Below are 57671 nucleotides of genomic sequence, written 5' to 3' on the forward strand. Positions count from 1 at the left end.
TCGGTAGTAGTTGACATAGAGTGTGGGAACACAAACAATTAAATATTAAACTTTAGGGGTACTTGTTAAAAAAGTATCCCTTTTCAATGTAAGACGTTCAGAAATGAGCGTCTATTTTGAAATGAGCTGAAAGAACTTGAAAAAGATTAAATCTTATACAGATATCTGGAACGAGGAAAAAGTCTTGTATGCAATCAATGGCTTTAACTCGAAAAACGTCTAGAAATTAGGCGTTCCAGCACAGAAAAACTTCCGGAAAAGTCTGTATCAGGAGATATAGGATTTGCCGGAAGTTTTATTAAAAACTGTTTATATCTGTATAACACAAAACAGAAATTATGCAGCGTAATACTGGCCTGATCTGAATGTTTTATTTCACGGAGATGGTATAAAATTGTTTAAATGTTTCTCCGGCAGCCAGTGTGTTGATATTTTGTTTTGTAGAAAGCTCATCTGTAAAGCCAGTGTTGTCGCAGCGTCCCATCCAGGGTTCCAGGCAGACGAAAGGAGAGTCCGGTGCGCTCCAGATACCAAAATTCGGAAAGCCCTTACAAGTGAGCTCCACATAAGGAGTTCCATCTGGAAAGGCAATTCCCACCCGGGTTACCTGACTGTTATCAAACACAAGAGTATCGTTGTCAAAAAGCCTTCTGATGATGTGACAGCGTCCGTGCTTCAGAGCAAGCGGATAAGTTTTTCCTTCAAATACAGTTCCATGGGAAAGGTCCAGGAGACTGCAGGTAAGCTCTGATTCATCGTTGAAAGTAAGATAATACTGATCTTGAGAAGTACCTGGAATAGCAGGGACATTAAAAGCAGGATGTCCTCCGATTGTAAAGTACATGGTTTGAGAATCCTCATTGATAACGGTCCAGTGTACAGTCAGGTTTCCTCCGGAAAGTTCATGTGTGATGAGAAGCCGGAAATCAAAAGGATACATTTCCTTTGTTGAATCGGAAGAGGTTACAAGGTGGGTGACAGAGGTCTGTGAGGACTCTGTACAGGTGAATTCCATATCACGGACGAACCCGTGCTGTCCGCAGTGATAGGTTTTTCCGTTAATAAGACATTCATTCTCATAATAACGGCCTACGTTTGGGAACAGGACAGGGGCATGGCGATCCCAGTAAGCAGGATCGGCATTCCATAGTACCTGTCGGTCATTTGTTTTGTCATAGAGTTCAGTCAGCTCAGCGCCAAGATCATTGATCTGCACCCGAAGCTGATCGTTTTCCAGTGTGCGAATCATAATATACCCTCCAATAAAAAATTTGATGTATCAAGTATATCAGATTTCTGAAAAAATAACGAGAAAAACTGCACATATCAATGAAAAAATAATATGTGCAGCTTTTTAATATCCTGTTATTTAATTAATTTTCCACATCGGTTTCTTTTTCAGTTTCCGGCAGTTCTATAACAGCTTCAGTGATTTTATGCTTTGCAACAGATTTTACATGAATGCTCATACCGTTGCTTTCACAGGTGAACTGGCTGCCGTCCTCCGGAATACTGTCAATAATGCTGTAGATAAAACCGTTAAAGGTGTCATAATCCCCTTCCGGAAGGTTAAGATGAAGGGTATCAGCTACATCATCCATTTCTACATCACCGCGAACCAGCCATGAATTTGGAGAAATCTGCTGTATCTTTTCCGTATTTTCTTCATTTTCTTCATAGATATCGCCTACCAGTTCTTCAATCAGGTCGTGGAGAGTGGCAATACCGGACATTTCACCATATTCATCAAGAAGAACAGCAAAGTAATTCCGGGATTGCTTCATGTGATCAAAAAGCTTTGCAGCTTTCATGCTTTCCGGAATGAAATAAGCAGGCTTTACGGCTTTTGTCAGAATGTTTTCTCTGGTACGTTCATCCAGACAGAAGTAAGCTTTTGTATCCAGAATACCAATAATATTTTCTTTGGTTTCCTGACAGACCGGATAGTAGCTGTGACGATTCTGATAAATAATATTTTTCCATTCCTCAAGAGAATCTTCTGTATCCAGGACAATTACATCTGTACGGTGTGTGCAGACCTGTTCGGCGGTAATATCATGAAAATCAAAAATATTCTGAATAAATTCGTTTTCCTGTGTATCAATGACACCCTGGGCATTTCCTTCCATAAGCATCATCTGGATTTCTTCCTTTGTTACCTGTTCGTCGTCTTCGGCAGGATTGATCCCCATAAGCTTCAGAATCAGGTTAGTAGAGCCTGTAAGCAGGGATACCAGAGGGGAGAAAACCTTGGAAACTCCGTAGAGGGTAGGAGCAAGTCCAAGAGAAAGTGCCTCGGAGTTTTTCATTGCAATTCGTTTTGGTACCAGTTCGCCGAATACAATGCTAATATAGGAAAGAACAATAGTAATAATGACAACCGCAATGGAGTTCAGTGTTGCTCTGGGAACCGGAACGCCGATAGAAATCAGGGCATCTACGATCACGCCTGCAAAGTTATCAGATGCAAATGCACTGTTGAGAAATCCGGACAGAGTGATGGCAACCTGAATGGTGGCGAGAAAACGGGCCGGCTGTTCCGTAAGGAGAGAAAGTTTCTTTGCCCGCTTGTTGCCGTCCTCCACCAGATGCCGGAGTTTAGCCTCATTCATGGAGATAACGGCGATCTCCGCACTGGCGAAAACTGCATTCAAAAATGTAAATACAATAATCAGTATAACAGATCCTATCATGATTAAATTTTAATTCCCTTCTGTAAGTTAATAAGTAAACTGCCCCAGGGCAGGTAAAATGACAAAAAGGTATAGCCTATAAGCATGCTCACAGGCTATACCTCTATATATACATAATGACAATGCGGGAATCCATAATATTTATAGTATGATTTTCATCGGAATTGTCTTCCACGCAAAATTCACATCCTTTCTGCTTATTAATGAGAAAGATAGCATATTTCAGGTAAACTGTCAAGAAATAACTTGCTGTTTACGCCGCTCTCAGTTACGGACGAATGCCTGCGAATGGCTACAAAGACAACGGCCTTATGAATATAAAAATACTATTTAATTTAGAAAAGAAATATGCTATAGTTATTCCTGTAATACTATACCCGGGGTGAAGCCGGAGTTATTGGAGAAACGAAGATAACAGGGAGAATGCCGGAAGTATGTGCATGCCACACGCCGGGCGGACTTCCTGTTTTTATTTTGCAGGAAAATCTGTTTGTTTAAAGACAGATTTTCCGGAAAATGGGACATACAAAAACTAACAGAGATAAAGCGGGAGTTAAGGTGAAATAAGAAATGGAAGCAAGAGAGGTATTGACTAAATTTAAACAAAATGAGATCACTCTGGAAGAAGCAGAACATTATTTCCGAAAACAGCCTTTTGAGGAAATGGATTATGCAAAGCTGGATTCTCACAGAGAGATTCGAAGCGGATTCCCGGAGGTGATTTTTTGCAGCGGAAAAGCAGACGTCCATTTTACGCACATATTTAAAAAACTGTATGAAGAAAACGGCGAGGTATTCGGAACCAGAGCGTCCAGACATCAGTATGAACTGGTAAAAGAGATGTTTCCTCAGACGGAATATGATGAGATTTCGCATATTATCAAGATAGAAAAAGAAAAAAAGGAACGTGTGGGAAAGATTGCAGTGTGTACTGCCGGAACTGCTGATATTCCGGTAGCAGAAGAAGCTGCCCAGACTGCAGAATATTTTGGGGCAAAGGTAGAAAGAATCTATGATGTAGGGGTCAGCGGGATCCACAGACTTTTTTCCAGACTGGATGTGATCCAGGAGGCTAACTGTGTGATTGCTGTGGCAGGCATGGAAGGCGCCCTTGCCAGTGTGCTGGGAGGACTGGTGGATAAACCGGTGATCGCAGTACCTACTTCTGTGGGATACGGGGCAAGTATGCATGGACTTTCTGCGCTTCTGACAATGATCAATTCCTGTGCCAATGGGATTGCAGTTGTTAATATTGACAATGGCTATGGGGCAGGATATATAGCAACCCAGATCAACAGGCTTGGGTGCAGAGAAAAATAAAGGAGAGATTTATGGGAAGGACATTATATCTGGAATGTTATTCCGGAATCAGCGGGGATATGACGGTGGCGGCGCTTCTTGATCTGGGGGCAGATCAGAAAGTACTGGAAAAAGCACTTTCCAGTATCCGGGCTGACGGATTCCGTACAGAGATCACCCGGGTAAAAAAGTCCGGACTGGATGCCTGTGATTTTTCTGTGATACTGGATAAAAATCATGAGAATCATGACCATGATATGGAATATCTTCACGGCTATAGCAGGGAGCAGGCACATCATAGCCATACAGATGAGTATACACATATACATGACTGTACAGAGAATGATCATGTACATTTTTATATAGAAGAATCGGACAATGGGGAAGAACCTTCCCATGTAGAAGGAGCGCATCATGGGAAAGAGTTTTCTTACACAGAAGGAGTGCATCATGGGAAAGAGTTTTCTTACACAGAAGGAGTGCATCATGGGAAAGAGCTTTCTTACACAGAAGGAGCGCATCATGGGAAAGAATTTCCTCATACAGAAGAACCAGATTATGAACAAAGACCTTTTCATATCGGGGAATCAGGACATGCTCATGTGCATACTCATGAACACAGAGGAATGAAAGAAATCCGTGAGATTCTTTTGAATGCAGAGATGACAGAACAGGCAAAGAATACAGCGCTTCACATTTTTCAGATTCTGGCAAAGGCAGAGGCAAAGGCTCATGGAGTATCAGAAGAACAGGTACATTTTCATGAGGTAGGTGCAGTGGATTCCATTGTGGACGTTGTAGCAGTTGCAGTGTGTCTGGATAATCTGAACATTACAGAAGTGATCGTGCCAAGGCTCTGTGAGGGAACAGGATTTGTACGCTGTCAGCATGGGATGCTTCCTGTGCCTGTGCCGGCAGTTGTAAATATTGTGCAGCAGAATCAGCTTGCTTTAAAGATCACGGATGTTGAGGGAGAACTGGTAACGCCCACAGGGGCAGCTATTGCAGCTGCCATAAGGACATCCGATCGTCTTCCTGAAAAATTTACAGTAGACAGAACCGGAATTGGGGCAGGTAAGCGGAAGTATGCGTGTCCGGGAATTTTAAGGGCAATGTTGATCACTGCGGAAGAGAAAAAAGAGGATTCTGTGCAGAAAGATGTGATATGGAAACTGGAAACTAATGTGGACGACTGCACGGGAGAAGAACTTGGAAACGTAATGAATCTTCTTTTTGGCGCAGGAGCCAGGGATGTGTATTATACACCGGCTTATATGAAAAAAAATCGTCCGGCATGGATACTGTCAGTGCTTTGTACAGAAGAGGATATTGCTGTTCTGGAAGAAATTCTTTTTCGGCAGACAACCACTATTGGCATTCGGAGATGCCAGATGGAACGAACTGTTTTAAAAAGAGAAATTCAAAAGCTTTTGATGCCAGATGGGATGGCGACAGTAAAGATATGTACCCTTCCGGACGGAAGCAGAAGATGTTATCCGGAATATGAAAGTGTGGCAGTTTTTGCAGCAGAAAATCATATAAGTTACAGAGAGGCATGGGAACGGATCAGGAATTACTGGATAAAAGAAAGGTGAGGCATCAGATGAAAACAGGACTTGTTTTGGAAGGCGGAGCAATGCGTGGAATTTACACAGCGGGAGTTCTGGATGTATTTTTGGAAAACCAGATTCATTTTGACGGAGTGATCGGGGTTTCGGCAGGGGCGCTCCACGGCTGTTCTTTTGTGTCAGGCCAGAAAGGCAGAAGCATCCGGTATTATAAAAAATACAGGAATGACAAACACTTTATGAGTCTGTGGAGCCTGGTACACACAGGGGAAGTTGTGGGAAAACAGTTCTGCTATCATGAAATTCCGGAACGTCTGGATCCTTATGATTATGAAGCTTTTTTTAAATCGGATACCGCATTTTATGCAGTTTGTACTAATCTGGAAACCGGAAAGCCAGAATATATCAGAATTACAGATATGCTGAATCAGGTGGATGTGATGAGGGCTTCAGCGTCCATGCCGTATGTATCCCGGATTGTTGACTGGGAAGGCAAAAAGCTTCTGGACGGGGGCTGTACGGATAGTATTCCGGTCAGTCAGTTCCAGAAAATGGGGTATAAAAGGAATGTGGTGGTACTTACCAGAGAAGAGGGTTTTGTAAAAGAACCGGAAATGGTAAAACTGGCGGAGATTTATTATCACAGATATCCCAGATTTGTAGAGGCTTTGAAAAACAGACATGAAGTATATAATCAGACACTGGCAGATATCCGCACTATGGAAAAAAACGGAGAGGCATTTGTGATCCGCCCAAGTCGCAGACTGACTGTGGGAAGAATGGAAAGTGACATGGAAAAAATTCAGAAGATATATGAGCTTGGGAAAAAGGATGCAAAAAGGAATATCAATGCACTGAAAATGTGGTTGGCTCAGGAAGAGAAAATATAAAAGAAAGGCGTTAAAAAAGAAAAAGGAGATTTTTATGTTTGATACGATAGTAAATGTGATTAATCAGATGGACAAAATGGTTTGGGGCTGGTGGATGATCTTTCTGCTTCTTGGAACGCATATTTTTATGACGATCCGGACGGGATTTATACAGAGGAAGATTGGAAAAGCAATCAGACTGTCTGTGACAAAAGACCCGGATGCGGAAGGAGAGGTCAGCCAGTTTGGCGCTTTGACAACTGCTCTGGCATCTACCATCGGTACAGGAAATATCATTGGTGTGGGAACCGCGGTAGCGTTGGGCGGGCCAGGCGCTGTTTTCTGGTGCTGGATCACCGGTGTTTTTGGGATCGCAACCAAGTACAGTGAATCTCTGATCGCAGTGAAATATCGTGTGAAGACAAAAGATGGCAGAATGCAGGGCGGAGCCATGTATGCCCTGGAACGCGGGTTGAACATGAAGTGGCTGGGAATGATTTTTGCGTTTCTGGCAGGTTTTGCTTCGCTTGGAATCGGCTGTGCCACTCAGGTAAATGCCATTGCCACTGTCTGTGAGGAAAATCTGAATATTGCTCCGGCGTTGGTGGGAATTGTAGTGGCCGCTCTGACTGCTCTGGTTATTTTTGGAGGGATCCGTTCTATTGCAAAGGTATGTGAAAAACTGGTTCCTTTTATGGCAGCTTTTTATATTCTGGGCTGTGTGATCATTCTGGGACTGAATTTTGATTTTATTATTCCGGCAGTAAAAACCATCTGCAGGCTTGCCTTTACTCCGGGAGCCGCAGCAGGCGGTCTGGTTGGAAGAGGAATCATGATGGCAATGCAGTATGGAATCGCCAGAGGACTTTTTTCAAATGAATCCGGACTTGGATCCGCTCCTATTGCCGCCGCTGCAGCGCAGACAAGAAATCCGGTACGTCAGGCGCTTGTATCCAGCACCGGAACTTTCTGGGATACGGTGGTGGTCTGCCTGATGACAGGTCTGGTTCTTGTAACCAGCATTATGAAAAATCCGTCCATTGATATGTCCAATATTACGGACGGAGGAATCCTTACGACTTTGGCATTTCAGCAGATTCCGGTATTCGGTCCTGTTATTCTGGTTGTGGGGATTATTTCCTTTGCTTATTCAACTGTCCTCGGATGGGCTTATTACGGAGAGCGATGTGTGGAATATTTTGCAGGGAAGGCGGGACTGATCCCGTACAGAGTGATTTATGTTATTGTTGCAGCAGTGGCTCCGGTAGTTTCCCTGAATCTGGTATGGACGGTTGCAGATATTCTGAATGCGCTTATGGCAATTCCAAACCTGGTTGCAGTAATTCTTTTGTCAGATGTAATTGTAAAGGAAACAAAAAAATACATAAATGATCTTAATAAAAAAGACGATACTCCGGTAGAAGTGATCGACCGGTAAACAAAAAATCCGTATTGTATGTCTGAAAAATGGCGACAATGCGGATTTTTTACAAAAATATTAATAAAAAAAGAAAATAATATTGCGAAAGAGCTTCTGGTTTTGTATAATGAAGAATGGAAAATACCGTTAAGGAGTAAAAAAATGTTATTTAACTCGTATATTTTTATCCTGTTTTTTTTACCGGTAACTTTGCTGGGATATTATGGACTTCACAAATGTGGCAGACATACTCTGGCAAAGATTGAGCTGGTGTCTATGTCATTGTGGTTTTACGGATACTTTAATCCCAGTTATCTATGGATCATGGGAAGCAGCATCTGTGTAAACTATGTTCTCTCCCAGTGCCTGCAGAAGAAGTGGAAACTGGACAAAAGACAACTTATATTTTTGAAGAGGGGACTTCTGGCCGTCGGTCTTATATTTAATTTGGGACTGATTTTTTATTTCAAGTATTATGATTTCTTTGTTGATAATCTGAACAAAGCCTTTTCCACCAGTTTTGAACTTAAACATATTATTCTTCCTTTGGGAATCAGCTTTTTTACCTTCCAGCAGGTGTCCTATGTGATTGACTCGTACAAGGGAGAAACAAAAGAATATAACTTTGTGGATTATGCACTGTTTGTTACCTTTTTTCCTCAGCTGGTAGCCGGTCCCATTGTACTGCACAATGAGGTTCTTCCGCAGTTTGCAGACAAGAAGAACTGGAAGATTAATTCAGATAATATGTCCTATGGCTTATATTTATTTTCAGCAGGTCTTATGAAAAAGGTAATTATAGCAGACACGCTAAGTAAAGTGGTTAGCTGGGGCTATGGGAATGTGGATACAGGTATTACATCAATGGAAGGAATCCTGATGATGCTGTCCTACACATTCCAGATTTATTTTGATTTCAGTGGATATTCTGATATGGCAACAGGACTTGGATCCATGTTTAATATTAAGATCCCCATGAACTTTAATTCGCCGTACAAAGCAGTGTCTGTGGTGGATTTTTGGAACCGCTGGCATCTGACATTGACCCGTTTTCTTCGTACCTATGTATATTTTCCTCTGGGAGGAAGCCGGAAAGGTACAGTCCGTACATACATTAATATTATTATTGTATTCCTGGTCAGCGGATTGTGGCATGGGGCGAACTGGACATTTATTTTCTGGGGATTTCTTCATGGTCTGGCAAATGCGTTTACCAGAATGTTTAAAAAGCAGTGGGGAAGAATGCACACGGCTCTCCAGTGGATGCTGACATTTTTATTTGTTAATATAACCTGGATTTTCTTCAGGGCGGGAACAATTTCTCAGGCATGGTCTGTGATCAAAACGATTTTCAGTTTCCAGAATCTGAATGTAAGAGCAGGAATGCTCAATCAGTTTCAGCTGAAAGAAATTTCCATGCTTTATAACCATATTCCGGGAGTCAATGAAATTGTTTCATCTATCAGAGGATTTGATGCGCTCCTCTTCCTGGGAGGCTGCCTTTTTATCTGTCTGGCGTTCAGGAACAACCAGGAAAAACCTTTCCGTCCTACGGTGAGCATTGCGCTGGCAACGATTATATTCCTGGTGTGGGGGATTTTATCTCTTTCCGGTATATCGGAATTTCTTTACTTTAATTTTTAAAAGGAGACTGAGATGGACAGCCGTAAATTTATAAAACTTGTGCTTGGAGGAACTGCGGCAGTTTTGCTGTGTGTAGGAGGTGCCACTGTAGTTCTGGATCCGTTTTTTCATTATCATAAGGCGCTGGAAGGGGTGCAATATCCTCTTAATGACGGAATGGAACGGTACCTGAATGATGGAATTATCAAAACCTACGATTATGATGCTGCGATTGTGGGAACATCTATGATGCAAAATTTCAAGACATCGCAGTTTGACAGCCTTTTTGGTACAAAGTCCATAAAAGTGACTCTTACAGGAGAAACCTACTGGACTATCGATCAGGAAGTAAGAAAGGTACTAAAGGAAAATCCAGATACAAAGATTATTTTCCGGTGTTTGGATTATAATAAAATATTTCAGGATGAGAATGTACATAATTATGCTAACTATCCGGAATATCTTTATGACAATAATATTTTTAATGATGTGAATTATCTTCTGAACAAGGATATTTTTCTGAACGATACTCTTGATGTAGTTAAGCATAATCTTCAGGGAAAACCTACCACTACAATGGATGAGTACAGTTTTTGGGAAAAAGAACACCCGGTAGGCAGAGAGAAGGTAATGAAAAGCTATGAAAGACCGGCAGAAAAGACAGACCAGAAGCCTTTCACGGAAAAGGACAGACAGGCAGTTACACACAATGTGGAAACGAATGTACTGGAAACAGTGAGAGAAAATCCGGACACCATGTTTTATTTCTATACGCCGCCGTACAGCATTGCCTGGTGGGATTCGGAATACCGCAAAGGGATGCTTGAACGCTACTGTGAAGCAGAAAAGCTTCAGGCAGAGCTTTTGCTCCCCTATGACAATGTACGTCTTTATACCTTTGCAGATCAGTATGAGATTATAACAGATCTTGATCAGTATATGGATATTTTTCACTATGGTTCTGCAGTCAGCAATCAGATCATCGACTGGATCTATGAGGGAACAGGTCTTCTGACAGCAGACAATTATAAGGATAAAATTGACTCTGTAAAAGAATATTATATGAATTACGACTATGATGACGTGTTTGGGGGAGAGGGAAATGTCTGAACACAGCTTACAGATCATTGCGCATATCCACAATGACTTTCCGGAAAAATTCGGCGTTCCTCATCAGAGCGGATGGCTGAAAGAGCAGAAAGCTCAGATTATTTTTGAGCCGGAATACAGAATGCCGGAAGCTTTCCGGGGAATTGAAGAATATGATTATATCTGGCTGATCTGGCAGTTTTCAGAGGCAGTGGAAAAAGGGTGGAGCCCTACGGTGCGTCCACCCAGACTGGGAGGAAATGTGCGGAAAGGTGTTTTTGCCACCAGATCCCCCTTTCGCCCCAATCATCTGGGACTGTCCTGTGTACGCCTGGAAAAGGTGGAGCGGCATCCGAGCCTGGGAACCATACTTTACGTATCAGGCGCAGACCTTATGAATGGAACCCCTGTCTTTGATATTAAGCCATACCTTCCTTATGTGGAAAGTCATCCGGGGGCGTCAGGAGGCTTTACCGATCAGATTGAGAGGAGTAGACTTACCGTGGAGTTTCCGCTGGGATTACAGGAGAAAATTCCTGCGGAGCAGAGAAGGGCTCTTATTGAGGTTTTGGAAAACGATCCCAGACCGGGATACCAGGAGGATCCAGACAGAGTCTACGGACTCTCTTATGGAACTAAAAATATAAAATTTCGTGTAAAAGAAAAGGTTCTGACAGTCTGCGAAGTTACAGATTATAAAAAAGAACAAAAATCTTTTGACAAATAAAGAATACTGTGGTAAGCTATTTGTAATGAGTTAGCAAATGCTAACTCAAAAATTTATCTTTAAGTTAGTCTTGAACAACAAAGGAGAGCGGGATATGAGTGTTGTAATCGTAGGTGGCAATGAGCGTATGGTATGTCAGTATGAAAATATCTGTAAAGGATATGGATGTAAGGCAAAAGTTTTCGCAAAAGAAAAAGGCACTATGAAAAAGAAAATCGGGGCGCCGGATCTTCTGATTCTTTTTACCAACACAGTATCTCACAAAATGATCAACTGTGCGGTGGAGGAAGCAAAGAGAAAATCTATTCCCGTATGCAGATGCCACAGCAGCAGTGCGTCTGCGCTGGAAAATATTATGAAGGAATATTGTGCGTAAATATCGATAAAATGAAACATAAATTTCGCTAAAATCAAAGAAATACTTGCAAAAATCTTCCTTTTTCAATAAAATAAAAGTCAGATTTTCTATTATGCTGTTTCCGCAAAGGGACAGCTGTTAAATGAAGAAGGGTGAGAGGAAGTATTATGAAAAAAGTGGTGAAATTTGGAGGAAGCTCTCTGGCAAATGCAGAGCAGTTTCGCAAAGTCGGAGATATTATCCGCAGTGAAGAAAGCAGACGTTATGTGGTGCCGTCTGCGCCCGGAAAGAGGTTTTCCGGTGACACAAAGGTAACGGATCTTCTGTATGCATGCTATGACAGAGCTGCCCGGGGAAAAGAATTCGACGGCATTTTTCAGGAAATTAAAGAGCGTTATTATGAGATCATCAGAGGGCTCGAGCTGAAACTTTCTCTGGAGGAAGAATTTGCTCAGATAGAAGCAGACTTTAATGCTCAGGCAGGCACAGATTATGCAGCGTCCAGAGGTGAGTTTTTAAACGGAAAAATTATGGCAGCGTATCTTGGCTACGAATTTATTGACGCTGCATCGGTGATTCGCTTTGATAAGAACGGAAATTTTGACGGGGACAAAACAGACCGTCTTCTTGGCAAACGACTTTCCAAATGCGAACGCGCGGTGATACCGGGATTTTATGGGGCAAAGGAAGACGGAACGGTCCAGACATTTTCCAGAGGAGGTTCTGATGTGACGGGCTCTCTTGTTGCAAGAGCAGTCCATGCAGATATTTATGAGAACTGGACAGATGTTTCCGGTTTTCTTGTGACAGATCCAAGGATTGTGGAGGATCCGGCTGTGATCGAAACAATCACTTACAGAGAGCTTCGAGAGCTTTCTTATATGGGTGCAACCGTGCTCCATGAGGAAGCGATTTTCCCGGTCAGAAGAGAAGGAATCCCCATTAATATCAGAAATACCAACCGTCCTCAGGACAGGGGAACCTTTATTGTGGAAAGCACCTGCCGCAAGCCCAGATATGTGATCACAGGAATTGCAGGAAAAAAAGGCTTCTGTTCTATCAACATCGAAAAATCCATGATGAACAGTGAGGTAGGCTTTGGAAGAAAGATTCTTCAGGTTTTTGAAGACCAGGGAATTAATTTTGAGCATGTTCCATCCGGAATTGATACTATGACTGTTTATGTTCATCAGGATGAGTTTGAAGAGAAAGAGCAGCAGGTGATCGCAGGTATTCACAGAGCCGTACAGCCTGACTTTGTGGAAATGGAATCAGATCTTGCTTTGATCGCTGTTGTGGGACGTGGAATGAAATCTCAGAGAGGAACTGCAGGACGTGTATTTGCAGCTCTGGCTCATGCCCATGTAAACGTAAAAATGATCGATCAGGGTTCCAGTGAGCTGAACATTATCATAGGCGTTGAGAACCGTGATTTTGAAACTGCGGTAAAAGCAATCTATGATATTTTTGTGGAAACACAGCTTTAAATGAAAAATAATCATGTAATAAAAAATTCCAGATTTGTTCTGGAATTTTTTTAGTTCGTCCCGTTTTATTGGGTTGACACAAACGTCTGTTTGGAATAAAATAACTACAAACAAATGTTTGGGAGGCCTATATGGTTATTCAGGAGTCAATGACAATAATGGAAAAGCTGGAAATACTGGCAGATGCAGCGAAGTATGATGTTGCCTGTACTTCCAGCGGCACATCCAGAAAAGGGGACGGAACAGGGATTGGAAACAGTATTTCGGCAGGAATCTGCCACAGTTTTGCAGGAGACGGAAGGTGTATCAGCCTTCTGAAAGTTCTTTATACCAATGAGTGTGTATTTGACTGCAAATATTGTGTGAACCGTGCTTCCAATGACGTGATTCGGGCAAGCTTTACTCCGGAGGAGATCAGCAGGCTTACAATAGAGTTTTACAGAAGAAATTATATTGAAGGTCTGTTTTTAAGTTCCGGGGTAAAGGGATCACCGGATACCACCATGGAGGAGCTGATCCGTTCTGTGGAAATTTTAAGAAAACAGTATCATTTTCAGGGGTACATTCACCTGAAAGCAATTCCGGGCGCTTCACCGGAACTGATCCAAAAGGCAGGCTATCTTGCGGATCGTATGAGCGTAAATCTGGAACTTCCCACTGCAGAGGGACTGAAAAAACTGGCTCCTCATAAAAGCAGGACTACGATTCTCCGTCCTATGAAGCAGATCAGGAACAGAAGGGAAGAAAACAGACAGGAACTGGCCCTTTACCGGCATGCTCCGGAATTTGTGCCTGCCGGACAGAGCACCCAGATGATCGTAGGAGCGGTGGGAGAAAGTGATTTTCAGATTGTTTCAGTTGCAGAGGCTCTGTACAGGCAGTTTTCTCTGAAAAGGGTATTTTATTCTGCTTTTGTAGCAGTAAATGAAGATAAAGATCTTCCTTTGCTTCCCCAGGGACCGCCGATTTTAAGAGAGCACAGGCTGTATCAGGCAGACTGGCTTCTCAGATTTTATGGTTTTCGGGCAGAAGAGCTTTTGTCGGAAAAGCATCCGAATTTTAATCTGTTCCTGGATCCCAAATGTGACTGGGCTATTAGCCATCTGGAATGTTTTCCTGTGGAGATCAACCGGGCAGATTACCGGACGCTTCTTCGGGTTCCGGGAATCGGCGAGAAGTCTGCAAGAAGGATTCTGGGCGCCAGGAGATATCATACGCTGGATTTTTCCGACCTGAAAAAGATCGGGGTGGTGATGAAACGCGCAGTGTATTTTATTACCTGCAACGGAAGGCAGATGTACCCGGTAAAGCTGGATGAGGATTATATAGTAAGGAATATTCTGGGATCAGGCACAGGGAATAATCCTGCAGATACCGGGATTACCTACAGGCAGCTGTCACTGTTTGATGCAGATCTGGCTGCGCCGGGAATGGAAGGGGTGAACGTTTGTGGAGTATAAAAAGAAAATACTGATCTGCGAAGATACTATGGAAGGGATCTTTACGGCTGTTTATGATGGCTGGCGTTGGGCAAATAGAGGATTTTCCGTGGGAATTGCTGTCAGAGAGCCGGATTATCCGGAACTTTTTGCAGAAACTGTGGAGATCGTTTCGGACTCCGTCAAGACCTTTAAGGTTGCCCGAACTATAAAAAACCGGCTTGGAGGGAAGGTTTATGAGGCTGTGTGTTATGCAGCGGTATCTCTTCATCCGGAAAAAGGAACAGCAATCTTTTATCTCCTTCGCAGAGCGTTGGAAAATGGAAAAACAGATACACGGGTGCTGGAAGCTCTGGCAGACCCGGCAGTGAGTCTTGTCTCCTCCCTTCAGGTAAAGGTATGGCATGAGATCCACAGGTTTTATGGTTTTGTGCGGTTTCGAGAGATTGGCAATGGAGTTCTTTTTTCGGAAATCCAACCGGAAAATAATATCCTGGAACTTCTGGCACCCCATTTTTCTGATCGTTTTCCAAATGAAAACTGGATGATCTACGACAAAAAAAGGCAGAAGGTTCTGGCGCATGAGCAGGGAAGAGAATGTACTGTTTATGTACAGGCAGTATTAAATACAGAAGAGATGGATCCGGTGCAGTCAGATGAGTATGAGAATCTCTGGAAAACATTCTGCAGTCATATTACCATATCCGAAAGGAAGAATCCCGGTATTCAGAAGCAATTTGTTCCATTAAAATTTCGTTCAAATATGCTGGAATTCAGCTGAAAAAGTACCTGAAAAACAGAGAAATACATAGAAAAATTGTATAATAAGTCGAAAAATATGAAGAAAATTTGAATACTGTTGACAAATTCTTTACAGGGTGACAAAATATCGCCTGGTGCAGAAAACATTAGGAGGATGAGAAAAATGAAAGAACATCAGATTATGTTAAATGCCACAGAGGATGTAAAGGAATTCGTCAATGCGGCAAGCAAATGTGATTTTGACATTGATATTTCATATAACAGAATTATAATCGACGCAAAATCCCTTTTGGGAATTCTCAGCATGGATCTGACCAGAAAGCTTACTGTCAGATGTTATGGAGAAAACACTCATTTCAATGAAGTTATAGCAAAATTTGCAGTTGCATAAACGATTACAGATGTCAGAGGCGCATAACCTGGGAACAGGTATGCGCCTTTTCAGAATAGGAAGAATTTAGCTTTAATGGAAAAATTTATTAATGGAAGATTTTAGATTTTGGGGGAAGCAGAAAAACTATGGAAAAGAAAATAGTCCGTATTTCTGTCCGTAATCTTGTAGAATTTATTTTGAGAAGCGGAGATCTGGACAGCGGAAGCGGTGTGCAGGATAAGGAGGCAATGCTGAAGGGAAGCCGTATCCATCGCAAAATCCAAAAGCAGATGGGAGGCAGCTACCGGCCTGAGGTTTCTCTGAAACAGGACACGGAATATGATGATCTGATCCTTCGGGTAGAGGGAAGAGCGGACGGGATTTTTACAGAAGAGGAAAGTGTGTGTATTGATGAGATCAAAGGCGTTTATAAAAAACTGGAACATCTGGAAAGTCCTGTGGAGATCCACAGAGCTCAGGCCATGTGTTATGCCTGGATTTATATGCTGCAGAATGATCTGGAAAAAATAGATGTTCAGATGACATATGCTCATCTGGATACAGAAGAAATCCGTCGGTTTCGGGAATCTTTTTCTAGGAAGGAGCTGGAAACCTGGTACCAGAAACTGACGGCAGAATATCACAAATGGGTGTCTTTCAGGCTAAGCTGGCAGGAAAAAAGAAATGCATCTATGGAAAATCTGGAATTTCCCTTTCCCTACCGCAAGGGACAGAGAGAAATGGTTGCCGGAGTTTATCATGCTGTTTCCAGCAAAAGGCAGATTTTTGTACAGGCGCCTACAGGAGTGGGAAAAACCATGTCCTCTGTATTTCCTTCTGTGCGGGCAATAGGAGAAGGAAAAGGAGATCTGCTTTTTTATCTGACGGCAAAGACCATTACCAGAACTGTTGCTCAGGATGCGTTTGAGATTCTCAGGAAAAAGGGACTTCTTTTTCAGACAGTAACCATCACTGCAAAGGAAAAGCTGTGCTTTTGTGAAAAAACGGAATGTACACCTGAGAAATGTCCCTATGCAAAAGGACATTTTGACAGAGTAAATGATGCAGTTTATGAGCTGTGGACGGGGGAGCAGTCCTTCAGCCGCGAAAAGATTTTGGAACAGGCAGAAAAATGGAAGGTGTGTCCTTTTGAAATGTGTCTGGATCTCAGCTCCTGGGTGGATGGGATCATCTGCGATTATAATTATGTGTTTGATCCCAATGTGAAACTGAAGCGCTTTTTTGGAGACGGGGCATCCGGAGATTATATTTTTCTGATTGATGAAGCGCACAATCTGGCGGAACGGGGCAGGGAAATGTACAGCGCCTCTCTTGCCAGAGAAGATATTATGGAAATCAGGAAATATATAAAACCTTACAGCGCACGTCTTTACCGGACTTTGGGACGGGCAGCCAGACAGTTCCTTGAAATTAAAAAGGAGGGAGAGCCGGAAAGAATTCTGGAAAGTACAGGCACTCTGCCTATGACTCTGCTTCAGGCCCAGGGAGAAATGGACAGGCTGCTGGAGGAGCCGCCTTCCCAGGAGGTTGTGGACAGAATCCTTGACTTTTATTTTGAGGTCCGTGATTTTCTGAATATCTCAGAGCTTGTAGATGAGAATTATGAAATTTATACCTCAGAGGGAGAAGATGGGAAATTCAGGATACGGCTTTTCTGTGTAAATCCGGCATCTAACCTTCAGGAATGTCTGAATAAAGGGAAAAGTGCGGTGTTTTTTTCGGCTACCTTGCTTCCAATGCAGTATTACAGAAAAATCCTCAGCACAAGAGAAGATGACTATGGCATTTATGTGCGCTCTCCCTTTGATCCGGAGAAACGGTGTATTCTTACTTGTGTAGATGTAAGCAGCCGGTATACCAGGAGAGGCTATGAGGAATACCGCAGGATCGCAGAATATATTGCCCGGATGGCCTGGCAGAAAAAAGGCAATTATATGGTGTTTTTTCCATCATATAAGCTTCTTGAAGATGTAAAGCAGGTGTACGATCAGGAATTTGCAGCAGATTGGGTAACATGCGTGTGCCAGACTCCGTCTATGAATGAGAGAGACAGGGAAGAGTTTCTGGAAAGATTTAAAGAACAGGGAGAAACCACGCTTTTGGGCTTTTGTATTATGGGCGGGATTTTTTCAGAGGGGATCGACCTTATGGGAAATCGTCTGATCGGGACTGCCATTGTAGGTACAGGACTTCCTCAGGTAAATATAGAAAGGGAAGTTTTAAAAAAGCATTATGACAGGCTTGGAGAAAACGGATTTGATTATGCATACCGGTTTCCCGGAATGAATAAGGTTCTGCAGGCAGCCGGGAGAGTGATACGCACAAAAGAGGATGTGGGCTGCATTCTTCTGATGGACGAAAGATTTAGAAGCGCCGGGTACCGCAGCCTTTTTCCGGAAGAATGGAATGATGTACATATTTGCAGAATGGGAAATGTGGAGTATATTCTGAAAGATTTCTGGAAACGCAATGTGCTTGACATCCAATGAAATTCAGGTATACTGTAAAAAATGCAGCGGTAAAAGATGTTACTGTTCACACTGTCCGGGAAACTTTTGTCAAAGTAACCTCCAAAGTACCTTTGATGACGGTGTTTTCCGGTATGTATCGGTGTAGTGGCAAAATGTGTCAAAACATCCGGCGGAATATAAGATGTGAACAGTCAGTAAAATACTGCTGATTAGGATAAGTATGGAATACCCCGGTAAATTCTGGGAGAAAGGAACGTCTGATCTTTAAAAGAGATCGGACCATAAAAGATTTATGCCTGGAATATTTTTTCGGCGTGCAGTGACTGCCGGCATTCTCTGTCTGTCCGTGGGGCTGACAATGCCCGTATATGAAGCAGAACAGGAATCAGAAAGCATTTTGTCCTCAGTGGGTGAGGCACAGGTAAAGCCTGTTGGAGACGGGGCGGGAACCTATCTTTTAAAAAGTGAGGGATTTTACTGTCTGAAGGAAGATGGAACCAGACATACAGAACCGGCGGTTCATTATTTTGATCATATGGAAATTGACGGAACCGTTCTGGATGGTTTTTATTATCATGATGAGTCAGGCCATTTTGAAGCCGGAAATCCCCGTATTGTTCAGCTTAGCGGACTGACCTGTATGGATCCGGGCAATGAGGGGGCAGAGGCAGAGTTTGACGGTCTGTATATGGCAGCTAATCTGGGAAAGCTTACTGCGGCGCCTCAGATCAGATATATGACCGGTCTTACAGTTGATAAGATTTCCTATGAAGGATATTACTTTTTTGATGAAAACGGTAGGATGATCACGACTCCTGGATATCATGAGGTGGAAATGACCTCCAACGGTCAGAAATTTTCAGGAACTTATTATTTCGGAGGAGAGAACGGCGTTCTGGTTCAGGCAGAAGGGACTACTCCGGAGGGATTTCCTGTAGATGATACCGGAAGGGTTTCCGATATTGAGAACCTTGGAATGGATACTCTAAAGCCGCGGCTTGAATCCATGCTCTCTGAATATGACGGAGTCTGGAGCGTTTATGTAAAAAATCTGAATACAGGGGAAGAAATTCTTCTGAACGAAACACCTTTGTACTCTGCCAGTTTGATCAAAGCCTTTGTGATGGCAGAAACCTATGAAAATATGGAAGACGTACTGACACATGAGGAAGCGCTTATGAAGTCAGATCGTGCGGCAGCGGAAAAAAAGGTGGACGATCTTCTCTGGAACATGATCACTGTCAGCGATAATGAGTCCTGCAATGAGCTTGGCAGGTTGCAGTCAGAAAAACATGATTTTCTTGACGGTGCAAAAAAGGTAAACGAATATCTGAAAAAAGAGGGATATGAGAATACTTCCTATCAGAGTACCCTGCATCCGTCTTCTTCCCCGAAACTGAATCTGGGAGGCCATAATACAACAACTGTAAAAGACTGCGGAATTCTTCTGGAAAGGATTTTCCGGGGGGAATGTGTCAGTGAGGAGGCCTCTGCAGAAATGCTCGACCTTTTGATGAATCAGAAAAATACTGCCAAGATTCCCTCTGGGATCAGTGCAGACATTCCAATCGCCAACAAAACTGGTGAAACAGATTCCGATCAGCACGATATGGCGATCGTGTATGGTCCAAAAACAACCTATATTCTCTGTGTAATGTCTGAGGATTTTAAAAGTGGAAGCGAAGCCATTGACAATATCAGGAGTATTTCGGGAGTGGTCTATAATTATCTGAATCTCTCCTGAAAGAAACATAATTTTTTTGCTTGACCCTTATAATTTTTTGATATAAAATAAAAACAGAACAGAAAAAGAAAGGAGATCTGAACATGAACGTAGTATATACAGATAAAGCTCCGGCAGCAATTGGACCATATTCTCAGGCAATTATTTTAAACGGAGTATTATTCACTTCCGGACAGATCCCGGTAGATCCGGCTACAGGAGAAATCGCAGGAGATACTATTGAAGCTCAGGCAGAGCAGGTAATGAAAAATCTGGAGGCTGTGGCAAAGGAAGCCGGAACAGACCTTGCAAACGCTGTAAAAACAACCTGTTTCCTTGCTGATATGGGTGATTTTGCAGCATTTAATGAAATTTATGCAAAATATTTCGTAAACAAACCTGCACGTTCCTGTGTGGCTGTAAAAACGCTTCCGAAGAATGTTCTCTGCGAAGTGGAAATGATCGCAGCTGTTGAGAAATAAGATCTGACAGGAAATAAGCAGAAGCTCAAAATGCATTTCAACGAACAGTAACAGCGTAATATAAGGGAAATCCCCGGAGGGAATCTGGGGGTTTCTTTTTGTGTGGAAATCATGTATAATATCAGACTGTAATAGTATATCTGAAATCAGGAGGAAAGAAATAAATGCGAGTCGATACGGATGACTTTGGCCGACCTTGCAGGTGCGGGAGAGAACATCATACAGAAGTAAAGGAAATCATGATAGAAGAGGGTGCTGTTAAGAAGCTTGAAGAAGCCATGTCAGATGGATTCCTGAAGGAATATATTTCTCCGCTTCTCATCTGCGATACCAATACGCTGAAAGCCACAGAAGAATGTATGGAAGATATTTATGACCGCTGCCAGGTCCTGACACTGGACGCAGAGGGACTTCATGCAGACGAACATGCTGTGGAGATCGTGGAGAATTATATGGAAGAAGATATTGACCTGATCCTGGCAGTAGGAAGCGGAACCATTCATGACATCAGTCGATATCTGGCTTATCAGTACAAAATTCCCTTTATTTCCGTTCCCACTGCGGCCAGCGTGGACGGATTCGTATCAAATGTTGCGGCAATGACCTGGAAAGGTCTGAAAAAAACAGTACCGGCAGTAGCTCCTTTAGCTGTATTTGCGGATACTGATATTTTTGCTCATGCTCCCAAAAGGCTGACTGCCTCAGGTGTTTCAGATCTTCTGGGAAGATATATCTGTCTTACAGACTGGAAGATCGCCAGCCTTCTGACAGGTGAATATATCTGCAATGAAATTATAGAAATGGAAGAAAAAGCCCTGAAAACTGTTTGCAGCTGTGTGAAAGGGATTGCCTCAGGTGAGCCGGAGGATTGTGAAAAGCTGATGTATGCGCTGATCCTTTCCGGCCTTGCCATGCAGATGGCGGGGAATTCCAGACCGGCTTCCTGCGCGGAACATCATCTTTCTCATCTCTGGGAGATGGAAGTGGTAAACGGACCTCTGGATGCCCTTCACGGCGAAAAAGTTTCTGTTGGGACTCTCCTTGTACTGAGAGAATACAAAAGGCTTGCGCGGGCAATAAGAGAAGGGCGCTGTCAGCTGAGAAACTGTGAGGAAGATGCTGCTCTCCTGGAGAAATATTTCGGTTCCAGAGGTATTCTGGAAGCAATACAGAAAGAAAATGACCCGGAGTTGCTCTGTGAGATAAATCCTTCCAGGCTGGCAGACAGTCTGGATGTGATCGCAGAGATGATAGAGGAACTTCCGGAAGAGGAAGAGCTGCTTCATCTGATGGAACTGGCAGGCTGTAAAAAAAGTGTTTATGAGATCGGACTGACAGATGAGATCGTGTCTGTCAGCCTGAAACTGGCGCCCTATGTGAAAAGAAGCCTGAGCTTTTTGAGAATCAGCCGGCTTCTGGATGTGAAAGGAGAATGACCATGAGAGTTGGAATGGGATATGATGTACATAAACTGACAGAGAACCGTGATCTGATCCTTGGAGGCGTGAACATCCCGTGGGAAAAAGGGCTTCTGGGACATTCGGATGCAGACGTTCTGATCCATGCTGTTATGGATGCTCTTCTGGGAGCAGCGGCTCTGGGGGACATCGGAAAACATTTTCCGGATACAGACCCTGCCTACAAGGGAATATCCAGCGTAAAGCTTCTGACACATGTGATGGAGCTTCTGAGACAAAATCATTTTTCTGTGGGAAATGTAGATGCTGTGATCATTGCCCAGAAACCGAAGATGGCGCCTCATATTCCTCAGATGCGCAAAAATCTGGCTCAGGCAATGGGCGTGGAAGAAAACAGAATTAATATCAAGGCAACAACTGAAGAAGGGCTGGGCTTTACCGGACGAGGAGAAGGAATTGCCTCTCAGGCGATCTGTCTTCTGGAAGAAGTTTAAAGTCTTGGAATCAGGAGAAATTGTCATTACCGAAAAACAGAAATCGGAGGAAAGGAATTATGAAGCTTTTTAATACCATGACACGAAAAAAAGAAGAATTCGTGCCTCTGGAAGAGGGAAAGGTAAGAATGTATGTCTGCGGACCTACTGTTTATAATCTGATCCATATTGGAAATGCGCGCCCAATGATCATTTTTGATACTGTGCGCCGCTATATGGAATACAGGGGCTATGAGGTGAATTTTGTGTCCAACTTTACAGATGTGGATGACAAGATCATCAAAAAAGCCATTGAAGAAGGCGTAAGCCCTGAGGAGATTTCAGGCAGATATATTGAAGAGTGCAAAAAGGATATGGCAGGAATGAATGTAAAACCTGCAACCACACATCCGCAGGCAACTCAGGAGATCGACGGCATGATCGAAATGATCCAGACTCTTATTGACAAAGGCTATGCATATCCGGTTGCGGACGGAACCGTTTATTTCCGTGTAAAAAACTTTAAGGAATATGGTAAGCTTTCTCATAAAAATCTGGATGACCTGCAGTCCGGTTTCCGCGCTCTTCAGGTTTCCGGAGAGGATCAGAGGGAAGATCCCATGGATTTTGTTCTCTGGAAACCGAAAAAAGAAGGAGAGCCTTACTGGACTTCCCCCTGGTGCGACGGACGTCCCGGCTGGCATATTGAGTGCTCTGTTATGTCAAAAAAATATCTGGGAGAAGAAATTGACATTCACGCAGGCGGCGAGGATCTTATTTTCCCTCACCATGAAAATGAGATTGCTCAGAGCGAATGCTGCAATGGCAAAACCTTTGCAAAATACTGGATGCACAATGGTTTCCTGAACATTGACAATCGCAAAATGTCAAAATCCCTCGGAAATTTTCGCACAGTAAGAGAGATCAGCCAGCAGTATGATCTGCAGGTTCTGAGATTCTTTATGCTGAACGCTCATTACAGAAGTCCACTGAACTTCAGTGCAGAGCTGATGGAGTCTGCAAAAAATTCTCTGGAGCGTATCCTGGAGGGAGCAGCCCGTCTGAATGACCGCAAAGCTTCCAATACAGAAGCGGTCAGCCAGGCAGAGAAGAAGCTTCTGGAAGAGGCGGATACTTACCGTCAGAAATTTGAAGCAGCCATGGATGATGACTTTAATACAGCAGACGCTCTGGCGGCAGTTTTCGAGCTTGTAAAATTTTCAAATACAAATGTGGATGAAAAGAGCAGCGGAGAGTTTGCAGGAAGTCTTCTGGATATGCTTGTAAAGCTCTGCGATGTTCTTGGTCTTATTGTTCTTAAAAAAGAGGAAGCTCTTGATTCTGATATCGAGGTTCTGATCCAGGAACGTCAGGATGCAAGAAAGGCAAAAGACTTTGCCAGAGCTGACGAGATCAGGGATCAGCTTCTTGAAATGGGAATCGAGCTTAAGGATACCCGTGAGGGAGTAAAATGGAAACGAATTTAAGTAAGCTGAACGAACTGTTTCATCTGGAGAAACAGGATATCCGAAGTTATTCCCCTCTGACACTGGCTTATATAGGAGACGGCGTTTATGAGCTGATCATTCGGACGATTCTTGTAAAAAAAGGAAACTGTCCGGTAAACCGTCTTCACAAAAAGGCAAGCAGTCTTGTAAAGGCGGCAGCCCAGTCAGGGATTATGGAGATTATTGAAAAGGAACTGACTCCGGAAGAATTAAGTGTTTACAGGAGAGGCCGCAACGCTCATTCTCCTACTATGGCAAAACATGCAACTATGGCAGATTACCGCAGAGCCACAGGCTTTGAGGCTCTGATGGGATATCTGTATCTGAAGGAAGAATACACACGGATAATCACACTGATCCGTATGGGAATCGGGGAGGAAATTTTATGAGCGAGCAGATAGAAGGCCGCAACGCGGTTCTGGAAGCTTTTCGTTCCGGGAGATGCGTGGATAAACTGTTTATTCTGGACGGCTGTCAGGACGGACCGGTCCGTACCATAGCCAGAGAAGCGCGCAAAAAAGATACCATTATCAATTATGTTTCAAAAGAACGGCTGGATCAGCTCAGTGAAACAAGAGCGCACCAGGGAGTTATTGCTCAGGTGGCAGCCTATGAATATTCTACGGTTGAAGAAATTCTGGCAAGAGCAGAGGAAAAAGGAGAACCTCCGTTTCTGGTTCTTCTTGATAATGTAGAGGATCCCCATAATCTGGGTGCGATCATCCGTACTGCCAATCTGGCCGGAGCCCACGGCGTGATCATTCCGAAGAGACGCTCTGTGGGACTGACTTCCACAGTTGCAAAAACCTCAGCGGGAGCCCTTCACTACACTCCTGTAGCAAAGGTGACAAATCTTGTGCGCACCATAGAGGAACTGAAGGAAAAGGGAATCTGGTTTGTGTGTGCGGATATGGGGGGAGAGTCCATGTACAGACTGAACCTTACCGGACCGATAGGAATGATCGTTGGAAATGAGGGAGAGGGAGTCAGCCGTCTTGTGAGAGAGGCCTGTGATTTTACAGCTTCTATTCCAATGAAGGGAGATATAGATTCCCTGAATGCCTCTGTGGCAGCAGGCGTGCTTGCCTATGAGATCGTGCGTCAGAGACTGAAAGCAGAATAAATACGGAAAACGGAGGCAGTATGATCCGCTACGGGCAGTGCAGTGATGAGGAACTGATTGAAAGGCTCCGAAATGGAGAAAGCGAAATCTCGGATTATCTGATGGAAAAATATAAGGGGATTGTCAAAAAAAGAGCAAGAGCCATGTACCTGATCGGAGGAGAAACAGATGATCTGATACAGGAAGGAATGATTGGACTTTTTAAGGCTGTTCAGGATTACCGGCCGGACAGAGAAGCGTCTTTTCGTACCTTTGCAGGGCTGTGCATAGACAGACAGCTTTACAGCGCAGTAAAAAATTCTACCAGGCAGAAACATATTCCCCTGAATTCCTATGTGTCTCTCAGTGAAGAGGAGGAAAGCGGAAGTCTGGAAGGGCTCTGGTCAGAAAATCCGGAAGCGCTGGTGATCGACAGGGAGAATACTGGGATTCTTGAAAAAGAGATCAGCAAAACATTAAGCCCAATGGAAAATAAAGTGCTGGACTATTATCTCCGGGGTTATGGTTATGTGCAGATTGCAGAGATCATGGGAAAAACGCCGAAATCCATTGATAATGCTCTGCAGAGAATACGGGCAAAGATCAGAACCTGCATTGAGAAATTTCAAATATAATATTAACCTTTCTTTTACAGATAAAAAGTAGTACAATAAAATAAGCTTATTTTTTAGGAATATATCATAATGACCAGAAGGTCAGAAATGAAAGGAGCGGTATATTATGGCAAAAAGAAACAAATATTGGGGATTTGTAGCAGTAGGAGCAGTTGCGGCAGCGGCAGCCGGAGCAGTTGCGGCAATGGTACTGAAGAAAAAAAGAGTCAGTGAGTTCGATGATTTTGATGATGATTTCGAGGAATTTGAATTCCCTGAAGACACAGAAGAGGAACCGGAGGAGGCAGAGGAAGAGATCCACGAGGCTTTTGCTGCATGGGAGGAAGCTGAGGAAGCGGTAGAACATGCTGCTGAAACCAGTGAAGAGCCGGCAGAAAAAACAGAAGAAGCTACTGCGGAAACAGCTGAGACGTATGCAGATGAAACCGAAGAGAAAACTTCTCAGGAAACAGCCGCAGACGAAACAGAAGATAAAACAGAGGAAACCACTGCAGAAGAAGAGCTGAGCGAAGAAGCTTCTGATGAAAATGCTGCAGAAGAAAAAACAGAATAAAAAGCATACGGGAAACACCGATTCATATGAGGACCATGAGCGCCTGCATTTGAACCGGTGTTTTTTTGCTCTGTGTCAGGTTTTGGGGCGGGATTCTTAAATATCGGGGGAAACGTATTGAAGCAGGGGAAGTCCCCTGTTTTTTTGCTCCATGTCAATAGTTGGGACGGCGTTCTTTGGAAAGTCGCCCCGTTTTTGTATTTTTATCCTGAATTTGTGCAGTAAAGGAGCTTCTGACAGCATACAAAAAATGAAAACATAAAAAAAGATTGTCCACAGTAAATGCCACATATTGTAGAAATAAATTGGATATTGTAAAAATATAACAGAGAAACAGTGCCCAAAAATGTTTTCCCATGTTAAATATGAAAAATGAAATATTTGGTACAGGAAGGCGAGGAAAGAGAAACGTGTATTGTGAAAAATGTGGAACGAAACTTGATGATAATGCCAGATTCTGCCCAAATTGCGGCTCGCCTGTAGAGGCAGAAAACATCCCAAAAGGGAATGGAGAAAATCACAATAATCAAGCAGAAGAACAGGATATTTTTCAGTGGGAAACACCGTCTGTTCCGGATAATCAGCCATCCCCGGGAAGTAAAGGCGGAAATAAGACCACATGGATCGTCAGCATTGTGGCAACAATCGCAATCATACTTGTAACAGGCGGTCTGGTCTGGTATCTGTTAAAACCCGACAGTGCTTCCAATGATGATGTGGTAGTAAATCCCGTTAAATCAGCCATGAAAGAAGATTTTGATGCTTCAGAAGGCTCAGAGGAAATAGAGGAGCGGAAAAGTGATTCCGTAGAAACAACAGAACAGAATGAAGAAGTAACAGAAGAAACAGAGGAGATTCCGGAAACGGAAAACATGGGGATAAAAACAGAGGAAGCTGCAAATACCCATAAAAAAATGCAGGATCCCGTACAGCAGGCAGAAAAAAATCATCCGGAACCGGCGCCGGCGAATGTATCAGAGGAGGTTCCGGCCTCGGCAGTGCTTTATGGGGGCGTGCCGGATGTTTCCTTATTAGAAGAGATTCCGGTTATTTCTGCAAATGCCACCTCCACGATATCTCAGACAAAAACAAACAACAATGCTATGCTACTTTTTGACAAAAGAGATGATACAAGCTGGCAGGAGGGTGTGGCAGGCTATGGAATCAATGAATCGGTAAGCTTCAGCTTTGATGGTCATCATAAGGTAAAATACATTGCTTTTAAACTGGGCAACTGGAAAAACGACAAATACTATTATGGAAATGCAAAACCGAAAACAGTGAACCTTGTTTTTGGAGATTATTCTGGACAGGTTACCTTTACAGGAGAACGGAAGGTAGAATGGGTGGAGGTGTCGCCCTCTGTAAATGCAGACAGTATGAGGCTGGAGATCAAGGATGTGTATCCCGGAACAAGCTGGGAGGATACCTGTATCTCAGAAATTACTGTTTATGCAGAATAAACAGAAGTGAAAAAATAAAATATATGAGGTGAGAGTATGCTTTCAGAGGAAATGATAAGTCGGCTTGTGCTTGAAATCAAACGTTTCCTTCTGGCAGACGCCATGCTTTTAAGTCGCGCGTCAGACGAACAGCTGATGCGGAGAATCGCTGATGTGGCGGACCATAAGCTTGGAAATGTCAGTCTGTCACCACAGGAGAGATCACGAGTAGTACGACTGGTATTCAGTTCCATCCGTGGTCTTGGAATCCTTGATGAGATTCTGGCAGACGACAGTATTACCGAAGTGATGATCAATGGCCCGGACAATATTTTTGTGGAACATGCAGGACGGCTGTACCGTCTGAACAAAAAATTTGATAATGAGCGTCAGCTGGAGGATATTATCCAGAAAATCGTAGGAAAGGCAGGGAAGGAAGTCAATCAGGCAAATCCGATCGTGGATACCAGACTTCCGGACGGTTCCCGTGTCAATGTCGTACTTCCTCCGGTTTCGCTGTCAGGCCCTATAGTTACTATACGAAAATTTTCAAAAACGCCTATGACAGTGGAAATGCTGCTAAAATATGGCTCTCTTACCCGGGAGGCGGCGGTTTTTCTGGAGAAGCTGGTTCGGGCAAAATATAACATTTTTATCAGTGGAGGTACCGGCTCGGGAAAAACAACGTTTCTGAACGCTTTATCCAATTTTATCCCAGGGGACGAACGTATTATCACCATTGAAGATTCGGCAGAGCTTCAGATCAAAAATATAGAGAATCTGGTAAGCCTGGAAACAAGAAATGCAAATACTTCAGGCAGGGGAGAAATTTCCATTCGCGATCTGATCCGCTCTGCTCTTCGTATGCGCCCCGAAAGGATCGTAGTGGGAGAGGTACGCGGAGCAGAGGCACTTGATATGCTGCAGGCTATGAATACCGGACATGACGGTTCTCTTTCTACCGGCCATGCCAATTCCACCAGAGATATGTTAAGCCGACTGGAAACAATGGTGCTTCAGGGCAACGACGGACTGCCTCTTCCGGCTATCCGTCAGCAGATTTCCTCTGCGTTGGATATTATCATCCACTTATCCAGGCTGAGAGATAAATCCAGACGCACCATGGAGATTACAGAAGTCCTTGGATATGAAAACGGGGAGATTCAGCTGAATCCTCTGTTTGTTTTTAAAGAAACAGAGGGAAGCACACTGGAAAAAGTAGAGGGGCATCTGGTAAGAACCGGAAATCCTCTGAGAAATGACTATAAACTGAGACTTCAGGGAGTCAGCAGCAGAATATAGGGGAAGCCATGAAAAAAGAAAAGGTAAAAAAAGAGAAAGCAATAAAAAAGAAAGCAATAAAAGAAAAGCCTGTAAAAATGAAAAAGACAGGACAGGCAAAAGAAAAACATATAAAAGAGGCAAGAGCAAAAAATAAAAAACACAGAAAAAAATATGTGCCGGAAAAGGCGCTTTTCGGACATGCAGATGATTATTACGTGTACCGGATGAACTCTGTGGAAAAAGGTCTGGGGGCCCTGATGGGATTTGGAACAGGATTTTTTGTCTGCATGGTATTTTTCAGGAGTATTCTGTTTTCTGTTATTGCAGGAGGGCTTCTGGCTGTTCCGGGAATCGCAAAATACAGAAATTACCTGAAGGAAAAACGAATGCAGAATCTTCTGTTTCAGTTCCGGGATATGATGGAATCCCTATCCGCCTCCTATTCAGCAGGCAAAAATACACAGGGCGCTTTTCAGGACGCGTGTGCGGATCTGATTTCCATATATGGAGAAAAAGCAGATATTGTACATGAGCTGAAGCTCATCGTCAGCGGTTTGTACAATGGACAGAATATTGACGATATGCTGTCAAATTTTGCCCTGAGAAGTCATCTGGACGATATTGAAAGCTTTGCCACTATTTTTGAGGTGACAAACCGGTACGGAGGAAATCTGAAAAAGGTCGTGGGAGAGACAAGACAGATCATCAATGAAAAAATTGAGACAGAAATGGAAATACGAACCCTTCTCACTGCAAACAAAAACGACCTGAACATTATGATTCTGATGCCGGTTGTTCTGATGCTGATGCTTGGTGGAATGGGCGATATGTCCATTGTGCAGAACACTCCTGTCAATGTGGTGATCAAGCTGACAGCTCTTGCCCTGTTTGGAGGAGCCTATTATATGGGAAGAAAAATTGTTGATATTCGGATATAGGAGAAGAGAACGTGGAATTATTTCAGTTGATACTGCTGGCTGTCACCACACCCTTTGCTTTGATCTGGCTGTTTCTGGCAGCAGCAAAAGGAAAAAAATACAGACAGTACACAAACAGCGCTTTTGCCAGAGAATTTCAGATGAGCGATCTGTTCTGCGTGGGATTTTCTGTGATGGAGATTCTTCATATCAGTACAAAAAGCCGGAGAGCCCAGGCAAAGATCAAGGAGATCTCTGAGATCAAAGGAAAACGGTATGCAGAATATTATTATTTTATTCTGCTGGGAGCAAAAACCACTTACATATTTACCATTTTGATATTTGTCTGTCTTCTGGCTGTGCTTGCTGCCAGCGTGGAGGCGTTGCTTCTGGGATTATTACTGGGAGGACTGGCAATCGCCTATCTGGATTTGTCTTTACAGGATAAGCTGACAGCCCGGAGACAGGAGCTGGTGCTTGACCTTCCTCAGGTGTTGTCAAAGCTGACGCTTCTGGTAAATTCCGGAATGGTACTCCGGGATGCCTGGAAGCGGGTGTCTGTTACAGGAGACAGAGCTCTCTATCAGGAAATGCAGAACACCAGCATGGAAATCGAAAACGGCATCATGGAAACAGACGCTTACCGGAATTTTGCAGAACGCTGCAATGTAAAGGAGATCAGGAAGTTTGCCTCTCTGGTCATCCAGAACCTGAAAAAAGGAAATGAGGAGCTTGCCTATTTTCTGAAAGACCTTTCCGATGAAATGTGGGAGGTAAAGAAAAATGAAGTAAAACAAAAGGGAGAAAAAGCCAATTCCAGACTTCTTCTTCCTATGATGCTGATTTTTATAGGAATCCTGATCATGATTCTGGTTCCGGTATTTCAGCAGATGGGATAATAAACGGCTAAGACCGGTTTATTATAAATGAGTACACAGACATAAGGAGGAAATAAGAGATGATGAGAAAAATGGATATGCTGTGGATCGGAGCAAAAGCCCGTATTCACAATTTCTGGGAGGATTTTAAGACAGAGGAAAAAGGCGCAGCGGAGATTGTGGCGATTATTCTGATCATTGTTGTTGTGATTGCATTGGCAGTTGTTTTTAAGGATAAGATTTCAGAGTTACTGGATAAAGTAATGGGACAGGCAGATAGCTTTGTAGAGAGTGAATCAGGCCTCTGATTTTTAAACAATGAAAAAAAAGGACAATAACACCCAGCGTGGGGCTATTATGGTGGAAGCCGCCATTTATTTTCCTATTACCATTGCCGTTGTGATGGCAGTGATTTATTTTGGGCTGTTTAAAATGCAGGAAAGCTATTTTTTCTTTCAGGTAGAGAGAGCAGCCATGGAGCTTGCCAGAGAGACCGCTTATCCGGGGTATGATAAGTTTACTCCGGATAAGCCTATGGAAAATACAAGAGTGGATTTTGACTGGGAGGATGGCCCCACTGAATCACAGGTAAAAAACTATTACAGCTCCTATAAAGGCTCTGCCTCCAACATTTATCGCTGGGGGCTGGACAGTGAAGCAAAGCAGAGGGCTGCCGCTTATCAGGAAGCACTGAAAAAGCACAGCGCTTTGTTTTCCCTGGGAAAAACAGAAGCCTATGTAGGGCTGGAAAATTCATTTCTCAGTAAATCAGTGCGGGCAGAGCTGCGCTATGTGATTCCCACGCCGGGAATCCTGCGCTTTGTGGGAGTCAGAGATGACATTACGATTTATGCGGCAGCCTACCAGCCGGTAATGAATACTACGGATTTTGTCCGGAACATTGATCTTGCCTGGGATATGGGCAGCTTTCTTTTAGAAAAGCTGGGAATGGAGGGGCAGGCTGAAAAGTTCAGTCAGGCCTTTGACAAGGTAAGTAATATTTTATTTTAGGAAACAGAAGGAGGAGGGAAGCAGATGCGGTTATTCTGCGGAAAACAGGGAGGGTCGATCTGTGTGTTTTTAACCCTGATCCTGGTACCGGTATTATTGTTCAGTGGGATTATTGTGGATGCTTCCCGCCTTTTTGCGTCAAAGACAGTTGTTTCAGGAGCCGGTGATCTGGCTATGAATGCAGCTCTTGCACAGTATGATAAAATGCTGAAGGATTCTTATGGACTGACCGCTATGGCAAAGGATCCCGGTTCGCCCCAGGAGCAGGAAGCCCTGAAGAAAATGTTCTGTGAATCAATCAGCGCCAGGTACCTGAAGCGTGCAGACAGTGATGATCTCAGCTCTGTGATTCAGGTTTCTCTTGCAGAGAATGGCTTTGAGGCAAAAGGGGTATCGTCCTCTTCCCTTGCAGACGTGAATGTTCTGCGCCAGCAGATCGTGGAATATATGAAATTTCGCGGTCCTGTTTATATTGCTGACGATATTATAGAAAAATTAAAAAAACTGCCTTTTAAAAATGTAACGAAACAGAAAATATATGTGGACACAAAAACAGATTACGGACAGGCGGCGTCTGAACTCAGTGATCCAATGAAAAAGGCAAAAGAGGCCATTGATACACAGGCTGCTTCTATTGGACAGATTCAGAATTCCGACCCTGCGGGGATGGTGGCAGCATATCAGCAGAAGTCTGTGTTCTGGCTGGCGGCAAAATCCCTGCAGATGTATCTGAATGAAGAGATTACTGCAAATTTTCCGCCGGATACGCCCAATGAAATCTCTTATGAGATGATAGGAAATTATCTGGATGATTCTGTTGTTTTGACAGAAGGCGCTTCCGCATTTCCGGAAGACACCTACAGAAAGATGATAACACTTCTGGCTTTGGACAGCTGGATAAAGGCTCTTGAGCTTCAGCCGCAGACAGGAAAGATCATTACGGAGGAGAATGGCTTTTCCTCAGAGCAGATCAATGCCTATAACAACATTTCCAAAAATATAAAAAACAATATTGCTGTGATGAATCGAAGCCATGACCAGGCTGCAAAAGAATATCAGGATGGTATTAAAAGTCTGGAAAAGAATGCAGATACGATTATCAGCGCAGGAAATGAGGCGGTAAAGCAGCTGAAAAAGATCAGGGATAAATGGAAGGATGTAAAAAAGAAAAGAGCATTATATGACGATGCCCGCACATCACTTATAAATGCAGGGGAAAGTCCAGGCGAAGATGAGGAAGGAGAAAAGATACAAATCAATGAGGAGCAGCTGGAGAACCAGATTGCTCTGCTTGAAGCAAATACAGAAGCTGCAAAGGTATATAAAGAAAATATAAAAAAGTTAAAAACAATACCTGAGACACTGAAAAAACAGCAGGTCAGTGAGAATGAAGGAACATGGCTTGAGCTGAACCCGGCGTCGGAGGCAATCCAGGGATTCTGGACAAACCATAATATTCTGGGAGATGTGGGAGTTCCTGAGACCTCCGGATTACAGAATCCTCAGGCAGGCTTATTTTATCAGAGTTCACTTGAAAATATGAAGGATGAGTCAGCCGATACATCTGAGGAGGGGAAACAGCGAAAAGAACATCAGAAAGAAGCAAAAGAGAAGGAAAAGGTTGCCAATGAAGCAAAAGATAAAATCCTTAACGCTGTAGGGAACGAAAGAAATCTGAAAAAGGATGCAGAGGGATTTCCTGACAGATTCCCCAGCGGTCTGGCAAAGGTAAACGCCAGCGGGAATACAGATCAGAACCCCAATACAGATACTTCAGACGATAATGCGGCGGTGGATGCGGCAAAAGAAAATATGGGATGGCTGGACAGTCTCGCAGCCTGTCTGGACAGCCTTGCAGGCAACGTGCTGGAGCAGGCGTATCTGATGGAATACATATCAGAAATGTTTAACTGCATGACAACAGTTCCCGAAGATAAATCCCTCAGCGGAAGATCACTTTTGGAGGACCATGTGATCATAAATGGTGAGATTGAATACATTCTTTATGGAAATGCTTCCACTGCAACAAATAAATCCATTGCCTATTCCAGCCTTTATGCAGCCCGGCTTGCCATTGATATGCTGTATGTTTTTATGGATAAAGAGAAAAATGCTGCTGCAAATGCCATTGCCGGCGCAGTCAGCAGCGCTTCCGGGCAGGCATGGCTGTACCCGATCATCAAATACGGCTATCTCTGCTGCAGCGCAATTACCCTGGCGGCACAGGACACAGCCAGTCTGACAAGTACGGACAAAAACATCAATGCAGTTCTTGTCTGGCCGGATGAAGATGTCTGCCGTATCAGGTTTACTTATAAGGATTACATGAAGCTGTTTCTTCTGATCTCCATGATGGACGATTCAGGAAAAAACAAGATGGTTGCCCGTGCAGGGGACTGCATTCAGCTGAATATCAGAGAGGAACTGAGCAGTAAATATACCATGGTGACATTAAAGGCAGAGGTGGATGCATCCACTACGTTTTTGCCAAAGGTGCCGGAGTTTCTGGGACAGTCAGCAAGTACGGACAATGGAAAAAGGCGGATCAAATACAGAAGTGTTCTGGCGTATTAACAGGAGAGGAAGATGAAAAAGGAAAGACAAAAAGGTTCCATAACCGTAGAGGCAACGCTTTTTATTCCCATATTTTTGTTTGCATTTATGAGTATTTACAGTCTGGTTTCTTTTGCAAGAGCGCAGCTTCTGATACAGTATGCGGCAGATCAGGCTGCCAGGGAGGTTGCCCAGTACAGCTATATTCTGGAAAAAACAGGTATTCTGAACGCATATCAGGGAACAGGACAGGAGGCGGCCGGTTTTGGCAGCAGCCTGAAAGAAATTCAGGAAAATCTGTCTCTGATCGATGACGCAGCACAGAAGCTTGTATCCGGACAGGGAACTGTGGATGATGCGGTTGGCATGGGAAATGCAGGAAAAGACATATATGACAATATAGAGGGCTATGTGTCCAGTCCAAAGGAATTTATTAACGGAGTGCTCAGCTCTGTAAAATCTCAGAGCTGGGATGCACTGTCCTCCTATATGGTTGGGACAGTGGGAAAATCCTGCGTGCTTCAGCAGCTTTCCGTTGCCTCGGGAACCACAGATACGGATGCATATCTGGAAAGCCTTGGAGTTTCAAATCTCAGATATGATAACAGCTCCTGGTGCAGGGAAGGCTCCAGTGAGGTGAAAATTGTGGTGGATTACGATATAAAAAGCAGTTTTCCTTTTTTTGATCTGCCGCCCAGACATTACCGTGTGTGCGCGTCTACCAGAGTCTGGTCAGGAGCGTAAAAGGAGAGTCTTATGAAGTATTTAAAAGAACTGTTAAAAGAGAAAAAATATGTGCCTGTGATCATTGCGGTACTGGTGGTAACAGAGGCGTTTCTGTTTACATTTTACGGATATCACTGGCTGAAAACTGTGAGATATCTGATCCTGTCTGCCTTTCTTGTTGTTCTGGGATTTATAGATTCAAAAAGAACACTGATTCCCAATCAGCTTCTGATTATGATGCTTGTGGCAAGAGCCATGCTTCTGATTGGCGAGATCGGAGCAGAGCCTGCATGGTGGAAGGAATGTCTGAAATCTGCATTTGGCGGCCTTGGTCTTGGTCTGGTGATTTTTCTGGCAGCCTGGTTTTTGTCAAGAAAGAGCATTGGAATGGGAGATGTAAAGCTTGCGGCTGTGATCGGCTGGTATCTGGGAGGCTCCCTGATCTGGTTTGATCTGGTGGTGTGTCTCAGCTTGTCTGCAATATTCAGTATTGTGCAGCTTTTGCGAAAAAAACTGACCATGAAGGATTCCATTCCGCTGGCGCCGTTTTTTTCAGTGGGAACCATCTTGATTTTGATAATTGGATTTTAGGGAGAGGTTATGAAAAAATTGATGATTGTTGCAGTGGCAGCTCTTCTGGGACTGTCATGGTGGACTACATTTTCATCTGCAGTACAAAAGCCTGCGGAATATCAGAGCTATCTGGCAGAAGCGCAGAAAAATGAGAAAAAGGGAATTTATTATGACGCGATCCTTAACTATCAGAAGGCTCTGGAATACCATCCGGAAAATATGGATATCTATCTGAAGATCGCAGAGGCTTACAAGAATCTGGGAGATGAAAACGGATTTATACAGGCCTGTACACAGGCTATGAATCTGGAGGGAGACGGCGAGCAGGCGGTAATGATCCTGGCAGATTATTACCTGGAAAAGGGACAGAAAGGAGACGCCATTGCGCTTTTGCAGGCACAGATCCAGCAGCAGGAATCCAATGGCTCTCTCAGGGCAAAGCTGAACTCGCTTGCAGGAGGATTTGACTATATTGGAGAGGAGTATGATGAGATTTCCAATGCCTGCGGCTCCTGTATGCTGGTAAAATCAGGAGAGGATCTCGGTATTACAGATCTTCAGGGGAACGTGGTGATCCGCGCTCAGTATGAACAGATGGGCATGTTTGGAGAAAATGGATTTGCGCCTGTTCAAAAGGACGGAATGTGGTATTACATAGACACAAATAATTATAAAAGGCGGCAGCCGGATGAGGAATATGAATTCCTGGGAGTCTGCAATCAGGGCGCTATCCCGGCAAAAAAAGACGGGAAATGGGGATATCTCAATGAGGATTTTCAACCTGTAACTAAATTTGAATATGACGGCGCCACCCCGTTTTTAAATGGATTAGCAGCCTTGAAAAAAGGCCAAAAGTGGGCCATTATCAATACGGAACTTAAGGCAGTGACGGATTTTGGCTTTGACGATATTGTGTGTGATGACTGGGGATTTTGTTCCAGAAACGGAGTGGTTTTTGCAAAAATAGGAGAAAAATATTATCTGATCAACAGTGAAGGCGTGCAGATCGGTGATGAATACGATGCGGTTTCTCCGTTTTTGTCATCCGGTCCCGCGGCTGTTATGCAGGCAGGAAAATGGGGATTTGTCTCTTCAAAAGGAGATCAGGTTTTAAAGTGCATGTTTGAAAATGCTTCAGCATTTTCCGAACTGGGATATGCTCCTGTATGCTCAGGTGGGAAATGGGGATTTATTAAGGAAAACGGAGATTTTGTGGTGGAACCTCAGTTTGAGGGAGCAAAAACCTTTAATAAAGAAGGGGCTGCTCCTGTAAAAGAAAATGGAAAATGGAAGCTGATCCAACTTGATATTTATTAAAATAGGAGGGAAAAAGATGGAATTTATCTATGATTTTGCAGACGGACATACAGCATTCAGCTATGTTTCAAAGAAGAATGAAATTCTTGATACAGAGGTCTGGGATGTGATCAGCAGCGGAGCAGTAAGTAAATATCTGCTTCCGGTTTTTATGAAAAAAGAAAATGACGGATATACCTTTGTTTATGACATAGCCGGGATGATCAATATGATGGCATGGACAGACGGACAAACGAAAGATGAACAGATGGAAACAGACAGAAAGATAGAGGCTGCCGTAAAAGAAGTGCGAAGAAAAGGAATTCCACAGGAGGAAATACTCACAGAAAAGCAGTATATATATGTGGTGGTATCTACAGGAGAGATAAAGCTGATCTGTATTCCTGTGAAGGCAGATACAGAAAAGGCTTTTCATACTAATGCAGGGAAAAGCTTTGGTAAAGCATCCGAATCTCCTCTTCCGCTGATACCGCCGGAGCCAATGGGGGATATGCCGGGAGAGCTTTTTATAGAGAAACCAGTAGAGAGCAAAAGCAGCTGGTGGAGAAGAAAATCTACTGAGAAAAACAGAGAACCGGAAAATATTCCGGCACCGCCCATACCTGAGGAACTGGTTTATGACAGGCAGGAGGTGGATCAGGGAAATGCAGAGTGGCAGGAGAGTGGAATTTCAGGGCAGATAGGAAAGGATACTCCTGAAAAAGATATATGGAAAGAAGCAGAAACTCAGAACGAATTTCCGTATAGAGGTTCATGGAATGGAGAAGAAAAGCAGGATCGCTGGGATCAGCCGGAAGCTGTAAATTCCTGGGGTGATTTGGAAAATCAGAAATCCCTGGAACAGTCAGAATGGTCCAAACCCTGGGAACAGAAAAGTGCTTCACAGATTCCGGACCCGGTGCAGATGTCTGCAGAACCTGTGCCGGAGCAGAGCCTTTCTGATGATGACTCGGAAACGGTACTGTTACGTGACGACGGAGACAGCGAAACCGTACTTTTAAAACAGCCGCAGAAAATTTTGGCGAAGCTTATCCGCATGAATACCCGGGAGATTTTTTCCGTGACAACGGAAAACTGTAAAATTGGAAAAAGGGCATTGATGTCTGATATCTGTGTCCGAAATAACCCAACCATCAGCAGAGAGCATTGTGTGATCCGGTTTCGGGATGGAGAGTATTATATTGAAGATATGGATTCCAGTAATTATACATATCTGAATGGAATCCGTGTAATGCCCGGACACCCTAAAAAGCTTCAGGAAGAAGACAGGATCAGACTTTCTGACGAAGAGTTTATTTTCCGAAAGGGAGAGTGACAGATAATGAAAGAGATAAAAAAGAAAATATCAAAGCCAGATCCCAAAATCCTGATTCCTGTGATCGTGGGAGCGGTCTGTGCGCTTATAGTTGCAGTTGTGATCATTTTTATGAACCCTGAAAATACAACGGCAGGACAGCTTCAGAAAAAGCTGGAGCTTGGAGATAAATATCTGGAATCCGGCGATTATGAAAAGGCAGAGTTTACTTTTCAGGAAGCGCTGAAAATTGATGAAAAATCACCGGATGCAACGATTAAACTGGCAGATACATACAATAAAATGAAAAAGCCTGAAAAGGCTTTGAAGATGCTGAAACAGACAAACAAAAACCTGGAAAATATGCCTGTGGCCAAGCTAAATTCCAATCCGGATGGCTGGAAAAACAAGATGAATATGTACGAAACCGTTTATAAGCAGACAGAGCAGCTTTATCAGGACAGCGGAAACCAGATGCCGGCTGATATGTCAGAAGATGTGATCAATGTTTTTAACGATATACATATATACATCAATGATTATGTAACACCTACACCAAAGCCTGCGAAAAAGCCAGGCAAAAAAGAGGATAAAGAGGAAACGACACCTGCACCTGAACAGGAGGTAACACCGGAGAAAACCCCTGTTCCCGAGCCAACAGTAATGCCGGAGGAAACTCCTGCTCCTGAGCCCACTGTAACGCCGGAGGAAACTCCTATTCCTGAGCCCACTGCAATACCGGAAGAGGATCAGGAAGAAGAATCCACAGTAATTCCTGAAATAAGTCCGGAAGCTACAGTTATGCCATCCAACCCGGAACTTCAGCCGGAACCTGCTCCGGAATCCACTGAAGATCCTTCCGGAGATATGGGAATACCGCCGGCAGTTCCGGATTATCCGGAAGAACCGATGGTTCCCCCGGCAGATCAGAACAATGAAGAGATACCTCCGGCAGAGCAGGAGGGCCAGACAGAACAGAATGTGCCTGTCCCGGAAAATACACCGGATCAGATTCTGGATGCCTTTGCCGCCCAGTTTCTTGCAGAAAGTCCGCGGTCATCTCTCAGTACACCGGCTTCCTATACTTACGGGGATGAATCCGGTATGGCGGCAGCCAGCGGAACACTTGGAGCAGAGAAACGGGATTTTAACGGTGATGGAATGCCGGAACTGCTGGTGATCTCTGTCAGAAACGGACAGCTTGTTCTGGACATCTATACAGCAGCTGGCGGAACAGCGTCCATGGTTTCTTCTGTTTCTTTTGAGGAATGCTTTGGAAAGGCTGTGGAAGGCGTTACATACGGTGGAACACAGACCTGCTTTATCAGAGAAAACGGATCAGGGTTCGATATCGGAATGGCCGGCTATTATTTTGGAATGAATACAGGAGACGGAAATCCCGGAGCCAAAACAGTGGCAGCGATTTATACCATGGGAGCTGATGGAAGCCTTAATATGTCAGCCTCCGCTTCACTGATAAACGGAACCATATCTTCCCCGCAGGAAGGCGGAAAGGACGGATTTATCAGCGCTCTTTCCGGCGCAGGAATGAGCGGCTCCTGGGTATCCGAAAGCGCAGATGTACTTTCAGGAATGGACCTTGTAAACAATCCGGTTCAGGATATGGCAGCAGTACCAAATCCACTTTCAGGCGGACTTGCAGGAAAAGAGCCGGGAGTACAGGATCTTGTTGTGGTAAATGCAGGAATGCAGCCTGGAACAGGAAGCATGAACTTCAGTGTCACAGACAATACTACATGCGGAAAATAAGGGAGAGGACAGAATGCTGAAGCACATATCAGATACCTATGAAATTATAGAAAAAATCGGCGCCGGAAACAGCGGAGAGGTTTATAAGGCATACCATAAAAATCTGAAAAAATATGTTGTACTGAAAAAAATCCGGGCAGAGGTCAAGGATGTTCTGAATAATCGTGCGGAGGCAGATGTACTGAAAAATCTCCACCATCCCTGTCTGCCCCAGGTGTTTGATTTCCTGGAGGCAGACGGAGATGTATACACAGTAATGGACTATATTCCGGGAAATTCTTTCCGGGAATATCTGGATGCAGGTACAGAGTTTAAAGAAAAATCAGTGATTATCTGGGCAAGACAGATCTGTGCCACTTTAAGTTACCTGCACAGCCAGAAGCCACCCATTATTCACAGCGATCTGAAGCCGGGAAATATTATGCTGAAACCTGATGGGAATATCTGCCTTATTGATTTTAATATATCGGCAAGCCTGGATGGAGATACTGCCTGGGTGACCGGATATACCAATGGATATGCGCCTCCGGAACAGATAGAGGCGTTGCGTTATAATCAGAATGAGCTGGATCATTCCCTTTGGAAGACCATTGACAGAAGAGCGGATATTTACAGTTTGGGAGCAGTTCTTTATCACCTTATGACAGGGAAAAAGCCTTCTCAGGATGAAAATGGGTATGTGGAAGACATTCGCAGCCGTGGAATCCGCATCAACCAGGTATTTGCCCATATTATTATGAAATGCCTGGAGCCCAGACCGGAAAAACGTTATCAGTCGGCAGAGGCGCTTCTGGGCGATCTGAGAGGTATTGAAAAAAAGGACAGACGATACCGGGAGCTTTGCAAAAAGCAAAAAGGAATTTATATACTGGTGATCGCCTTTATGGCGGTCAGTGCCGTGCTTACTGTGAACGGATATTTCCGCAGAGATGTGGACCGGAGAAAACAGTATGAGGAACTTGTACGGCTGGAATCTCAGTGTGTGACATCCGGAGAATTTGAGAATTTTGAATCCTATTATCAGAAAGCAGCTGGTCTTATGCCGGAAAGGCTGGATGCTTACTATCAGAAAGCCCTGGCTTTGAACCAGCAGAGACAGTATGGAGATAACATTAATTTTATCAATGAAAAGATCCTGTCCAATCCGGAAATTGAAGTGGGTGCAGAAGCTTTAAATAATGTGTACTATCTTCTTGGAAATTCCTATGAAAAGCAGGAGGATTATGAAAATGCCGCAAAATGCTATGAAAAAGCCATAGAGATCAAGCCGGACAACAGTGATTATTACCGCGATTATGCCATTGCTCTTGCCTATGCCGGAGATCTGGACAAGGCTCAGAAGGCACTTGATACAGCCAGAAGTCAGTGCCTTGATTCCGTGGAAATTGATTATGTACAGGGAGAAATTTTGTATAATGCTCAGGATTTTCAGGGTGCAAAAGAAATTTTTCTGACCTGTATGGAAAAGGTCCAGGATGACTATGTGAAAATGCGCGCCTGTATTATGACATGTAAGTGTATTGATGCGTTGGAGGATGGCGTAGGCGGTTATGATGAGAAGATACAGCTTCTTGAAAAGGCGCGGAAGGAACTTCCTGCAGAATACAATATAGGCGTTCTTGAGACTCTGGGACAGGTATACAGTGACATGGGAAATGACACAGGAGACACTTCTTACTATACAAAGGCAGTTGAGGTGCTAAAACAGATCCAGAAGCAGGGAATGGGAAGTTACGATACAGATTATAATCTGGTTGTTCTCTATCAGAATATGGGAAAACATGACGAGGCTTCTGCGCTTCTGAAAGAGATGCTTGAGGAGTACGGAGAGAATTACCGTACTTATAAAGCTATGGCTTTTTTGGAAGCGTCAAAACAGCAGGCGGTGGATGTAAATCAGCGGAGCTATGGATTGTTTAAAGAATATTATGAAAAAGCGGAGAAGCTTTATCAGCAGCAGCTTGAAAATAATGTAAACGATATGGAAATGGAAAGGCTGAAGCTGATGTATGACCAGGCGGCTGCCAACGGCTGGTTCAGTAGCTGAAAACACAAAATCAGAAAACAGAACTCTGTTATAAGAAGTTGGGAGGAACAAAAATGGGAGCAGGCATTGTAATGATGGTCGGCGGAATTGTGGGAATGGTAGTATGTATGATTCTTCTTTGTATTCTGCCCGGAATGTTTGAAAAACAGAGAAAAAAGCTGCTTAGTGAAATTGAAAATGAGATTTAGCAGCAGGGAGAGAGCATCTGCATATGAAAAATGACAACAGAAGAAAACAGGTAGAACAGTTAATGAAACAAGAAAACAGTCATAAATCAGGAAATACATTGTGGGTTCTGCTTTTTATAGGTATGGTCTGTATGTTCCTTGTAATGGGACTTCTGTGCTATTCCTTTGTGGGAATGAAAAAAGAACTGCAAAAGAACAGACAGGCAGCAGAAAAAACAGAGACTGAAATATCAGAAACCATCAGTCAGATGAAAGAGGAAATCCAGAATCTGAATGAAAAGGTTCTGGCTCAGGAACAGGAAATTGCAGATTATAAAAAGAATGACCGAGTTCAGGGTGAAGCTGTACAGAATCCACAGGAAGAAGAAAATGCAATGATCGGTCCTCCGGCTCGTCCGGCGCTTTCTGTTGATCAGCTTTCTCCGGGGCAGATTATTGACAGTTTTCAGATCCAGGGCAATGAAAATATGTTTTTTAAGGCGTATGAGATTTCAGAAGGAGACGCTGTATATAACAGAATCTACGGAAAATCGTATTATGAAAATGAAAACATAGGGCTTCAGGATCTCAGATACCTGAAAATGCTCCATTATAATTTTAACCATGAAGTGCAGGTAGGCGAAATGATCGTAAACGCTGCGATCAGCAATGATGTACTCAGTGTTTTTCAGGAATTATTTGCAGTGGGGTATGAAATTCAGTCCATGCGTCTGATCGATGACTTCTGGACAGGAGACGGGGATTCTTCTGACAGCAATTCCATTGACAATAACAATACGTCTGCGTTTTGTTACCGCCAGATCACAGGGGGAGGAAATTTGTCCAATCATGCCTATGGAAGAGCCATTGACATTAATCCACAGCAGAATCCTTATGTGTGGAACTCCCAGGGACAGCTTCAGTGGAGCCACGAAAATGCTTCTCCCTATGTTGACCGCACCTGCGGAGATCCTCATGTGATCGTCGAAAATGATGTGTGTTATAATATCTTTGCAAAATATGGATTCAGCTGGGGTGGTTTATGGAGTAATCCGGTAGATTATCAGCATTTTGAAAAAGAATCCTGACAAAATTATGTTGGTATTGGAACGGGGGTTTTCCGTATTGCATGAAGACTATAAAAATTCCCGCAAAAGGTGTCATATATTGCAGGTACAGTTTGTTATATATAAGAATAAGAACGGTATTTTTCAAAGAATAAGATGAATTTTATAAATAGAAGATAATATACACCAAAAAAGGAAGATGGCAGACTGAAATAGAAAATTTTGACTGGAGGGAGAAAATGTACTGTAAGAAATGCGGAGCAGAGACACAAAGCAATTCTGTATATTGTCCTAAGTGCGGTGTTAAGCTGGGAAACGATGAAGAAATGCCTGAAGTTCCATACAGTGATGGACCGGAAGGATCAGGAACAAATGCCCCCTTGTGGGAACCGGGAAGTAATAAAAATAAAAGATCAGAAGATCTACAATATTCGGATGAAACTTCCTGCCCGTGGGACTCAGAGTTTCTGAAATATTCAGGAACACAGGGATATCCGGGGGATCTGGGATATCAGGAAAGGGCGGACGAGGAGAAAACGGGAAAGCGGTGGATAAAGTGGCTTGTAGGAGGAACGATAGGAGTGGTCGTTGTGGCTGCTACAGGAATCCTGGCGTGGAAAATCCTGAAGCCCTCTGAACAGGAAACACTAGAACCCACTGTTAAAATAGGGGAGGCAGTAGCGGAGATAAAAAATGAAAGCTCAGATAAAAAGACTGCTTCGCCAAGTGAAGAAACAGAAAAATATGAAAATATAGAAAGTAAAGACGATATCTCAGTGGCTCTTTCACAGGAGTCAGAGATGGAAGATTCGGAAACGAATGTATCAGAAAGTGAAGGATATACTTTTGAACAGAACAGTGCTTCAGGAGGAGCTTTTCTATTAGAAACAGCGGGACCGGATCTTACCTCCCTGAGAGAGGCAGAAGTGATCACTGCAAATGCAACCTCTGTTTTTTCTCAGTCTGATGAAGACCACAGTCCTATGCTGCTGTTTGACAAAAAAGACAATACATACTGGCAGGAGGGAATAGAAGGACCGGGTAAAGGAGAGAGTGTAAGCTTTGGACTGGACGATACATATCATATCCAGTATCTGGGATTTAAGCTGGGCAACTGGACGGATGATCCGCATTATTCTGAAAGCTCAAAGCCCAAAACAGTAACCATTACAGCAGGCGGCAGTTCCGGGCAGGTGACCTTTGACGGTGATAAAAAAGTAGAGTGGGTAAAAGCTGATTCTCCTGTGACAGCAGACTCTGTTATGCTGAAAATCGATGATGTAGACACAGGAACTGCTGAGGATACCTGTATTACAGAAATTATGATTTATGGAAAATAAATAAAAAACTGCTGGTTCTAAAAAATAAAAATACCCGCCGGACAGATGAAAGAGATCATCAAAGTTCCGGCAGGTATTTTTTTGCTTTATTTTATTGTTTTGCGGAGTTGTTAAGCTTTTGGAAGCTTAAAGGAGCTTTTCAGAGAAACAATACGGTTAAATACCGGCTGTCCCTCTTTGGAATCGTGAATGTCTGCACAGAAGAATCCGTTTCTCACAAACTGGAAGCTGTCATAGCCTTTTGCTTTCATAAGCTCAGGTTCCACATAAGCGGTAACAGTAGTCAGAGAATTAGGGTTCAGGTTCAGAGAACCATCTTCCTTGTTATAAACACCTTTTTCTTCATCTACGATATTTTCGTAAAGACGAACAGTAGCCTGTGCTGCCTGAGAAGCCTCTACCCAGTGGATGGTACCTTTTACTTTACGGCCGTCCGGCGCATTTCCACCCTTGGTAGACGGATCATAGGTACAATGTACCACTCTGACAGTTCCGTCATCATCTGCTTCAAAACCTGTACAGGTAACAAAATATGCATTCATGAGACGTACTTCGGTGCCAAGGAACAGTCTTTTGTATTTTTTCGGAGGATCGATCATAAAGTCTTCGCGCTCAATGTAAAGCTCTTTTCCAAAAGGAATTTTACGGGAGCCCAGAGATTCGTTTTCCATGTTATTAGGAGCGTCCAGATATTCAATCTCGCCTTCCGGATAGTTGTCGATCACCAGCTTGATCGGGTCAAGGACTGCCATCATACGGGGACGTTTCAGTTTCAGATCCTCACGGATACAATATTCCAACATTGCATAATCTACAGAACTGTTGGCTTTGGAAACACCGCAGAGCTCTACGAACATTTTAATGGATTCCGGTGTAAAACCACGGCGTCTCAGAGCTGCAATGGATACCAGACGGGGATCGTCCCAGCCGTCTACAATACCGTCTTCCACAAGTTTTTTGATGTAACGTTTTCCGGTAACAACATTGGTAAGATAAAGCTTTGCAAACTCGATCTGTTTCGGAGGATGAGGATATTCCAGTTCTTTTACAACCCAGTCATAAAGTGGTCTGTGATCCTCAAATTCCAGAGTACAGATAGAATGAGTAATGCCTTCAATGGCGTCCTCAATGGGGTGAGCAAAGTCATACATAGGGTAAATGCACCATTTATCGCCGGTATTGTGATGAGTCATGTGAGCCACACGGTAGATAACCGGATCTCTCATGTTCATGTTTGGAGATGCCATATCGATTTTTGCACGGAGTACTTTTTCTCCGTCCGCATATTTGCCATCTTTCATTTCCTGGAAAAGCTGAAGATTTTCTTCTACAGAACGGTTGCGGTAAGGGCTTTCCTTGCCGGGCTCTGTAAGAGTTCCGCGGTACTGGCGGATTTCATCAGCAGTGAGATCGCAGACAAAAGCTTTGCCTTTTTTGATCAGCTTTACGGCTGCCTCATACATCTGGTCAAAATAATCAGATGCAAAGAAAAGACGATCTTCCCAGTCTGCTCCAAGCCAGTGGATATCTTCTTTAATGGATTCGACAAATTCTGTTTTTTCTTTGGTAGGGTTGGTGTCGTCAAAACGCATATTGAACTTGCCGTTATATTCCTGGGCCAGTCCGTAATTTAAAAGAATCGATTTGGCATGGCCGATATGAAGATAGCCGTTAGGTTCCGGTGGGAATCGTGTGTGTACGGTATCATATACGCCTTCGGCTAAATCTTTATCAATAATATTTTCGATAAAATTTTTGGAAATGGTTTCGTTTTCCATCTCTTTCCCTCCTGAAATGTTCTTGATTATCTATCATATCATAAAATTCAGGAATTTAAAAGTTTTTATGAGAAAACCTTCAGAAAAACTTGTATGAGAAAACTTTCAGAAGAATTCTTGAAAATGTTGACGGATTAAAAGTATAACTTCCGGTTAATCGTGGGAAAAGAAGCAGAAAATAAAAAATAACCAGAACGATTGTTCTGATTACTTCCTTGATTACTTTTGATTTCTTATATAGGCAAAAAGCCTTTAAAATGAATGATTTTAGACAGCTGATGACGGGAATTGAACCCGTGACCCCTTCCTTACCAAGGAAGTGCTCTACCTCTGAGCCACATCAGCATTTATAACGACAACTGTATTGCGCCGCTCACAGTTGATTATATTAACAGAAGAGCGCGCGATTGTCAATATTTTATTTTAAAATTTTGCAAAAAAATTACGGAAAGAAGTGTAAAAGCAATTTCCGGTTCTTTGACTGGTTTTTGAAGGAAAAATAAAAGAACAATTTCCGGTTTTTCATCTGTAAGAAAAACGAAAGAATAAGGTCGGGCTTTTGGTTGCCTTTTAAAATTTTGTTTCCGGAGAATGAAATGGAACGTTCGTTGTTCTTTTTTGGGAACTTTTTTGGGAATCGGGGGTTTATTTGTTTATTTTTCCGGTTGCGACAATTTTCCCGAAAGGTTATACTGTAATACAGAAGAGAAGAATAAAAAAGGAATGATCAGATTATGAGAAAAATAATTCTGGCTTCGGCATCTCCAAGGCGCAGAGAGCTTCTGGCTGGTGCAGGAGTGAGTTTTAAAGTTTGCCCCGGAAACGGAGAGGAACATATTACAGGAACAGATCCGGAAGAAGTGGTAAAAGAATTGTCTTCCCAGAAAGCTTTTGCAGCCGTTTTTCCGGAGGCGGAAAATGGAACAGTGATCCTCGGTGCAGATACTGTGGTGGTATTTGAGGGAAAAATACTGGGTAAGCCAAAAAATGAAGAGGATGCGGTACAGACGTTGAAAATGCTCCAGGGAAATACTCATCAGGTTTATACAGGGGTTACCATTCTGGAAAATAATCAGGGACAATGGAAGAAGACTTCCTTTGCAGAACGGACGGATGTGACTTTTTATCCGGTATCAGATAAGGAAATCCTGGATTATGTAAAAACAAAGGAACCTATGGACAAAGCAGGAAGCTATGGGATCCAGGGGCGATTCGGTATTTATGTAAAAAGTATTTCAGGAGAATATTCCAATGTAGTGGGACTGCCTGTGGGACGCCTGTTTTATGAAGCAAAAAAATCAGGCATAGAACTGAGGTGGCAGGAATGATAAAAGCATGTATCTTTGACCTTGACGGAACTCTGGCTGATACCCTGGAATCCATGGCAACAGTAGCAAATGAACTGATGGATGAAATGGGACTGAAAAGACAGCCGGTGGATCATTTCAGATATTACTGCGGCGAGGGAGCCGATATGCTGGTGCGTCGCTGCCTGAAAGATGCCGGAGATCCACAGCTGGAATATTATGAAGAAGTGCGTAAAAAGTACAGAGAGCGGTTTAATGCAGATCCTCTGTATAAAGTAAAGATATATCAGGGAATCCCGGAGCTTCTGAAACGGCTGAAAAAACAGGGAACTGCCCTTGCAGTGTGTTCCAATAAACCTCATGACGCGGCAGTGAAAGTTGTGGCGGAACTGTTTGATGATACCTTTGATTTTGTAATCGGGCAGAGTGAGGAAATTCGCAGAAAACCTGCGCCTGACGGACCTTTGAAAGCTGCAGAAGTATTTGGGGTAAAACCAGAAGAATGTCTTTATATCGGAGATACCGGAACCGACATGGAAACCGGAAACGCAGCGGGAATGCATACGGTTGGTGTTCTCTGGGGATTCAGAGACAGGCAGGAACTTCAGGAAAGCGGAGCCGGAATTATCATACAAACACCGGAAGAATTATTAAAAATTTACGAGGAATACAACAATGATTAAATTAGTGGCAAGTGATCTTGATGGAACTCTTCTTTTAAATGGCGCACAGCAGCTTCCGGAAGAGATTTTTCCGCTGATCAGAGAACTGAAAAAAATGGGGATACTTTTTGTGGCAGCAAGCGGAAGACAGTATCCGAACATGAGAAGACTGTTTGACCCGGTGGCAGATGAGATGGCTTTTATCTGTGAAAACGGAGCCCTTGCAGTGAGAAATGAAAAGGTTTTTTATCAGGATAATTTTGAACCGGAACTGGTGAGAGAAATTCTGGAAGCGATAGAAGAAAAGGACGGCGCAGAATTTTCCTGCGCAACCAGAGATTTCTATTATATACATCCGAAAACGCAGCACTATCTGGATCTGATGACAAAGGTTGTAAAAACCACAAGCAAAGTGATAGAAAGTCTTGACGAGATAAAAGAACCCTGTATGAAGCTGGCAGTATATGAAAGAGGGCTTAAGGAGGATTCTATCCGTTACTGGCAGGAACGTTTTTCTGATAAATGTACAGTTGTAACTTCAGGGACGGAATGGGTGGATTTTATTCCCTTTGGGACAAATAAGGCAAAAGGTCTAAAAGAATATCAGAACCGTCTTGGGATCAAACCGGAGGAATGTGTGGTATTCGGGGATGAATACAATGACATTGAGATGCTGAAAGCAGTTCCCTGGAGTTTTGCCATGGAGCATGCAAAACCAGGGGTAATAGAAGCGGCATCTTATACGGCAGAAAGAGTAGAAACGGTCCTGGAACGTCTGATCAGAGCAAATGGAAAAATTGAGGAGGTAATCTGAATATGTATACAAAAGAAAGTGTTGAAACATTTCTGAAAGAGCAGGGCAGACTGTATGATGAACCGGTGGCAGAAAGCTATGAGGAGGCAGAAGAATTTCTTGAGGACTGCATGGCTGTTGAGGTAAAAACCTTAAAAGAGGTACGTCGTTATCTGGACGAAACAGGAGCAGATATTGAGGGAATGACAGATGAGGAGCTGAAGGAGGCAAGCGAAGTGTTTGCGCTGCCTTCCGGAAGCTACCTGATCGTAGAGGGATAGGAATACAGAATAAGAAACGGGAGAGCACTGAGGAAAAACGGTCAGAGCTCTCCTGTTTTGTTAAATAAAGATCATCCATGTAAGAAAAAATGTGCTATGATATATGACAGTGAAAAATAAAGGCGGATTTTCTGCCTGTAGGGAGGAACAGATGATATGTTGGAATTAAGAAACATCAGTTTCCAGGTGCCTGATGAAAAAACAAGAAACGCAAAAAAAATCGGAATTTTAAATGATGTAAGTCTGACCCTGGAAGATAACCAGTTTGTGGTAATCACCGGACCAAACGGCGGAGGAAAGTCTACCCTGGCAAAAATCATTGCCGGGATTGAAAAGCCCACATCCGGTCAGATACTTTTTGATGGACAGGATATTACGGATATGAGTATTACAGACAGGGCAAAGCTGGGAATCAGCTATGCTTTTCAGCAGCCGGTGCGCTTTAAAGGGGTGACAGTCTTTGATCTTCTCCGTCTGGCAGCAGGAAAAGAAATCTCTGTAGCCGGAGCCTGTGAATATCTTTCAAAGGTTGGTTTATGTGCAAAAGATTATATCCGCAGAGAAGTGAACGGAAGTCTCTCGGGCGGTGAGATCAAAAGGATTGAGATTGCAACGATCCTGGCACGAAAAACAAGAGTGTCTGTTTTTGATGAACCGGAGGCAGGGATTGATCTCTGGAGTTTTCAGAATTTGATTCAGGTTTTTGAGGAAATGCATGAACAGCTTCACGGCTCCATTCTGATCATTTCACATCAGGAACGCATTTTGAATATTGCAGATCAGATCATTCTGATCGCAGATGGAAAACTGGTGAAAAAAGGAACAAAGGAAGAGATTCTTCCGGAACTTCTGGGAACAGCAAATGCAGCGCCATCCTGTGATAAGGCTGCAAATCGTAAATAAAGGGGAGAGTGAGAAAAATGGACGCAATACAGAGAGAACTGCTGATGCAGGTAACCGGACTTCATGAGATCCCTGCAGGAGCTTATAATATCCGTTCCAATGGACAGAGTATTAACAGAAAAAGTACAGAAAATATAGAAATTATCAGTAAACCTGACAAAAGCGGTATTGAGATCCATATTAAACCGGGAACAAAAAAAGAAAGTGTTCATATTCCGGTGATCATGAGCCAGTCCGGTCTTGAGGAAATGGTTTACAATGACTTTTATGTAGGGGAGGACGCAGATGTTACGATTATTGCCGGCTGCGGGATACACAACGGAGGGGATGCCTCCAGTCGGCATGACGGGATCCACAGATTTTTTATCGGCAAAAATGCTCATGTAAAGTATGTAGAAAAACACTACGGAAGCGGAAACGGAAGTGGAGAGCGGATTATGAACCCTGTAACCGAGATCAGTCTGGACGAGGACAGCTTTATGGAAATGGAAACCGTCCAGATCAGAGGCGTGGATTCTACAAAGAGAGAAAACAAAGCACATTTGAAATCCGGTGCAAAGCTGGTGGTAATGGAGCGTCTGATGACTCACGGAAAACAGAAGGCAGAAAGCTGGTTTGACGTGCAGCTTGACGGGGAAGATTCCTCTGCAAATATTGTTTCCCGTTCTGTGGCAAGAGATGAATCCTGGCAGCTGTTCCAGTCCCACATCAGTGGTAACACTCGATGCAGCGGACATACGGAATGCGATGCGATTATTATGGAAAATGCAAAGATCAGTGCAGTTCCTCAGCTTACAGCCAATCATGTGGATGCGGCTCTGATCCATGAAGCTGCCATTGGAAAAATTGCCGGAGAGCAGCTTGTTAAGCTGATGACGCTGGGGCTTACGGAAGAAGAAGCAGAGGAGCAGATCATCAGCGGATTCTTAAAATAAAAATGTTTATCAGATGAAAAAATAAAAATGACCGGAGAAAAAATGCAGGCAGCTGCAGGTTTTGTTATTGTCCACATCGTATTTCAAGCAGGGCGCTGTAAGTGGACAGTGACAGTTTCTCCGGCTTTTTTCCAGGTAAAACAGAAATTACATGGCTGTTTCCGGATATGATATAATGGCTGTACAGGAAATAAAAGACACGGAAGTATGTCTTTGCTTACAGCAGGATAATTCCTGTAAAAAGTCCATGACTCCGGTAAAAATGGGCATAATAGAAAAGTAACAGAAAGCAGAAAAGGAGGATGACTTATGAGAGCAAAAAGAATTGCAGCAATCATCATGTCTGTTTTTATGGTGTTGTCCCTTCTTCCATCAGCTGTTTTTGCGGCAGCGGTTTCCACTTTGGAAGGGCAGGTTAAAATCAGCGGAAATGCAACTCCGGGAACGACTCTCAGTGTTGATCTGAAAGGAGTAAAACCGGAAGGAATATCAGCGGACAGCGTCAGTTATGTGTGGTCCAGAAAGGCTGCATCTGATACAGAAAACAGGAACCTTACAGAACTCAGCAGGGAAAAAACATATTCTGTGACACAGGATGATGTGGGATCGAAGATCCTGCTGACAATTACCGGACTGGAAGAGAAAGGTTATACCGGAAGCCTGAAAGCAGAAACCGCAGAGATAAAAGCAGTTTCTCAGGAACCTGAACAGACAGAAGAGAACGGCAGTCAGGAAGAAGCTGAAGCTCTGCCGGAGGAACCGTCTCAGGAAAGTACCGGACAGCCGGTTCAGGAAGAAAACAAGGATGAGATTGCGGAAGAATCCGGAAAAGAATCCGGAAGTGAATCTGTAGACAGTATCCCGCCGGCACAGGAAGACACAGCTGTGCAGGAAGAACAACAGGACAGTGAACCGGAGGATGCTTTAAATGAAGGCGAAATTCTCACACCGGTCGATCCGTCGGATGAGGAGAACGGCGAGGCCGGAAGTGAGTCTGTGGACGGAATTCCACCTGCACAGGAAGATGAAGAAATAGTTCCGGAAGAGGGCGGACAGGAAATTCCTTCTGATACAGAAGAGCAGATTTTCAGCGCAGAAGTGATCACAGAGGATGGAGCAGGAGTCCTGGATTTTGGCATTCTTCCGGTGGGAGAAACAGCAGACGGAACAACGAAGAGTGTAACAGTAAGGAACACGGGAACAGAGCCACTGCATTTTCTGGAAAACACTCCGGAGCATTTTGCGGTACAGGACATTCATGAACCCCTTGAACCCGGAGCAGAGGCAGTGCTTTGGGTATCGCCAAGGCAGGGAACCGTAGCGGGAACCTATGAAGATACCATTGCATATCAGACAGAGGAAGGCACAGAGGTTTCCTTTACAGCAAGAATGGTTCTGACTGATTCAGAGAAACCTGAAATTCCTGAAGGATCTGCACTGACTGCTGATCTGGAGTCTTTGGGATTCACCACACAGGATGCTCAGAAGGTGGTGATCACCAATCATTCCTCCGAAGATATCACAGTTGAGGTGTTAACAGAGGCAGGAAAGGTGATTGCCGATCCAGGTACAGCAGTTGTACCGGCAGGAGGAAATTCCGAGTTCACTGTGATTCCGGCTGAGGATCTGGAAACAGATAAAGATTATCAGGATGTTTTATCTTTTACAGATATTAACAACAGCAATAATACAGTGTCGATACCGGTGAAACTGAATATTCCTGCAGAGAAGCCGCAGGGCGGCAGTGATGTTGTTGCAGACACCGATGTGGTAGATTTTGGTGGAGTGATCGAAGGATATACGGAAGCTCCGGCAGAAAAATCTGTGACACTGACTAACCAGGGTACGGAAGAAGCTAGTCTTTCACAGCCGGCAAGTGAGAATGGGGATTTTAAATTCTTTGATGTTGTTCTTGTGGATCAGAAGATTGCGGCAGGAGGAAATACTGCGGTGATCATACGGCCAAGAACCGGACTGGCGGCAGGAACCTATAAAGAGAGTTTTGCAGTCATGGACGAAATCTCAGGAAAGAAGGTTCAGATAACAGCGAACCTGACAGTTGAGGCTGTAAATCACAGTCTGAGCGCAGCGCCTTCCGAACTGGATTTTGCATCAGCAAAAAAAGGATACGGACAGATAAAGGCTCAGCAGGTTACTGTTACAAATAATGGAAATGCTTCTGAGACACTGGCGCAGCCTGTGGGAAAAAACTTTGAAGTAAGTAAAGCAGATGTTTCGGCCCTGACTCTGAAGCCGGGAGATTCTGTAAGTTTTACTGTAAGACCAAAGAACGGACTTGATGTAAATACTTATCAGGAAAACATAGAGATTGCTTCTGAAAATACAAAAGCAGGCTTTAAGGCAGCTTTTCGTGTGATTAAAGGAAATGCTTCTCTGATCAAGATCCAGGCTCCGGCCGATATCACAGGACTGAAAAACGGAACAAAGAAGGACGCAAAATCTCTGAAGCTTCCGTCAGTGATTGTAATTGAAACAAGTTCAGGAAATATGAATGCGGAAGTGTCCTGGGATGTTAAGAACTGCAGTTATGATCCGACCAGAACAGAAGCGCAGAACTTCCGTGTTCAGGGAACTGTGAAACTTCCAAAAGGCGTTGATAATGATAAAAATCTGAAACTTGTAACAAGTGTAAAGGTCAGCGTGAAAGCGTATACTCCAAAAACTGTATCTGCAGATCAGAATAAGATCACAGGAATCGAATATAAGGGAGTATATACTACACAATCCAGAATTTCTTTTACTGCAGTAGGCGCGGGAATGGATAATGCATCACCGGGAAAAGGAGATACCAGATATCTTCCTTTAAGCTGGACTGTGATCAATACAAACAACTGGGACGCAGCTCCGTATACTGCTACTTTTGGATTGGCTGAGAGTGGCGATTACACACTGAAGGTTAAGTTCCAGCTTCAGACTTATGACGGAAAAACCTGGAAGGGAACGGAATCCTATGATACAAAGTCAGTACTATTTACGATTTCCAAGGCAAAGGTTACTGCGCCGGGACAGAACCTTACCCCTGCAGCAAACCGCAAAAATTCAGTAAAAACAGGAGATGATTCACCAATTGCTGTTTTTGTGGTAATTCTCGTAGTAGCTGCAGCAGCCATTGCAGGCGTGATTATTTACCGTAAAAAGAAATAAAAAGTTACAAAATAAAATTACTAGCACTCATTCGAAATGAGTGCTAGTTTTTTCTTGACTTTTATGAGAAAGGGTATTACTATATATCACAGAAATGAAAAACAAAGGAGTGTGGAATACATGGCTGTAAAGCATGGTAACTTATCAATTAACAGTGACAACATTTTTCCTATTATAAAAAAGTGGCTTTATTCAGATCATGATATTTTTGTGCGCGAGCTTGTATCAAACGGATGCGATGCGATTACCAAGCTGAAAAAGCTGGAGGTAATGGGAGAATATAGTTTCCCGGAAAACTATAAACCCGCAATTCAGGTAACCGTTGATTCTGAAAAAAAGACCCTGAAATTTACTGATAACGGTATTGGTATGACCGCAGATGAGGTGGAGGAATACATTACTCAGATTGCCTTTTCCGGCGCTACAGAATTTCTGGAAAAATATAAAGACAAAACAACAGACGATCAGATGATCGGACATTTTGGTCTGGGATTTTACTCTGCTTTTATGGTGGCAGATGAAGTGCATATTGATACTCTGTCTTATAAAGAAGGATCTGTTCCGGTTCACTGGACCTGCGATGGTGGAACAGAATATGATATTCAGGATGGAAATAAAGATACAGTAGGTACAGAGATCACTCTGTTTCTGAATGAAGAGAGCCTGGAATTCTGTAATGAATACCGTATGCGTGAGGTTCTTGAAAAATACTGTTCTTTTATGCCTGTAAATATTTATCTGGCAAAAGAAAATGCAGAGCAGGAATATGAGACAATTGACGAAGCTGATTTAAGAGATGATGATGTTGTTGTTGAGCATATTCACGAAGAGGCAAAAACAGAGGAAAAAGAAAATGATAAAGGAGAAAAGGAAACAGTAGAAATTTCTCCGGCAAGAGACCGCGTAAAGATCAACAAACGTCCGGTTTCTTTAAGCGATCCTCAGCCGCTCTGGATGAAACATCCGAATGAATGTACAGACGAAGAATATAAAGAGTTTTACCGTAAGGTATTTATGGATTATAAAGAGCCGTTGTTCTGGATTCACCTGAACATGGATTATCCTTTTAATCTGAAAGGAATTCTGTATTTCCCGAAGATCAATACAGAGTATGATTCCATTGAGGGAACTATTAAACTTTATAACAACCAGGTATTTATTGCAGATAATATTAAAGAAGTGATCCCTGAATTCCTTCTTCTTCTGAAAGGTGTGATCGACTGCCCGGATCTTCCGCTGAACGTATCAAGAAGTGCACTTCAGAATGATGGATTTGTTCAGAAGATTTCTGAATATATTGCGAAAAAAGTAGCTGACAAGCTGACTGGAATGTGTAAGACAGACCGTGAATCTTACGAAAAATACTGGGATGATATCAGTCCGTTCATTAAATTTGGATGCATTAAAGACTCAAAATTTGCAGACAAACTTCATGACTATATTCTGTTTAAAGACCTGGACAACAAATATCTTACATTGAAAGACTGTATAGAGGCAAACAGGAAAGAAGAGGCAGAGCATACTGAGGAAGAGGCTCGGGAGAATACAGAAGAAAATAAGGATGAGAAAGAACTGGAAAAGACAACTGTCTTTTATGTGACAGATCCGGTACAGCAGAGCCAGTATATCAATATGTTTAAAGAAGCTGGAAAGAATGCAGTTATTCTTTCTCATAATATTGATACTGCCTTTATTTCTCACCTTGAACAGAGAGACCAGGAACTTCAGTTTAAGAGAATTGACGCAGATCTGACAGAAGAGCTGAAAGGAGAAGGGGCTGCAGATGAAGATACAGCCAAGACTCTGACAGAGCTTTTCCGTAAAAATCTGAATAAAGAAAAACTGGAAGTAAAAGTAGAAAGTCTGAAAAATGAAGCAGTATCTGCAATGATGATGCTCTCTGAAGAAAGCCGTCGTATGCAGGATATGATGAAAATGTATAATATGTACGGAATGGATCCGGGAATGTTTGGTGGTCAGGAAACACTTGTTTTAAATATTAACCATCCTCTGGTGAAGTTCCTTGCAGAAAATCAGGAGTCTGAACATGCGGCCGTTATCTGTGAACAGCTTTATGATCTGGCAATGATCAGCCATAAACAGCTTTCACCTGATGAAATGACAAAATTTGTTCAGAGAAGCAATGATATTTTAATGTTGCTGACAAAATAAATCGAAATGAATGTGAGCGAAATCCCGGTACCTGAAAAGGCAACCGGGATTTTTGAGTTTTCTAAAAGACAAAAGACTATTCTTTTATGAAAAAATAGAGCAATAATCACGAAGAAATAAGCACAAAATGTTCTAATAGAGCGAAAAATATAAAATTATATATTATTTTGATACAAAAGACAAAAAATTAATATTGACAAATTGCTCTGTGATTCTTATGCTAGACAAGTATGTCCAAACAAGGTTTTGTCGAAGAATCTCGAAAAAATATGAGAATTTCTTTTTCTTTCGAAGTCCCACGAGTTATTTATGAAAAGGGAAAAAGTAGAAAAAATGTCGTATAGTATATAGAAGAAAAAGAAAATTTGAAATAAATTTCAGAGGAGAACGAAATGAGGAAAGTATACCATTTAATCAGGCAGATGGGAGTAACATCAAAATACAAAGGATATTATTTTGTGGCAGATGCTGTGAAGCTGTCCATGGAGACAGCCGGATATCCCTTGAGAATTACCAAGGATGTATATCCGCCGCTAGCAAGAAAATATAAGTCTACTCCAAACAATATTGAACATGATATCCGTACGGTGGTTAATGTCTGTTGGTCTGCGAACAAAGATCAAATGGATAGGATTGCCGGATATCCTCTGAGCTACAAGCCTACAAACAGTGAATTTGTAGATATGCTGGCATTTTATCTCAGTGCAGATGAGAGATAGTGGATAAAAAATGTGTATTACAGGACCTCGCAGTCAATGCCAAGACAGCGGAAAAAGTTCTGAACAGCAGCGTCCCAAAGCTGTTCGGCGCGTTTGTCCATGGAAAAGTATGTTTGGGCAATCCCTGTAGTACACAAAAGCATATTGTTTTTATACTGTATAATGAAAGAAAAACTGCTGACAGCGGAAAAAAGATCAGATTCCTTTTCTTCAAAAATAGAGAAAAACTGTTCCGGTGAAAGCTGAAATACAATTTTAAATTGCAGCGGGGTCCGTTTCCCGCGTATGATTGAAAAGCAAAAAGGTTTTATTTCTTTCCATGCAGAATAAACAGTCCCCTTTTGGGTCAGGATATTCTGTGTATCGGTATCAAAAAACTCTTTATTTATCTTCCCGTCTATGGAAAAAGTATTGAAGGTTGTGACAGAAACTTCTGCCATGGGAAAATGATCAAAGGTTTCCCCGATCAGAAGTCGG

51 protein-coding genes and 1 tRNA gene (1 of these 52 only partly in view) are annotated in these 57671 nt (G+C 43.2%); 47 read left to right on the forward strand and 5 right to left on the reverse strand.

Features of this window, described 5'->3' with window-relative positions:
• Positions 1 to 370 precede the first annotated feature (370 nt).
• Positions 371 to 1249, reverse strand: a complete 879-nt coding sequence (locus LU279_RS08955) for an aldose 1-epimerase family protein (protein ID WP_274422206.1) — start codon at positions 1247 to 1249, stop codon at positions 371 to 373.
• Between the two features lie 124 nt (positions 1250 to 1373).
• Positions 1374 to 2693, reverse strand: a complete 1320-nt coding sequence (locus LU279_RS08960) for a hemolysin family protein (protein ID WP_274422207.1) — start codon at positions 2691 to 2693, stop codon at positions 1374 to 1376.
• A 570-nt stretch (positions 2694 to 3263) separates the two neighbouring features.
• On the opposite strand from LU279_RS08960, the gene larB reads away from it, so the two are divergent.
• The 38 genes from larB (at position 3264) to LU279_RS09150 (ending at position 44479) form a co-directional block, all read left to right on the forward strand.
• The gene (gene larB / locus LU279_RS08965; protein ID WP_274422208.1) at positions 3264 to 4013 is read left to right on the forward strand and encodes a nickel pincer cofactor biosynthesis protein LarB; all 750 of its coding nucleotides are present in this window, start codon (positions 3264 to 3266) and stop codon (positions 4011 to 4013) included.
• Between the two features lie 11 nt (positions 4014 to 4024).
• Positions 4025 to 5587, forward strand: a complete 1563-nt coding sequence (larC, locus tag LU279_RS08970; protein WP_274422209.1) for a nickel pincer cofactor biosynthesis protein LarC — start codon at positions 4025 to 4027, stop codon at positions 5585 to 5587.
• An 8-nt stretch (positions 5588 to 5595) separates the two neighbouring features.
• On the forward strand, positions 5596 to 6450 hold the full coding sequence (locus LU279_RS08975; protein WP_274422210.1) for a patatin-like phospholipase family protein: 855 nt from the start codon (positions 5596 to 5598) through the stop codon (positions 6448 to 6450).
• A 34-nt stretch (positions 6451 to 6484) separates the two neighbouring features.
• Positions 6485 to 7867, forward strand: a complete 1383-nt coding sequence (locus tag LU279_RS08980; protein ID WP_274422211.1) for an alanine/glycine:cation symporter family protein — start codon at positions 6485 to 6487, stop codon at positions 7865 to 7867.
• A gap of 144 nt (positions 7868 to 8011) precedes the next feature.
• Entirely contained in the window at positions 8012 to 9493 is a 1482-nt protein-coding gene (locus LU279_RS08985; RefSeq protein ID WP_274422212.1) for an MBOAT family O-acyltransferase, read from the forward strand.
• 12 nt (positions 9494 to 9505) lie between these two features.
• Entirely contained in the window at positions 9506 to 10582 is a 1077-nt protein-coding gene (locus tag LU279_RS08990) for a hypothetical protein (RefSeq protein WP_274422213.1), read from the forward strand.
• Positions 10575 to 11288 carry a tRNA (N6-threonylcarbamoyladenosine(37)-N6)-methyltransferase TrmO gene (gene tsaA, locus LU279_RS08995; protein ID WP_274422214.1) on the forward strand — a complete coding sequence of 238 codons (714 nt, stop codon included), beginning with the start codon at positions 10575 to 10577 and terminating at the stop codon, positions 11286 to 11288. The genes LU279_RS08990 and tsaA overlap by 8 nt, the downstream gene beginning before the upstream one ends.
• Positions 11289 to 11382: 94 nt before the next feature.
• A complete protein-coding gene (locus LU279_RS09000) occupies positions 11383 to 11664 on the forward strand; it encodes a DUF2325 domain-containing protein (RefSeq protein WP_274422215.1) in 282 nt (93 codons plus the stop codon).
• Between the two features lie 149 nt (positions 11665 to 11813).
• Positions 11814 to 13133, forward strand: a complete 1320-nt coding sequence (locus LU279_RS09005; RefSeq protein ID WP_274422216.1) for an aspartate kinase — start codon at positions 11814 to 11816, stop codon at positions 13131 to 13133.
• Positions 13134 to 13264: 131 nt separating this feature from the next.
• Positions 13265 to 14593, forward strand: coding sequence for a putative DNA modification/repair radical SAM protein (locus LU279_RS09010; protein WP_274422217.1), 1329 nt, complete (start codon positions 13265 to 13267; stop codon positions 14591 to 14593).
• Entirely contained in the window at positions 14583 to 15353 is a 771-nt protein-coding gene (locus LU279_RS09015) for a TIGR03915 family putative DNA repair protein (RefSeq protein ID WP_274422218.1), read from the forward strand. Before LU279_RS09010 ends, LU279_RS09015 begins: the two co-directional genes overlap by 11 nt.
• A 144-nt stretch (positions 15354 to 15497) precedes the next feature.
• The gene (locus tag LU279_RS09020; protein WP_022068480.1) at positions 15498 to 15725 is read left to right on the forward strand and encodes an HPr family phosphocarrier protein; all 228 of its coding nucleotides are present in this window, start codon (positions 15498 to 15500) and stop codon (positions 15723 to 15725) included.
• A 128-nt stretch (positions 15726 to 15853) separates the two neighbouring features.
• Positions 15854 to 18217 carry an ATP-dependent DNA helicase gene (locus LU279_RS09025; protein ID WP_274422219.1) on the forward strand — a complete coding sequence of 788 codons (2364 nt, stop codon included), beginning with the start codon at positions 15854 to 15856 and terminating at the stop codon, positions 18215 to 18217.
• Positions 18218 to 18557: 340 nt separating this feature from the next.
• The gene (locus tag LU279_RS09030) at positions 18558 to 19943 is read left to right on the forward strand and encodes a serine hydrolase (protein ID WP_274422220.1); all 1386 of its coding nucleotides are present in this window, start codon (positions 18558 to 18560) and stop codon (positions 19941 to 19943) included.
• Positions 19944 to 20026: 83 nt separating this feature from the next.
• Positions 20027 to 20404: a RidA family protein gene (locus LU279_RS09035; protein ID WP_022068483.1), complete on the forward strand. Its 378-nt coding sequence runs from the start codon at positions 20027 to 20029 to the stop codon at positions 20402 to 20404.
• Positions 20405 to 20568: 164 nt separating this feature from the next.
• A complete protein-coding gene (locus LU279_RS09040; RefSeq protein ID WP_274422221.1) occupies positions 20569 to 21840 on the forward strand; it encodes a sn-glycerol-1-phosphate dehydrogenase in 1272 nt (423 codons plus the stop codon).
• Between the two features lie 2 nt (positions 21841 to 21842).
• The gene (gene ispF, locus LU279_RS09045) at positions 21843 to 22316 is read left to right on the forward strand and encodes a 2-C-methyl-D-erythritol 2,4-cyclodiphosphate synthase (protein ID WP_274422222.1); all 474 of its coding nucleotides are present in this window, start codon (positions 21843 to 21845) and stop codon (positions 22314 to 22316) included.
• Positions 22317 to 22375: 59 nt separating this feature from the next.
• On the forward strand, positions 22376 to 23782 hold the full coding sequence (gene cysS / locus LU279_RS09050; protein ID WP_274422223.1) for a cysteine--tRNA ligase: 1407 nt from the start codon (positions 22376 to 22378) through the stop codon (positions 23780 to 23782).
• Complete coding sequence (locus LU279_RS09055; protein WP_274422224.1) at positions 23767 to 24192, forward strand: Mini-ribonuclease 3; 426 nt, start codon at positions 23767 to 23769, stop codon at positions 24190 to 24192. The genes cysS and LU279_RS09055 overlap by 16 nt, the downstream gene beginning before the upstream one ends.
• A complete protein-coding gene (gene rlmB / locus LU279_RS09060) occupies positions 24189 to 24926 on the forward strand; it encodes a 23S rRNA (guanosine(2251)-2'-O)-methyltransferase RlmB (protein WP_274422225.1) in 738 nt (245 codons plus the stop codon). Before LU279_RS09055 ends, rlmB begins: the two co-directional genes overlap by 4 nt.
• Before the next feature lie 20 nt (positions 24927 to 24946).
• Complete coding sequence (locus tag LU279_RS09065; protein WP_274422226.1) at positions 24947 to 25540, forward strand: sigma-70 family RNA polymerase sigma factor; 594 nt, start codon at positions 24947 to 24949, stop codon at positions 25538 to 25540.
• A 106-nt stretch (positions 25541 to 25646) separates the two neighbouring features.
• Positions 25647 to 26093 (forward strand): hypothetical protein, encoded by a 447-nt coding sequence (locus LU279_RS09070; RefSeq protein WP_274422227.1) that lies wholly within the window; start codon positions 25647 to 25649, stop codon positions 26091 to 26093.
• Between the two features lie 410 nt (positions 26094 to 26503).
• On the forward strand, positions 26504 to 27556 hold the full coding sequence (locus tag LU279_RS09075) for an NADase-type glycan-binding domain-containing protein (protein ID WP_274422228.1): 1053 nt from the start codon (positions 26504 to 26506) through the stop codon (positions 27554 to 27556).
• Positions 27557 to 27607: 51 nt separating this feature from the next.
• On the forward strand, positions 27608 to 28837 hold the full coding sequence (locus LU279_RS09080; RefSeq protein ID WP_274422250.1) for a CpaF family protein: 1230 nt from the start codon (positions 27608 to 27610) through the stop codon (positions 28835 to 28837).
• Between the two features lie 8 nt (positions 28838 to 28845).
• A complete protein-coding gene (locus LU279_RS09085) occupies positions 28846 to 29757 on the forward strand; it encodes a type II secretion system F family protein (protein WP_274422229.1) in 912 nt (303 codons plus the stop codon).
• A gap of 11 nt (positions 29758 to 29768) precedes the next feature.
• Complete coding sequence (locus tag LU279_RS09090; RefSeq protein ID WP_147599919.1) at positions 29769 to 30635, forward strand: type II secretion system F family protein; 867 nt, start codon at positions 29769 to 29771, stop codon at positions 30633 to 30635.
• Between the two features lie 59 nt (positions 30636 to 30694).
• Positions 30695 to 30922: a Flp1 family type IVb pilin gene (locus LU279_RS09095; RefSeq protein WP_202020376.1), complete on the forward strand. Its 228-nt coding sequence runs from the start codon at positions 30695 to 30697 to the stop codon at positions 30920 to 30922.
• 10 nt (positions 30923 to 30932) lie between these two features.
• On the forward strand, positions 30933 to 31625 hold the full coding sequence (locus LU279_RS09100; protein ID WP_147599918.1) for a pilus assembly protein: 693 nt from the start codon (positions 30933 to 30935) through the stop codon (positions 31623 to 31625).
• A 24-nt stretch (positions 31626 to 31649) separates the two neighbouring features.
• A complete protein-coding gene (locus LU279_RS09105) occupies positions 31650 to 34199 on the forward strand; it encodes a DUF5702 domain-containing protein (protein WP_274422230.1) in 2550 nt (849 codons plus the stop codon).
• Between the two features lie 12 nt (positions 34200 to 34211).
• Positions 34212 to 34922: a TadE/TadG family type IV pilus assembly protein gene (locus LU279_RS09110; RefSeq protein ID WP_274422231.1), complete on the forward strand. Its 711-nt coding sequence runs from the start codon at positions 34212 to 34214 to the stop codon at positions 34920 to 34922.
• A gap of 12 nt (positions 34923 to 34934) precedes the next feature.
• A complete protein-coding gene (locus LU279_RS09115; RefSeq protein ID WP_147599915.1) occupies positions 34935 to 35495 on the forward strand; it encodes a prepilin peptidase in 561 nt (186 codons plus the stop codon).
• Between the two features lie 9 nt (positions 35496 to 35504).
• Positions 35505 to 36794 carry a WG repeat-containing protein gene (locus LU279_RS09120; protein ID WP_274422232.1) on the forward strand — a complete coding sequence of 430 codons (1290 nt, stop codon included), beginning with the start codon at positions 35505 to 35507 and terminating at the stop codon, positions 36792 to 36794.
• Between the two features lie 16 nt (positions 36795 to 36810).
• Positions 36811 to 38109 (forward strand): FHA domain-containing protein, encoded by a 1299-nt coding sequence (locus tag LU279_RS09125; protein WP_274422233.1) that lies wholly within the window; start codon positions 36811 to 36813, stop codon positions 38107 to 38109.
• A gap of 6 nt (positions 38110 to 38115) precedes the next feature.
• On the forward strand, positions 38116 to 39858 hold the full coding sequence (locus LU279_RS09130; RefSeq protein WP_274422234.1) for a tetratricopeptide repeat protein: 1743 nt from the start codon (positions 38116 to 38118) through the stop codon (positions 39856 to 39858).
• Positions 39859 to 39871: 13 nt separating this feature from the next.
• A complete protein-coding gene (locus LU279_RS09135; protein ID WP_274422235.1) occupies positions 39872 to 41905 on the forward strand; it encodes a protein kinase domain-containing protein in 2034 nt (677 codons plus the stop codon).
• 53 nt (positions 41906 to 41958) lie between these two features.
• Positions 41959 to 42093, forward strand: a complete 135-nt coding sequence (locus LU279_RS09140) for a hypothetical protein (protein ID WP_274422236.1) — start codon at positions 41959 to 41961, stop codon at positions 42091 to 42093.
• A 23-nt stretch (positions 42094 to 42116) separates the two neighbouring features.
• Positions 42117 to 43160 carry a M15 family metallopeptidase gene (locus LU279_RS09145; RefSeq protein ID WP_274422237.1) on the forward strand — a complete coding sequence of 348 codons (1044 nt, stop codon included), beginning with the start codon at positions 42117 to 42119 and terminating at the stop codon, positions 43158 to 43160.
• Positions 43161 to 43378: 218 nt separating this feature from the next.
• Positions 43379 to 44479: a zinc ribbon domain-containing protein gene (locus tag LU279_RS09150; RefSeq protein ID WP_274422238.1), complete on the forward strand. Its 1101-nt coding sequence runs from the start codon at positions 43379 to 43381 to the stop codon at positions 44477 to 44479.
• 110 nt (positions 44480 to 44589) lie between these two features.
• Here the strand turns inward: LU279_RS09150 and LU279_RS09155 are convergent, their stop codons facing one another.
• Both LU279_RS09155 and LU279_RS09160 read right to left on the reverse strand, forming a co-directional pair.
• On the reverse strand, positions 44590 to 46257 hold the full coding sequence (locus tag LU279_RS09155) for a glutamine--tRNA ligase/YqeY domain fusion protein (RefSeq protein ID WP_274422239.1): 1668 nt from the start codon (positions 46255 to 46257) through the stop codon (positions 44590 to 44592).
• Between the two features lie 273 nt (positions 46258 to 46530).
• Positions 46531 to 46602, reverse strand: a tRNA-Thr gene (locus tag LU279_RS09160).
• A 389-nt stretch (positions 46603 to 46991) separates the two neighbouring features.
• Here LU279_RS09160 and LU279_RS09165 point away from each other — a divergent pair.
• From LU279_RS09165 to LU279_RS09205, 9 genes are all read left to right on the forward strand, one after another.
• Positions 46992 to 47585, forward strand: coding sequence for a Maf family protein (locus tag LU279_RS09165; protein ID WP_274422240.1), 594 nt, complete (start codon positions 46992 to 46994; stop codon positions 47583 to 47585).
• A complete protein-coding gene (locus LU279_RS09170; RefSeq protein ID WP_274422241.1) occupies positions 47582 to 48247 on the forward strand; it encodes an HAD family hydrolase in 666 nt (221 codons plus the stop codon). Before LU279_RS09165 ends, LU279_RS09170 begins: the two co-directional genes overlap by 4 nt.
• Positions 48240 to 49040 carry an HAD family hydrolase gene (locus tag LU279_RS09175; protein ID WP_274422242.1) on the forward strand — a complete coding sequence of 267 codons (801 nt, stop codon included), beginning with the start codon at positions 48240 to 48242 and terminating at the stop codon, positions 49038 to 49040. Before LU279_RS09170 ends, LU279_RS09175 begins: the two co-directional genes overlap by 8 nt.
• 2 nt (positions 49041 to 49042) lie before the next feature.
• Complete coding sequence (locus tag LU279_RS09180) at positions 49043 to 49300, forward strand: glyoxalase (protein ID WP_330684624.1); 258 nt, start codon at positions 49043 to 49045, stop codon at positions 49298 to 49300.
• A gap of 156 nt (positions 49301 to 49456) precedes the next feature.
• Positions 49457 to 50203 carry an ABC transporter ATP-binding protein gene (locus LU279_RS09185; protein WP_274422243.1) on the forward strand — a complete coding sequence of 249 codons (747 nt, stop codon included), beginning with the start codon at positions 49457 to 49459 and terminating at the stop codon, positions 50201 to 50203.
• A 17-nt stretch (positions 50204 to 50220) separates the two neighbouring features.
• Positions 50221 to 51138 (forward strand): SufB/SufD family protein, encoded by a 918-nt coding sequence (locus tag LU279_RS09190; protein WP_274422244.1) that lies wholly within the window; start codon positions 50221 to 50223, stop codon positions 51136 to 51138.
• Positions 51139 to 51447: 309 nt separating this feature from the next.
• Entirely contained in the window at positions 51448 to 54303 is a 2856-nt protein-coding gene (locus tag LU279_RS09195; RefSeq protein ID WP_274422245.1) for a hypothetical protein, read from the forward strand.
• Between the two features lie 120 nt (positions 54304 to 54423).
• On the forward strand, positions 54424 to 56475 hold the full coding sequence (gene htpG, locus LU279_RS09200; RefSeq protein ID WP_274422246.1) for a molecular chaperone HtpG: 2052 nt from the start codon (positions 54424 to 54426) through the stop codon (positions 56473 to 56475).
• Between the two features lie 392 nt (positions 56476 to 56867).
• Positions 56868 to 57194 carry a sporulation initiation factor Spo0A C-terminal domain-containing protein gene (locus tag LU279_RS09205; RefSeq protein ID WP_274422247.1) on the forward strand — a complete coding sequence of 109 codons (327 nt, stop codon included), beginning with the start codon at positions 56868 to 56870 and terminating at the stop codon, positions 57192 to 57194.
• A gap of 17 nt (positions 57195 to 57211) precedes the next feature.
• On the opposite strand, the gene LU279_RS09210 is transcribed toward LU279_RS09205, so the two are convergent.
• Positions 57212 to 57671: part of a DUF5721 family protein coding region (locus LU279_RS09210; protein WP_330684625.1), annotated on the reverse strand (this coding region is incomplete at its 5' end). The annotated region continues 45 nt past the right edge of the window; the window shows 460 of its 505 annotated nt.

It is taken from the genome of Blautia sp. XA-2221 (assembly GCF_028767025.1).
GTDB lineage: Bacteria > Bacillota > Clostridia > Lachnospirales > Lachnospiraceae > Blautia_A.

Coding starts and splice junctions, on each gene's coding strand:
- LU279_RS08955 (WP_274422206.1), bottom strand. CDS start 1,249: ATGATTCGCACACTGGAAAACGATCAGCTTCGGGTGCAGATCAATGAT.
- LU279_RS08960 (WP_274422207.1), bottom strand. CDS start 2,693: ATGATAGGATCTGTTATACTGATTATTGTATTTACATTTTTGAATGCA.
- larB (WP_274422208.1), top strand. CDS start 3,264: ATGGAAGCAAGAGAGGTATTGACTAAATTTAAACAAAATGAGATCACT.
- larC (WP_274422209.1), top strand. CDS start 4,025: ATGGGAAGGACATTATATCTGGAATGTTATTCCGGAATCAGCGGGGAT.
- LU279_RS08975 (WP_274422210.1), top strand. CDS start 5,596: ATGAAAACAGGACTTGTTTTGGAAGGCGGAGCAATGCGTGGAATTTAC.
- LU279_RS08980 (WP_274422211.1), top strand. CDS start 6,485: ATGTTTGATACGATAGTAAATGTGATTAATCAGATGGACAAAATGGTT.
- LU279_RS08985 (WP_274422212.1), top strand. CDS start 8,012: ATGTTATTTAACTCGTATATTTTTATCCTGTTTTTTTTACCGGTAACT.
- LU279_RS08990 (WP_274422213.1), top strand. CDS start 9,506: ATGGACAGCCGTAAATTTATAAAACTTGTGCTTGGAGGAACTGCGGCA.
- tsaA (WP_274422214.1), top strand. CDS start 10,575: ATGTCTGAACACAGCTTACAGATCATTGCGCATATCCACAATGACTTT.
- LU279_RS09000 (WP_274422215.1), top strand. CDS start 11,383: ATGAGTGTTGTAATCGTAGGTGGCAATGAGCGTATGGTATGTCAGTAT.
- LU279_RS09005 (WP_274422216.1), top strand. CDS start 11,814: ATGAAAAAAGTGGTGAAATTTGGAGGAAGCTCTCTGGCAAATGCAGAG.
- LU279_RS09010 (WP_274422217.1), top strand. CDS start 13,265: ATGGTTATTCAGGAGTCAATGACAATAATGGAAAAGCTGGAAATACTG.
- LU279_RS09020 (WP_022068480.1), top strand. CDS start 15,498: ATGAAAGAACATCAGATTATGTTAAATGCCACAGAGGATGTAAAGGAA.
- LU279_RS09025 (WP_274422219.1), top strand. CDS start 15,854: ATGGAAAAGAAAATAGTCCGTATTTCTGTCCGTAATCTTGTAGAATTT.
- LU279_RS09030 (WP_274422220.1), top strand. CDS start 18,558: ATGCCCGTATATGAAGCAGAACAGGAATCAGAAAGCATTTTGTCCTCA.
- LU279_RS09035 (WP_022068483.1), top strand. CDS start 20,027: ATGAACGTAGTATATACAGATAAAGCTCCGGCAGCAATTGGACCATAT.
- LU279_RS09040 (WP_274422221.1), top strand. CDS start 20,569: ATGCGAGTCGATACGGATGACTTTGGCCGACCTTGCAGGTGCGGGAGA.
- ispF (WP_274422222.1), top strand. CDS start 21,843: ATGAGAGTTGGAATGGGATATGATGTACATAAACTGACAGAGAACCGT.
- cysS (WP_274422223.1), top strand. CDS start 22,376: ATGAAGCTTTTTAATACCATGACACGAAAAAAAGAAGAATTCGTGCCT.
- LU279_RS09055 (WP_274422224.1), top strand. CDS start 23,767: ATGGAAACGAATTTAAGTAAGCTGAACGAACTGTTTCATCTGGAGAAA.
- rlmB (WP_274422225.1), top strand. CDS start 24,189: ATGAGCGAGCAGATAGAAGGCCGCAACGCGGTTCTGGAAGCTTTTCGT.
- LU279_RS09065 (WP_274422226.1), top strand. CDS start 24,947: ATGATCCGCTACGGGCAGTGCAGTGATGAGGAACTGATTGAAAGGCTC.
- LU279_RS09070 (WP_274422227.1), top strand. CDS start 25,647: ATGGCAAAAAGAAACAAATATTGGGGATTTGTAGCAGTAGGAGCAGTT.
- LU279_RS09080 (WP_274422250.1), top strand. CDS start 27,608: ATGATAAGTCGGCTTGTGCTTGAAATCAAACGTTTCCTTCTGGCAGAC.
- LU279_RS09085 (WP_274422229.1), top strand. CDS start 28,846: ATGAAAAAAGAAAAGGTAAAAAAAGAGAAAGCAATAAAAAAGAAAGCA.
- LU279_RS09095 (WP_202020376.1), top strand. CDS start 30,695: ATGATGAGAAAAATGGATATGCTGTGGATCGGAGCAAAAGCCCGTATT.
- LU279_RS09100 (WP_147599918.1), top strand. CDS start 30,933: ATGAAAAAAAAGGACAATAACACCCAGCGTGGGGCTATTATGGTGGAA.
- LU279_RS09105 (WP_274422230.1), top strand. CDS start 31,650: ATGCGGTTATTCTGCGGAAAACAGGGAGGGTCGATCTGTGTGTTTTTA.
- LU279_RS09110 (WP_274422231.1), top strand. CDS start 34,212: ATGAAAAAGGAAAGACAAAAAGGTTCCATAACCGTAGAGGCAACGCTT.
- LU279_RS09115 (WP_147599915.1), top strand. CDS start 34,935: ATGAAGTATTTAAAAGAACTGTTAAAAGAGAAAAAATATGTGCCTGTG.
- LU279_RS09120 (WP_274422232.1), top strand. CDS start 35,505: ATGAAAAAATTGATGATTGTTGCAGTGGCAGCTCTTCTGGGACTGTCA.
- LU279_RS09125 (WP_274422233.1), top strand. CDS start 36,811: ATGGAATTTATCTATGATTTTGCAGACGGACATACAGCATTCAGCTAT.
- LU279_RS09130 (WP_274422234.1), top strand. CDS start 38,116: ATGAAAGAGATAAAAAAGAAAATATCAAAGCCAGATCCCAAAATCCTG.
- LU279_RS09135 (WP_274422235.1), top strand. CDS start 39,872: ATGCTGAAGCACATATCAGATACCTATGAAATTATAGAAAAAATCGGC.
- LU279_RS09140 (WP_274422236.1), top strand. CDS start 41,959: ATGGGAGCAGGCATTGTAATGATGGTCGGCGGAATTGTGGGAATGGTA.
- LU279_RS09145 (WP_274422237.1), top strand. CDS start 42,117: ATGAAAAATGACAACAGAAGAAAACAGGTAGAACAGTTAATGAAACAA.
- LU279_RS09150 (WP_274422238.1), top strand. CDS start 43,379: ATGTACTGTAAGAAATGCGGAGCAGAGACACAAAGCAATTCTGTATAT.
- LU279_RS09155 (WP_274422239.1), bottom strand. CDS start 46,257: ATGGAAAACGAAACCATTTCCAAAAATTTTATCGAAAATATTATTGAT.
- LU279_RS09165 (WP_274422240.1), top strand. CDS start 46,992: ATGAGAAAAATAATTCTGGCTTCGGCATCTCCAAGGCGCAGAGAGCTT.
- LU279_RS09170 (WP_274422241.1), top strand. CDS start 47,582: ATGATAAAAGCATGTATCTTTGACCTTGACGGAACTCTGGCTGATACC.
- LU279_RS09175 (WP_274422242.1), top strand. CDS start 48,240: ATGATTAAATTAGTGGCAAGTGATCTTGATGGAACTCTTCTTTTAAAT.
- LU279_RS09180 (WP_330684624.1), top strand. CDS start 49,043: ATGTATACAAAAGAAAGTGTTGAAACATTTCTGAAAGAGCAGGGCAGA.
- LU279_RS09185 (WP_274422243.1), top strand. CDS start 49,457: ATGTTGGAATTAAGAAACATCAGTTTCCAGGTGCCTGATGAAAAAACA.
- LU279_RS09190 (WP_274422244.1), top strand. CDS start 50,221: ATGGACGCAATACAGAGAGAACTGCTGATGCAGGTAACCGGACTTCAT.
- LU279_RS09195 (WP_274422245.1), top strand. CDS start 51,448: ATGAGAGCAAAAAGAATTGCAGCAATCATCATGTCTGTTTTTATGGTG.
- htpG (WP_274422246.1), top strand. CDS start 54,424: ATGGCTGTAAAGCATGGTAACTTATCAATTAACAGTGACAACATTTTT.
- LU279_RS09205 (WP_274422247.1), top strand. CDS start 56,868: ATGAGGAAAGTATACCATTTAATCAGGCAGATGGGAGTAACATCAAAA.